46 protein-coding genes, 3 tRNA genes and 1 pseudogene (2 of these 50 only partly in view) are annotated in these 57,671 nt (G+C 70.7%); 26 read left to right on the top strand and 24 right to left on the bottom strand.

Annotated elements, in window-relative coordinates; genetic code table 11:
* The 3 genes from ACILSK_RS17355 to ACILSK_RS17345 all read left to right on the top strand — a co-directional run.
* Positions 1-244, top strand: the 3' portion of a protein-coding gene (locus tag ACILSK_RS17355) for a YdiU family protein (protein WP_395728433.1). 1,220 nt of this gene lie to the left of the window's left edge; 244 of the gene's 1,464 nt are visible here — the last part of the coding sequence; the start codon falls outside the window, past its left edge; the stop codon is at positions 242-244.
* A 194-nt stretch (positions 245-438) separates the two neighbouring features.
* A complete protein-coding gene (locus tag ACILSK_RS17350) occupies positions 439-969 on the top strand; it encodes a hypothetical protein (RefSeq protein WP_395728432.1) in 531 nt (176 codons plus the stop codon).
* Between the two features lie 170 nt (positions 970-1,139).
* Complete coding sequence (locus tag ACILSK_RS17345; RefSeq protein WP_395728431.1) at positions 1,140-1,391, top strand: acyl-CoA-binding protein; 252 nt, start codon at positions 1,140-1,142, stop codon at positions 1,389-1,391.
* Positions 1,392-1,395: 4 nt separating this feature from the next.
* On the opposite strand, the gene ACILSK_RS17340 is transcribed toward ACILSK_RS17345, so the two are convergent.
* Positions 1,396-2,154 (bottom strand): DinB family protein, encoded by a 759-nt coding sequence (locus tag ACILSK_RS17340; RefSeq protein WP_395728430.1) that lies wholly within the window; start codon positions 2,152-2,154, stop codon positions 1,396-1,398.
* A 409-nt stretch (positions 2,155-2,563) separates the two neighbouring features.
* Here ACILSK_RS17340 and ACILSK_RS17335 point away from each other — a divergent pair, with 409 nt between their 5' ends.
* Complete coding sequence (locus ACILSK_RS17335) at positions 2,564-4,375, top strand: NAD(P)/FAD-dependent oxidoreductase (protein ID WP_395728429.1); 1,812 nt, start codon at positions 2,564-2,566, stop codon at positions 4,373-4,375.
* 140 nt (positions 4,376-4,515) lie between these two features.
* Here ACILSK_RS17335 and ACILSK_RS17330 read toward each other — a convergent pair whose 3' ends face one another.
* The 3 genes from ACILSK_RS17330 to ACILSK_RS17320 all read right to left on the bottom strand — a co-directional run bounded on the left by ACILSK_RS17330 (position 4,516) and on the right by ACILSK_RS17320 (position 7,935).
* On the bottom strand, positions 4,516-5,598 hold the full coding sequence (locus ACILSK_RS17330; RefSeq protein WP_395728428.1) for a Gfo/Idh/MocA family protein: 1,083 nt from the start codon (positions 5,596-5,598) through the stop codon (positions 4,516-4,518).
* Entirely contained in the window at positions 5,595-6,959 is a 1,365-nt protein-coding gene (locus ACILSK_RS17325; RefSeq protein ID WP_395728427.1) for an MFS transporter, read from the bottom strand. The genes ACILSK_RS17330 and ACILSK_RS17325 overlap by 4 nt, the downstream gene beginning before the upstream one ends.
* 142 nt (positions 6,960-7,101) lie before the next feature.
* Positions 7,102-7,935: a LysR substrate-binding domain-containing protein gene (locus ACILSK_RS17320; protein ID WP_395728426.1), complete on the bottom strand. Its 834-nt coding sequence runs from the start codon at positions 7,933-7,935 to the stop codon at positions 7,102-7,104.
* Between the two features lie 190 nt (positions 7,936-8,125).
* Between ACILSK_RS17320 and ACILSK_RS17315 the strand changes: the two genes are divergently transcribed.
* The 4 genes from ACILSK_RS17315 to ACILSK_RS17300 all read left to right on the top strand — a co-directional run bounded on the left by ACILSK_RS17315 (position 8,126) and on the right by ACILSK_RS17300 (position 11,970).
* On the top strand, positions 8,126-8,815 hold the full coding sequence (locus tag ACILSK_RS17315; RefSeq protein WP_395728425.1) for an SDR family NAD(P)-dependent oxidoreductase: 690 nt from the start codon (positions 8,126-8,128) through the stop codon (positions 8,813-8,815).
* Positions 8,816-8,875: 60 nt separating this feature from the next.
* Positions 8,876-9,694 carry a sugar phosphate isomerase/epimerase family protein gene (locus ACILSK_RS17310; RefSeq protein WP_395728424.1) on the top strand — a complete coding sequence of 273 codons (819 nt, stop codon included), beginning with the start codon at positions 8,876-8,878 and terminating at the stop codon, positions 9,692-9,694.
* A gap of 208 nt (positions 9,695-9,902) precedes the next feature.
* Positions 9,903-11,627, top strand: a complete 1,725-nt coding sequence (locus ACILSK_RS17305; RefSeq protein WP_395728423.1) for an FAD-dependent oxidoreductase — start codon at positions 9,903-9,905, stop codon at positions 11,625-11,627.
* Between the two features lie 148 nt (positions 11,628-11,775).
* Positions 11,776-11,970, top strand: a complete 195-nt coding sequence (locus ACILSK_RS17300) for a hypothetical protein (RefSeq protein WP_395728422.1) — start codon at positions 11,776-11,778, stop codon at positions 11,968-11,970.
* On the opposite strand, the gene ACILSK_RS17295 is transcribed toward ACILSK_RS17300, so the two are convergent.
* Positions 11,956-12,924: an alpha/beta fold hydrolase gene (locus tag ACILSK_RS17295; protein ID WP_395728421.1), complete on the bottom strand. Its 969-nt coding sequence runs from the start codon at positions 12,922-12,924 to the stop codon at positions 11,956-11,958. The genes ACILSK_RS17300 and ACILSK_RS17295 overlap by 15 nt on opposite strands.
* A 154-nt stretch (positions 12,925-13,078) precedes the next feature.
* Here ACILSK_RS17295 and ACILSK_RS17290 point away from each other — a divergent pair, with 154 nt between their 5' ends.
* The 3 genes from ACILSK_RS17290 (at position 13,079) to ACILSK_RS17280 (ending at position 16,356) form a co-directional block, all read left to right on the top strand.
* Positions 13,079-14,056, top strand: a complete 978-nt coding sequence (locus ACILSK_RS17290; RefSeq protein WP_395728420.1) for a lactonase family protein — start codon at positions 13,079-13,081, stop codon at positions 14,054-14,056.
* A gap of 253 nt (positions 14,057-14,309) precedes the next feature.
* Entirely contained in the window at positions 14,310-15,443 is a 1,134-nt protein-coding gene (locus tag ACILSK_RS17285; protein WP_395728419.1) for an HPP family protein, read from the top strand.
* Between the two features lie 160 nt (positions 15,444-15,603).
* Positions 15,604-16,356, top strand: coding sequence for an alpha/beta hydrolase family protein (locus ACILSK_RS17280; RefSeq protein ID WP_395728418.1), 753 nt, complete (start codon positions 15,604-15,606; stop codon positions 16,354-16,356).
* Positions 16,357-16,547: 191 nt separating this feature from the next.
* Here ACILSK_RS17280 and ACILSK_RS17275 read toward each other — a convergent pair whose 3' ends face one another.
* Positions 16,548-17,495, bottom strand: a complete 948-nt coding sequence (locus ACILSK_RS17275; protein WP_395728417.1) for a pyridoxamine 5'-phosphate oxidase family protein — start codon at positions 17,493-17,495, stop codon at positions 16,548-16,550.
* A 148-nt stretch (positions 17,496-17,643) separates the two neighbouring features.
* Here ACILSK_RS17275 and ACILSK_RS17270 point away from each other — a divergent pair, with 148 nt between their 5' ends.
* Entirely contained in the window at positions 17,644-18,372 is a 729-nt protein-coding gene (locus ACILSK_RS17270) for a hemerythrin domain-containing protein (RefSeq protein ID WP_395728416.1), read from the top strand.
* Between the two features lie 14 nt (positions 18,373-18,386).
* On the opposite strand, the gene ACILSK_RS17265 is transcribed toward ACILSK_RS17270, so the two are convergent.
* The 5 genes from ACILSK_RS17265 to ACILSK_RS17245 all read right to left on the bottom strand — a co-directional run bounded on the left by ACILSK_RS17265 (position 18,387) and on the right by ACILSK_RS17245 (position 23,054).
* Positions 18,387-21,770 (bottom strand): BTAD domain-containing putative transcriptional regulator, encoded by a 3,384-nt coding sequence (locus tag ACILSK_RS17265; protein WP_395728415.1) that lies wholly within the window; start codon positions 21,768-21,770, stop codon positions 18,387-18,389.
* 133 nt (positions 21,771-21,903) lie between these two features.
* A tRNA-Phe gene (locus tag ACILSK_RS17260) sits at positions 21,904-21,980 on the bottom strand.
* Between the two features lie 37 nt (positions 21,981-22,017).
* Positions 22,018-22,091, bottom strand: a tRNA-Asp gene (locus ACILSK_RS17255).
* A 44-nt stretch (positions 22,092-22,135) separates the two neighbouring features.
* Positions 22,136-22,208: transfer RNA gene (locus ACILSK_RS17250), tRNA-Glu, on the bottom strand.
* Between the two features lie 96 nt (positions 22,209-22,304).
* Complete coding sequence (locus tag ACILSK_RS17245; protein ID WP_395728414.1) at positions 22,305-23,054, bottom strand: lysophospholipid acyltransferase family protein; 750 nt, start codon at positions 23,052-23,054, stop codon at positions 22,305-22,307.
* An 85-nt stretch (positions 23,055-23,139) separates the two neighbouring features.
* Here ACILSK_RS17245 and ACILSK_RS17240 point away from each other — a divergent pair, with 85 nt between their 5' ends.
* Positions 23,140-23,631, top strand: coding sequence for a methylated-DNA--[protein]-cysteine S-methyltransferase (locus ACILSK_RS17240; protein WP_395728413.1), 492 nt, complete (start codon positions 23,140-23,142; stop codon positions 23,629-23,631).
* 6 nt (positions 23,632-23,637) lie between these two features.
* Here ACILSK_RS17240 and ACILSK_RS17235 read toward each other — a convergent pair whose 3' ends face one another.
* Positions 23,638-24,573, bottom strand: a complete 936-nt coding sequence (locus tag ACILSK_RS17235; protein WP_395728412.1) for a serine aminopeptidase domain-containing protein — start codon at positions 24,571-24,573, stop codon at positions 23,638-23,640.
* Between the two features lie 49 nt (positions 24,574-24,622).
* Between ACILSK_RS17235 and ACILSK_RS17230 the strand changes: the two genes are divergently transcribed.
* From ACILSK_RS17230 to ACILSK_RS17210, 5 genes and pseudogenes are all read left to right on the top strand, one after another.
* On the top strand, positions 24,623-25,216 hold the full coding sequence (locus ACILSK_RS17230) for a TetR/AcrR family transcriptional regulator (protein WP_395728411.1): 594 nt from the start codon (positions 24,623-24,625) through the stop codon (positions 25,214-25,216).
* Positions 25,217-25,828: 612 nt separating this feature from the next.
* The gene (locus ACILSK_RS17225; RefSeq protein WP_395728410.1) at positions 25,829-26,635 is read left to right on the top strand and encodes an ABC transporter ATP-binding protein; all 807 of its coding nucleotides are present in this window, start codon (positions 25,829-25,831) and stop codon (positions 26,633-26,635) included.
* 4 nt (positions 26,636-26,639) lie between these two features.
* On the top strand, positions 26,640-29,171 hold the full coding sequence (locus ACILSK_RS17220; protein ID WP_395728409.1) for an ABC transporter permease: 2,532 nt from the start codon (positions 26,640-26,642) through the stop codon (positions 29,169-29,171).
* Between the two features lie 192 nt (positions 29,172-29,363).
* Positions 29,364-29,507 carry a hypothetical protein gene (locus ACILSK_RS17215; protein WP_395728408.1) on the top strand — a complete coding sequence of 48 codons (144 nt, stop codon included), beginning with the start codon at positions 29,364-29,366 and terminating at the stop codon, positions 29,505-29,507.
* A gap of 240 nt (positions 29,508-29,747) precedes the next feature.
* A pseudogene (locus ACILSK_RS17210) lies at positions 29,748-30,180 on the top strand (IS30 family transposase); the annotation flags it as partial.
* A gap of 87 nt (positions 30,181-30,267) precedes the next feature.
* Here ACILSK_RS17210 and glpX read toward each other — a convergent pair.
* Both glpX and ACILSK_RS17200 read right to left on the bottom strand, forming a co-directional pair.
* A complete protein-coding gene (glpX, locus tag ACILSK_RS17205) occupies positions 30,268-31,245 on the bottom strand; it encodes a class II fructose-bisphosphatase (protein ID WP_395728407.1) in 978 nt (325 codons plus the stop codon).
* 279 nt (positions 31,246-31,524) lie between these two features.
* Positions 31,525-33,015, bottom strand: coding sequence for a sugar porter family MFS transporter (locus ACILSK_RS17200; RefSeq protein ID WP_395728406.1), 1,491 nt, complete (start codon positions 33,013-33,015; stop codon positions 31,525-31,527).
* A gap of 133 nt (positions 33,016-33,148) precedes the next feature.
* On the opposite strand from ACILSK_RS17200, the gene ACILSK_RS17195 reads away from it, so the two are divergent.
* Positions 33,149-34,141 (top strand): enoyl-CoA hydratase/isomerase family protein, encoded by a 993-nt coding sequence (locus ACILSK_RS17195; protein ID WP_395728405.1) that lies wholly within the window; start codon positions 33,149-33,151, stop codon positions 34,139-34,141.
* A 25-nt stretch (positions 34,142-34,166) separates the two neighbouring features.
* Here ACILSK_RS17195 and ACILSK_RS17190 read toward each other — a convergent pair whose 3' ends face one another.
* The 6 genes from ACILSK_RS17190 to ACILSK_RS17165 all read right to left on the bottom strand — a co-directional run bounded on the left by ACILSK_RS17190 (position 34,167) and on the right by ACILSK_RS17165 (position 43,054).
* Positions 34,167-35,381: a DEAD/DEAH box helicase gene (locus tag ACILSK_RS17190; protein ID WP_395728404.1), complete on the bottom strand. Its 1,215-nt coding sequence runs from the start codon at positions 35,379-35,381 to the stop codon at positions 34,167-34,169.
* Between the two features lie 483 nt (positions 35,382-35,864).
* Positions 35,865-37,865 (bottom strand): ABC transporter ATP-binding protein, encoded by a 2,001-nt coding sequence (locus ACILSK_RS17185; RefSeq protein WP_395728403.1) that lies wholly within the window; start codon positions 37,863-37,865, stop codon positions 35,865-35,867.
* 37 nt (positions 37,866-37,902) lie between these two features.
* A complete protein-coding gene (locus ACILSK_RS17180; protein WP_395728402.1) occupies positions 37,903-39,636 on the bottom strand; it encodes an ABC transporter ATP-binding protein in 1,734 nt (577 codons plus the stop codon).
* Positions 39,636-40,322: a TetR/AcrR family transcriptional regulator gene (locus ACILSK_RS17175; protein WP_395728401.1), complete on the bottom strand. Its 687-nt coding sequence runs from the start codon at positions 40,320-40,322 to the stop codon at positions 39,636-39,638. Before ACILSK_RS17175 ends, ACILSK_RS17180 begins: the two co-directional genes overlap by 1 nt.
* A 315-nt stretch (positions 40,323-40,637) precedes the next feature.
* Positions 40,638-41,321: a response regulator gene (locus tag ACILSK_RS17170; protein ID WP_395728400.1), complete on the bottom strand. Its 684-nt coding sequence runs from the start codon at positions 41,319-41,321 to the stop codon at positions 40,638-40,640.
* The gene (locus tag ACILSK_RS17165; RefSeq protein ID WP_395728399.1) at positions 41,312-43,054 is read right to left on the bottom strand and encodes a histidine kinase; all 1,743 of its coding nucleotides are present in this window, start codon (positions 43,052-43,054) and stop codon (positions 41,312-41,314) included. Before ACILSK_RS17165 ends, ACILSK_RS17170 begins: the two co-directional genes overlap by 10 nt.
* A 239-nt stretch (positions 43,055-43,293) precedes the next feature.
* Between ACILSK_RS17165 and ACILSK_RS17160 the strand changes: the two genes are divergently transcribed.
* The 3 genes from ACILSK_RS17160 to ACILSK_RS17150 all read left to right on the top strand — a co-directional run bounded on the left by ACILSK_RS17160 (position 43,294) and on the right by ACILSK_RS17150 (position 47,490).
* Positions 43,294-44,376, top strand: a complete 1,083-nt coding sequence (locus ACILSK_RS17160) for a hypothetical protein (RefSeq protein WP_395728398.1) — start codon at positions 43,294-43,296, stop codon at positions 44,374-44,376.
* A gap of 226 nt (positions 44,377-44,602) precedes the next feature.
* A complete protein-coding gene (locus ACILSK_RS17155; protein WP_395728397.1) occupies positions 44,603-46,174 on the top strand; it encodes an APC family permease in 1,572 nt (523 codons plus the stop codon).
* Between the two features lie 47 nt (positions 46,175-46,221).
* On the top strand, positions 46,222-47,490 hold the full coding sequence (locus tag ACILSK_RS17150; protein WP_395728396.1) for a serine hydrolase domain-containing protein: 1,269 nt from the start codon (positions 46,222-46,224) through the stop codon (positions 47,488-47,490).
* A gap of 47 nt (positions 47,491-47,537) precedes the next feature.
* On the opposite strand, the gene ACILSK_RS17145 is transcribed toward ACILSK_RS17150, so the two are convergent.
* Positions 47,538-47,873, bottom strand: a complete 336-nt coding sequence (locus ACILSK_RS17145) for a YnfA family protein (RefSeq protein ID WP_395728395.1) — start codon at positions 47,871-47,873, stop codon at positions 47,538-47,540.
* Between the two features lie 113 nt (positions 47,874-47,986).
* Here ACILSK_RS17145 and ACILSK_RS17140 point away from each other — a divergent pair, with 113 nt between their 5' ends.
* Both ACILSK_RS17140 and ACILSK_RS17135 read left to right on the top strand, forming a co-directional pair.
* On the top strand, positions 47,987-52,777 hold the full coding sequence (locus tag ACILSK_RS17140) for an ATP-dependent helicase (protein ID WP_395728394.1): 4,791 nt from the start codon (positions 47,987-47,989) through the stop codon (positions 52,775-52,777).
* A gap of 250 nt (positions 52,778-53,027) precedes the next feature.
* Positions 53,028-53,948 (top strand): DNA-formamidopyrimidine glycosylase family protein, encoded by a 921-nt coding sequence (locus ACILSK_RS17135; RefSeq protein ID WP_395728393.1) that lies wholly within the window; start codon positions 53,028-53,030, stop codon positions 53,946-53,948.
* A gap of 30 nt (positions 53,949-53,978) precedes the next feature.
* Here the strand turns inward: ACILSK_RS17135 and ACILSK_RS17130 are convergent, their stop codons facing one another.
* Together ACILSK_RS17130 and ACILSK_RS17125 are read right to left on the bottom strand one after the other, a co-directional pair.
* Positions 53,979-54,788 carry a methyltransferase domain-containing protein gene (locus ACILSK_RS17130; protein WP_395728392.1) on the bottom strand — a complete coding sequence of 270 codons (810 nt, stop codon included), beginning with the start codon at positions 54,786-54,788 and terminating at the stop codon, positions 53,979-53,981.
* A 194-nt stretch (positions 54,789-54,982) separates the two neighbouring features.
* The gene (locus ACILSK_RS17125; protein ID WP_395728391.1) at positions 54,983-55,672 is read right to left on the bottom strand and encodes a DUF4386 family protein; all 690 of its coding nucleotides are present in this window, start codon (positions 55,670-55,672) and stop codon (positions 54,983-54,985) included.
* Positions 55,673-55,828: 156 nt separating this feature from the next.
* Here ACILSK_RS17125 and ACILSK_RS17120 point away from each other — a divergent pair, with 156 nt between their 5' ends.
* Positions 55,829-56,521 carry a TetR/AcrR family transcriptional regulator C-terminal domain-containing protein gene (locus ACILSK_RS17120; RefSeq protein WP_395728390.1) on the top strand — a complete coding sequence of 231 codons (693 nt, stop codon included), beginning with the start codon at positions 55,829-55,831 and terminating at the stop codon, positions 56,519-56,521.
* 31 nt (positions 56,522-56,552) lie between these two features.
* On the opposite strand, the gene msrB is transcribed toward ACILSK_RS17120, so the two are convergent.
* Entirely contained in the window at positions 56,553-56,987 is a 435-nt protein-coding gene (gene msrB / locus ACILSK_RS17115; RefSeq protein WP_395728389.1) for a peptide-methionine (R)-S-oxide reductase MsrB, read from the bottom strand.
* A gap of 165 nt (positions 56,988-57,152) precedes the next feature.
* Between msrB and ACILSK_RS17110 the strand changes: the two genes are divergently transcribed.
* Positions 57,153-57,671, top strand: the 5' end (the start) of a protein-coding gene (locus ACILSK_RS17110; protein WP_395728388.1) for a DNA polymerase domain-containing protein. Its footprint extends 564 nt past the window's final position; 519 of the gene's 1,083 nt are visible here — the first part of the coding sequence; the start codon lies at positions 57,153-57,155; the stop codon falls past the right edge of the window.

Raw genomic sequence — 57,671 nt, 5'->3', positions numbered from 1 at the left:
GGCCGATCGCTGGCTGGCGCTGCAGCCCGACGGCGACCTGATGGACCGCACGAACCCGATCTACATTCCCCGCAACCACCTGGTCGAGGAGGCGCTGGCGGCCGCCGGCGATGGGGATCTGCACCCGTTGGACGGGCTGCTGAGGGCGGTGACCTCGCCCTACCGGCCGCAGCCCGGGATGGAGCGGTACGCCGAGCCGGCTCCGGGCGACTTCGGGCCGTACCGAACGTTCTGCGGGACTTGATCACCTGAGCCGCAGCGCGCGACGTCGTCGAGCAGACGTCGGACCAGCTGGGCCACATCGCGGCGCAGGTACCGTGGTTCCGGCGCATGGATAACGTTATCGCCAGGTCGGTCGCTCCGGAGGTGTGTGTGAGTTCGCAGCCCCGACCGGCCCGTCGGCGTCGTCCGCTCTCCCTCCGGGTGTGGCGGAATCCGTTGGCGCGCGGGATCGATCGGGTCGAGGCGGTGGTCGTCCTGATCCTGATCGTCGGGTGGCTGGTCGCCCTGCCGATCGTCGCGACCGTCGCCTCGGTCCGCTGGGCGGACGCCACGGCCGACGCGGCGCTGCAGGAGCAATCATTGCGGTCGGTTCAGGCGACGGTCGAGCAGAACGTCCAGGCGCCGATCGGTGCGAGCGACGTCGCACCCATCTGGATCACCGCGCCGGTGAGCTGGACCGGGCCCGGTGGTCAGCCGGCCACCGGCGTGGTCGACGTGCCGGCCACCGCGGTGGCCGGCGACCACGTGACCGTCTGGTTGGACGGCGCCGGGCGGATCGTGCCCCCACCGCAGAGTCCGGAGGCGTTGGCCGGGCTGGCGATGCTGGCCGGCGCCGGCATCTGGATCCTGATCGGCCTGCTGGCGTTCCTCGTCGGTTGGGCGGTCCGGCGAGGGCTCGACCGCCGCCGGCTGCGAGCCTGGGGACAGGAATGGGCGCAGGTCGAACCGGGTCGGCATCCGTTCTGACCCGGCCGGCACCCTCGAGCGGGGCAGGGGTTCAGGCGCTTCCGGTTCGGCGGCGAGCGCCGGAACTCCACCCCGGAACTGCCGTCGGGGGTGGTCCCCGACTGCGCGGGCGAGCACCCCGTCAGCGCCTCGAATTGACGACCGGCCCCCACGGGGCTAGACACACCCGTATGCCGAATACGGACTTTCAGGCGGCGGTGGACCGGGTGAACGGGTTGACCAAGGACCCTGGCAACGACGCCAAGCTGCGGATGTACGCGCTGTACAAGCAGGCGACCCAGGGCGACGTCGCCGGTAAGCGGCCGGGTTTCACCAACCCGGTCGGCCGGGCCAAGTACGACGCCTGGTCGAAACTGAAGGGGACGACGCAGGCGGACGCCGAGGCGACCTACATCGCCGAGGCGAACGCGCTCGCCGGGTAGGGCGTCAGCCGTCCGGCCCCGCCGCGATCGCGTCCAGGTCGCGGACGGCGTACCGGTGGTGCCCCCATTCCTCGTCGAGGATCACGTGCAGGCAGGCCAGCACGGTTTCCGGGCGGTCGGGCGCCCAGGGGTTGCGGCGCTCACCGGCCAGATCGTCCGCGGTGACCGTGGCCAGGAAATCGCGAACCAGGGCGACGTGGCCCGCCCGGACCGCGAGCACGTCCGCGTACTCCGGCGTGCCCGTCACGAACACCGACATGTCGCCCCCATCGGTCTCGTACTCGGAATTCGGCTGGCCGATCGGATGGAACGGCCGCTCCATCCGCAGGATCGCCCCGCGCAGCCAGGTGTCCGTCGCCATGATCAGGTGCCGCAGCGTCTGGGCGAACGACCACTCTCCGTCCACCGACACGTCGACGGTGCCGGCCGGCATCGCCGCCGCGCGGGCCAGGGTGGCCGCCCAGGTGCGTTCCAGCGAGGCCCAGGCCGATCGCAGGCCGGCCGGGTCGGTGGCGCGCCGGTCGGCGCGGCCGGGGAACCGGCGGTCGAGTTCCGCCTCGACGAACGGAACCACATCGACGCCGTTGACCCGGAGGGTACCGCCGTCGCCGGCCACCCAGGGGGCGTCGATATCGGCGCCCTGGATCTCGACCGCGCGCATCACGACGCCGGACAGATCGGACCGGACGAATCGCGCACCGCGCAGGTTTGCATCCACGAACGATTGGCCGTCAAGCTCGCCGGAGCTGCTGAAATCGGCCATCACTTCTCCTCGGCGTCAGGCCCGTGGTCGATGTGGGATCACCTCGAGGGTATTGCTGTCCGTACACGACCGCCTTGATCGACGGGTGTCAACCTGAGGTGGCGGTTATCCGGACCACCCGGGAGGTCAACCGTCACGTCCTGGCCCGGGCGCTCGCCGGGGGGTGCTGATTGTTCGGAGAGCGGCCGCCGGCGTTGTCGCCCTTCGACTTCGCAGCAAAACCGGTGCAACCCCCCTGCAACGGCGTCTGCCGGAGGATCCAACCGGCTGGCTGTGCCGGTCCGACGAACCAGAGGTGAGGTCGGGTGAGGCATCCGCGATTCGCCCGGCGTCCTCCAGCCGGTGTCCCAGACCGTCCACACGTCCACCGGGTGCTCAGCCGCGCCCACGTCACGACCGAGGAACCACCATGACCGCAACACTGCCGGCGACCGCCCGTGTCATCAGTCAATGGTTGGACCAATTCGAAACTGCTTTGAAGGAAGGTGATATCGAGCAAGCGGCCCAACTGTTCGGCGATGAGAGCTACTGGCGCGACCTCATTGCGTTCAGCTGGAACATCGTGACCGTCGAGGGCCGGGACGGTGTCCGCGACCTGTTGGCCAGCACCCTGGACCGGGTACGGCCGCACGGCTTCGAGGTGGCCGAGGATCTCGGCGAACCCGCCGAGGCCGGCGGGGTCGCGGAGAGCTGGATCCGATTCGAAACGGCGATCGGCCGCTGCGTCGGCCATCTGCGGCTGCGCGACGGCAAGGGCTGGACCCTGCTGACCACCATGTACGAGCTGATCGGGCACGAGGAACAGCAGGGCGACCGACGTCCCCGGGGCGCGGAACACGGCGCCAACCCGAACCGGCAGACCTGGCTCGAACGTCGCACCCACGAGGCCGAGGAGCTCGGACACACCACGCAGCCCTACACGGTCATCATCGGCGGCGGTCAGGGCGGCATCGCCCTGGGGGCGCGGCTGCGTCAGCTCGGCGTCCCGACGATCATCGTCGACCGCAATCCGCGGCCGGGTGATGCATGGCGCAACCGCTACAAGTCGCTGTGCCTGCACGATCCGGTCTGGTACGACCACCTGCCCTACATCGACTTCCCGAAGAACTGGCCGGTCTTCGCACCTAAGGACAAGATCGGCGACTGGCTCGAGATGTATGCCAGGGTCATGGAGCTCAATTACTGGGGCAGCACGGAATGCAGGAGCGCCAAGTACGACGAGACCAAGGGTGAATGGATCGTCGTCGTCGAGCGGGACGGCGCCGAGATCACCCTCCGCCCCCAGCAACTGGTGCTCGCGACGGGCATGTCCGGCAAGGCCAACATCCCGACCTTCGAGGGCATGGACGTCTTCACCGGCGACCAGCACCACTCCTCGCAGCACCCCGGCCCGGACGCCTATCGCGGCAAGCGGGCCGTGGTGATCGGCGCGAACAACTCCGCACACGACATCTGCGCCGCGCTCTGGGAAGGCGGCGCCGACGTCACCATGGTGCAGCGGTCCTCCACGCACATCGTGAAGTCCGACTCGTTGATGACCATCGCGCTCGGCGGGTTGTACTCCGAGGAGGCCGTAGCAGCCGGAATGACCACGCAGAAGGCAGATCTCACATTCGCCTCGCTGCCGTACCGGATCATGCACGAGTTCCAGATCCCGGTGTACGACGAGATCCGCAAGAAGGACGCGGACTTCTACGCCCGGCTCGGTGCCGCCGGCTTCCTGCTCGACTACGGCGACGACGACTCCGGCCTGTTCATGAAGTACTTGCGCCGCGGCTCCGGCTACTACATCGACGTGGGTGCCTCCGAGCTGGTCGCGGGCGGTGACATCAAGTTGGAGTCCGGGGTCGACGTGGTCCGGCTGACCGAGACCGGCGTGGTACTGACCAACGGCAAGGAACTGCCCGCCGATCTCGTCGTCTACGCCACCGGATACGGCTCGATGAACGGCTGGGCGGCCGACCTGATCTCCCAGGAGGTCGCCGACAAGGTCGGCAAGGTCTGGGGTCTCGGTTCCAACACGACCAAGGACCCAGGCCCGTGGGAGGGCGAACAGCGCAACATGTGGAAGCCCACCCAGCAGCAGGCGCTGTGGTTCCACGGTGGCAACCTGCACCAGTCGCGGCACTACTCGCTGTACCTCGCGCTCCAGCTCAAGGCCCGGATGGAGGGCATCCCCACTCCGGTCTACGGCCTGCAGGAATCACATCACCTGCGCTGACCCGGCAACGGAACGGGCGATCAAGCTGGTGGTCGGTCCGCGTCGGCGGCAGTCTCGGTCAGGTGTTGAGCGGCCCATGTTCGTGGGCGAAAACTCTTGCCGTCCCCGCCGCTGCCGCCCCCGGGTCCGGGCTGCACCGGTCACTGCGGCACCGGCACTGGCACCGGCAGCCGCGGGACAGGCTCCGGCCGGCCGGACGCGGCCGAGGCGTAGATGGCGGTGAGGATGGCCAGTGACTTGGCGGCCTCCCGACCGGTCACGGCGGGTTCCCGACGGTCCCGGACGGCGGCGACGAAGTCCGCGATCTGCAGCGCGTGGAACGGCGCCAGGCCGCCGTTGATCGCGGCCAGATCGAGGTCGGCCGCCAGCCCACCGGGGTACGGATCGCCAACGGCCTCGGCGCCGGGCACCGCCCACAGGTCGATCCGGGCCTCGCTCCCCTCGGGGTACTCGGCGAGCCCGACGGTGGCCCCGCTGCGCCCCGTGACCTGCACCCGGCTACCCAGGCCCGGGGTCAGCGCCGTGGACGCGGACAGCGTGGCCAGGCCGCCGCCGGCGAAGCGGATGGTGGCGACGGCGGTGTCCTCCACCTCGATCGGATGCCGGACGGTGGAGTGGACGGCCGATACCTCGACCGCCTCACCCATGAACCACTGCAGCAGGTCGACGTTGTGCACGGCCTGCGTCATCAGCACACCGCCGCCGTCGGTCGCCCAGGTGCCGCGCCAGTCCGTGGCGGTGTAGTACTCGGGATCACGGTGCAGCAGCGTCGAGGTGTGCCCGAGGAACGGTTGGCCGAGGGTGCCGTCGTCGATGGCCCGGCGGATGCGCTGCGCGGCGGGCCAGAAGCGACGTTGGAACAGCACTCCCAGCCGGACGCCGGCCGACTCGGTGGCGGCGACCATCCGCGCGGCCGCGGGCAGGTCGATCGCGATCGGCTTCTCGCACAGCACGTGCACCCCGTGCGCCGCGGCCTCGGCGACGACGGCCTCATGGGTGGGGTGCGGCGTGCAGATGCTCACCAGATCCAGGCCCAGGTTCGGGTCGAACAGCACCTCGGGGGCGACGGCCCGGCCGCCGAACCGGCGGGCGAGGGTGGCGGCCCGGGCCGGATCGACGTCGGCAACGGCGACCAGGTCGACGCCGGGCAGGTCGCGGTAGGCCGCGGCGTGGTTGCCGGCCACATTGCCGCAGCCGACCACTGCGGCCCGCAGGGCCGTCATCGGGAGGCGATCGAGATCGGCGCGGCGGGCGCCGGGTGCCCGGCCGGTCGCCGCAGACCCAACTGCGCGGTCGGGGTGCGGAACGTTTCCGGGCCGGTCAGCGCGGCGACGGCCGAGACCACGACGAAGCCCGCACACAGGATGGCCACCGGGAGCCAGTTGGACGGGTCGCCCGCGGTCAGGGCGGTCGCGGCCAGTGGCGTGAAGCCGGCCGCCAGCAGGCCCACCATCAGTCCGATCGCCATGCCGGAGTAGCGGACCCGGGCCGGGAACTGCTCGGGGAAGTAGGCCGGGTAGATGCCGTTGGGGGCCGCGTAGCACAGGCCGATCAGCAGCACCGCGGAAAGGTAGATCCACGGCACGTTCTGGGTGCCGATGGCGTGGAAGAACACGAAAACCATGACGCCAACGCCGATCAGACCGGCGACGAAGACCGGCTTGCGACCGATCCGGTCGGCCAGGATGCCGAAGAGCGGTTGGGTCAGCACCGCGACTGCGTTGGACACCGAGATGACCGCGAGCATGGTCGGCCGGGCGATGCCCTCGATCTGGGTGGCGTAGGCGAGGGCGAAGACATTCACGATGGTGTTGACCATGGCGAAGGTGGCGCAGACCGCGATGCGCAGCACGGCCAGCCAGTGATCGCGGAACAGCTCGACGATCGGCGCCTTGGCGGTTCCCTCGTGTTCCTGGACCTCGGCGAAGACCTCGGGCTCGTGCAGCGACCGGCGCAGGAACCAGGCCAGCGCGGTCACGACGATCGACAGCCAGAACGGGATCCGCCAACCCCAGCTCAGCAGCTGATCCTCCGGCAGGGCCGCGACCGGGATGAACACCAGGCTGGAAATGACGATCCCGAACATGATCCCGCTCATGGTGAAGCTGGTGAAGAACGCACGTCGCCGATCGGGTGCGTGCTCCATCGACAACGAGCTCGCCCCGGGCGACTCCCCGCCGGCGGACAGGCCCTGCACCAGGCGCAACAACACGAGAATGATCGGAGCAGCCACGCCGATCTGACCGTAGCTCGGCAGGCAGCCGATCGCGAAGGTGGACAGGCCCATCAGCAGCAGCGTCGCCATCAGCGCACCCCGCCGGCCGAACCGGTCCCCGATATGACCGAAGACGATCGCGCCGACCGGGCGGGCGACATAGGCGACACCGAGGGTGGCGATCGACAGTAATGCGCCGGTGGCGCCGGCGTCGGGGAAGAAGACCTTTCCGAAGACCAAGGCGGCGGCCGAGCCGTAGATGAAGAAGTCGTAGTACTCCAACGTGCTGCCCAGAAAGCCCGACAGCGCTGCCTTTTTCGGATTGTTGCGGGATGCACCTGGGGCGGGGGCCAATTCCTGGACGGACATGGCTTTCCTTTCGAACCGGCTTCGTCGACGGGGCCGGCCTGCCGGATCGGGCAGGGCGGGCCGCGGGGGATGTGAATACCGTCGCAGGGCAAATCATGTACGTCCAACACTGATTTGAACTAACACAGTGTGCTTCATTGACTTAATCTGGGGGCGGTGTCGGTAGCACCTCCTCGGCCAGATCGAGAACCGCCCGGAGTACCGGCGACGGGTTGTCCGGCACCCAGGCCAAGGCGTGCTGCATGTAGGTCTGCCGTCCGGTCAAGGGGCGCAGGACCGCGGCGGCCGGCATGATCTGCACTGCAGCCGATGTCATCAAGGCGATGCCGACACCGGCCGACACCAGGGTCAGGATCATGAACGGGTCGGTGATCTCCTGAACGATCCGCGGCCGGAATCCGGCGTCGACGCAGGCCTGCGCGGTCAACTGGGCCAGCGACGAGCCCGCGCCGAGGGGGAGCGAGATGAACTGTTCGTCGGCCAGGTCGGCGAGGTCGATCGCTTGCCGGGCCGCCAGCGGGTGGTCGACCGGCAGGACAACGGCGAGCGGCTCGCGCCCGATCAGCCGGGTCCGACGTAGTCCGACGAACGCCAGGTCCAGGTCCCTGCGTCGATGTTCGACCTCGCCGCGGTCATCACCTGGCCTGGCCGCGCGCGCCAGGCGCGACGTCAGCGGGGAATGGTTGAGCGCCCCCGGGGTAATCGATCGGACCGTGCCGTGCACCAGCAGGGTCTGATGACCCAGCTCCAGATCCTCGAATCCGATAGGGCCTGCCCGGCAAGGGACGCTACGGGTGTTGCGCAACGGACGGTACCCAGGTCGCTGGCCGGCCCGGATGGTCTGACTGAGCGGCGACTGGGCCAGGTTGAGCCGTTGCGCCGCCCTGCTGAAATGCAGCTCCTCGGCGACGGCGATGAACGCTTCCAGCCAACGGATCTCCATCACGCCCTCCTTGTGCAGATGACGAATCTGCATTTATAGTCGACCGCACTAAGTGACTATGAATCAATGTGTGATTCTTACATAGTCTTGGATCGGACGGCACACAGTCGCCCGAGACTGGGAGGACCGGTGCCATGACCGCCCTGAGAACCACTGCTCCGACCCCGGGTACCGCGCCGGTGTTCCGGGTGCCGGCCCGTGCGCTCGCCGCTGCGGCGACGAGATGAGCTTTCCGGACGGCGTGCTGGCGTTGGTGACGGGTGGCGCCAGCGGTATCGGGGCGGCGACCGCGGCCCGGCTCCGCGCGGACGGCGTGCGCGTCGTCACTGCTGACCTCGCCCCGGGGGCCGACGAGCGGCTGGACGTCACCGATGGCGACGCGGTCGCCGCACTGGTCGAGTCCCTCGGGCCGGTGGGGATCCTGGTGCACAGCGCCGGAATCGTGGGTCCGTCGAAGCCGGTCGTCGACCTCGATCCGGACGAGTGGCGAACCACGTTCCGGGTCAACGTGGACGGCACGTTCCTGATGTGCCGGGCCGTGGTCCCGGGCATGGTCACCGCCGGATGGGGCCGGATCGTCACGCTGGCCAGCATCGCCGCCAAGGACGGAAACCCCACCCAGAGCGCCTATTCCGCGTCGAAGGCCGCGGTGATCGGCTTGACCAAGTCCCTGGGCAAGGAGTTGGCGACCACCGGCGTGCTGGTCAACGCGGTCGCGCCGGCCGCCGTCGCCACCCCGATGAACGCTGCCACCGACCCGGCCATCCTGGCCCGGTCCCAGTCCCTGACCCCGATGGGTCGCTTCGGCCGTCCGGACGAGATCGCCGAACTCATCGCCTGGCTGTGCTCCGAGCAGCTCAGTTTCTCCACCGGCGCCGTCTACGACGCCAGCGGTGGCCGCGCGTCCTACTGAATTGCCCACGGTGGCACGACCACCCGCTACCGGCCCGCCCATCGCGAAGGAGGCACCCCTGTGCCCGCAACCACCCTGTCCCTGTCCCCGTTGACGATCCTGGACGCCGCGCCACCCGATCAGGTCACCGCCGCGGCCATGGCCGGATTCGACGCGGTCGGGATTCGGGTCGCACCGGCCGCCGACGAACGCGTCTGGCCGATGCTGGGCGACACCCAGGTCGCTCGCGAGACCCGTTCCCGGCTGGCCGATACCGGGGTCGACGTGCTGGACGTCGAGCTGATCATGGTGCGGCCCGGGTTCGATCGGGATCTGGCCCGGGCGGTGCTGGACGCCGGACAGGCGCTGGGCGCCCGGTTCGTGCTCACCCTCGGGTACGACACGGACGAGGCGCGGCTGATCGACAACTATGCGTGGCTCTGTGCGGAAGCGGCCGATCGCGGCCTGCGTCCCGGGCTGGAATTCATGAAATACAGCCCGGTGCAGACGCTGGCGGCCGCCGTTCGGATCGTGCGGGCCGCGAACCATCCGGCGGGCTGTGTGCTGGTGGACGCCCTACACCTGCAACGCTCCGGCGGCACCGTCGCCGACCTCGCGGGCGTGGAGCCGGAACTGCTGCCGTACGGGCAATTGTGCGACGGTGCGCTGGACCCGGTGTGGCCGTCGGACGACGCGGCTCGGTTGGAGTCCAGGACGGGTCGGCTGCTGCCCGGTGACGGCCGGTTCCCGCTGGTCAACCTGGTCGCGGCATTGCCCGCTGGAGGTGCGCTGTCGGTGGAGGCTCCGGTCGCCGCCCTGGCCGGGCTGCCGCCGGTCGAGCGGGCGCGGCGGGCCCGGGCGGCGGCCGACCGGGTGTTGTCCCTGGTGGCCAGCCGCTGATCGCCGATGGCTCGGCGTCCCGACCTCCGTCCGGTGGGCGAACTAAGTGCACTGTGAACTAAGTATGTGACCAATTTAGTGTTGGACGATCGAACGGTCGGCGTGGGAATGTCAGACCATGCCAGCCACCGACACCGATGTCAGCCCCGACGGACAGTCCGCGAACCCTGAGGATGGAGCCATCCGGGGTGGAACGGGAGCGACCGTGATGACGAACGGAACCACGACCAACCGGGTCGTGGAGTGCGATCTGCTGGTGGCCGGTGGGGGCGCCGGCGGGCTGGCGGCGGCCGTCATCGCCGCCCATCGCGGTCTGGACGTCCTGGTGGTGGAGAAGGCATCGACCCTGGGCGGGGCGACCGCGTGGTCGGGTGGCTGGCTGTGGGCGCCGCTGAACCCGTTGTCGCAGGCCGACGGGGTTATCGAGGATCTGGACGGACCGCGCACCTACCTCAAGCACGCGTTGGGGGAGAACTACGACGAGCCGCGGGTCGAGGCGATGCTGCAGAACTCGTCGAAGATGGTGGGGTTCTTCGAGAACGAGACGAGCCTGCAGTTCGTCAGTGGCACCTTCATCGCCGACATCCTGGGGAACCTGCCCGGCGCGGGCACCGGCGGCCGGTCGGTCGGTCCGAAGCCGATCAACGCCCGGCGGTTGCGCAGGGATCTGCGCCGGCTGGTGCGGCCCCAGTTGTACGAGACCTCTTTCCTGGGAATGGGTATCATGGCGGGGCCGGATCTGCAGGCGTTCCTGCACGCCACGTCGAATGTGCGTTCGTTCTTCCACGCCGCCTGGCGGGTCGCGTTCCACGTGTGGGATCTGATCACCCAACGGACCGGGATGCAGCTGGTCAACGGTCCGGCGCTGGTCGCCCGACTGGTCAAGTCGGCCGACGAGGCCGGCGTGCGGCTGTGGGTCGATTCGCCGATCACCCAGCTGGACACCGATGATTCCGGTGCGGTCACCGGTGCGCTGGTGCAGCATCCGACCGGGCCGGTCACGGTGCGGGCCCGGCGGGGGGTGGTGCTGGCCACCGGCGGCTTCCCGCACGACGTGCACCGGCGGGCGGAGTTCTTCCCCCGGACGCCGACCGGTGCGGAGCATTGGACGCTGGCGCCGAAGGAGACCACCGGCGACGGCATCACCGTGGCCGAGCGGGTCGGCGCCGCGCTGGACACGTCCCTGGCTTCGCCGGCGGCGTGGTGCCCGGTCTCGCTGGTGAAGTACCGGTCGGGTCGGGTGGGGACCTACCCGCACATCGTGGACCGGGGCAAGCCGGGGCTGATCGCGGTGGCGGCGAACGGGAAGCGGTTCGTCAACGAGGCCGACGGCTACTACCAGTTCACCACCGGCATGATCGAGGCCACGCCGCCCGGTGAGCCGGTGCAGGCCTGGTTGATCTGCGACCACGCATTCAAGCGCAAGTATCCGTTCGGGATGGCCAAACCGTTCCCGGTGCCGGCGTTCCCGTACCTGCGCAACGGGTACATGAAGCGCGGCAAGACATTGCGCGATCTCGCGGTGAAGTGTGGGATCGATCCCGTCGGTTTGGAACGGACCGTCGCCGAGTTCAATGTGCACGCCCGGGTCGGGCAGGACCCCGAGTTCGGCCGGGGCACCACCCCGTTCAACCGCGGGTCGGGCGACAAGGAACACGGCCCCAACCCGTCGTTGGCACCGCTGGAGCGGGGTCCGTACTACGCGATCCGGGTGCTGCCGGGCAGCTTTGGCACGTTCTACGGGCTGAAGGCGGACGAGCACGCGCGGGTGCTGCGGGCCGACGGGTCGGTGATCCCGGGGCTGTACGCGGCCGGCAGCGACCAGGCGAACGTGATGGGCGGGCACTACCCGTCGGGCGGGATCAACATCGGCCCGGCGATGACGTTCGGGTACATCGCCGGCAACCACGCCGCGGACGCGCCGGCCGGCTGAGCCGCGTCCGACCGGTCGGGTGAGCCGCGTCCGACCGGTCGGCCCGTCGCCGTGGCACCATCGAGGAGGCGCATCGACCGTCAACCGGCGAATGACCGGCGCCGGCCGGTCGTCACCACATGACGGGTCGGGGCCGGAAGGGGTCCGGATGAAGATCATCCTGCTCATCGTCGCGGGTGTGCTGATCGTGATCGGCGCCGTCTGGGCATTGCAGGGCGTCGGGGTGCTGGGTGGCTCCGTGATGTCCGGCAACTCCACCTGGGCCATCATCGGCCCGATCCTGATCGTCGCCGGAATCGTCGTCGGCGTCGTCGCGCTTCGCCGGAGTTCAGGCCGAACCTGAGGGCGAGGTGGCGTGACGGTCCAGCCATTCCAGGATCATGCGGGTCGTCGCTTCGGGCCGTTCCTGCTGGATCCAGTGGCCACTGTCGAGGTGCGTCTCTTCGACGCCGGGAACGAAATCGGCGAGATTCTCCAATCGAGCAACGGGGTCTCGGTCGCCGTAGATCATCAGAGCGGGCTGGCGAATGATCGGGTCGACGTCGGCGAGCAGGTGCCAGTCGCGGTCGAGGTTGCGGTACCAGTTGATGCCGCCGGTGAACCCGGACGACTGGAAGGCGGCGATGTAGACGGCCAGGTCGTCCTCGCTCATCAGGAGCTCGCCGCGGCGAGTCTCGGCTCGGGCGATATCGATCATCTCCATCCCGGGCGGGACCTCACCGGACGGCTCGTTCTTGCAGTACAGATTGCGCAGGAACCGTGCCGGATTCTCGTCGAACACCGCGTCGGCGACGCCGGGTTGCCGGTTGAAGTGGACGAAGTAGTAGTCGCTGCCCAGCACCGCTTCCATGAACTCGAGCCAGGGTCGGTCGCCACGCACGGGGTACGGCAGGCTCAGGCAGATCACCTTGTTGACCCGCGTCGGATGCAGCAGGGTGAGACTCCAGACGACCATCGCGCCCCAGTCGTGCCCGATGAAGGTCGCGTCCGGGTAGCCGTAGTGGTCGAGCAGTCCGATCAGATCACCGGCCAGGTGGGCGATGTCGTAGTCGGTCACCTCGCCCGGACGGGCGGAGTTGCCGTAGCCGCGTTGGTTCGGGGCGATGACGTGGAAACCCGCGGCGACCAGCGCAGGCACCTGATGACGCCATGTGAACGCGAGATCCGGCCAGCCGTGACAGAGCACGACGGGCTTGCCGGCGTTCTGCCGGCCTGCTTCGAAGACCTCCAAGTCGACGCCGTTGACGGCGATAAGGGTCGGTTCGGGAAAGTCCGTCGGGTTCGTTCGGGGATCCATGCCCCCACTCAAGTACCAATACCGGTCACCGAATGACCGGCTTTCTCTGGTTGTCGTCGACCGGCGAGCGCCGGGACGTCGGAGGCGCCGGGCGCCTCGTAGGATCATCGCAATGAACCCTCTCGCTTTCGTCGCGAACGCCCTCGACGGCACGGTGTCGACGTTCCTGCTCGGTGACGGAACTCTGCGGCGCGTGGCCGTGAGCGAGATAGGGCCGGGTTGCTCGGCTCTGGCGGTTGATCCGGCACGGCGCCAGATCCACGTGGCCGTCAAGGGCGATCAACCGGCGATTGTCTCCTGTCGGATCCACGGTGACGGCCGCCTGGAACAGATGTCGCGCCGCGACGTGGAATCGAGCCTGACCTACCTCACGCTGACACCGGATGGAAGGGCGCTCCTGGCCGCCTCCTACGGCGGCGGCTTCGGGATCTCGCTGGCCGTCGGCGATTCGGGTATTGGTGACCTCGTCTCCCGGATCGCTCACCCGAATATGCACTCCTGCGCGGTCGGGCCCGATGGGACGACCGCGTATTTTGTATCCCTCGGGGCCGACCTCATCGCGCAATGCGCATTGGATGGCGCTGCCTTGACGCCGCTGGACCCGCCGACCGTGGCGGCTCCCAGCGAGTGCGGTCCGCGCCACCTCGTGCTCACCCGCGACGGCAGGCACATTTACGTGATGACCGAGTTCTCCGGCGAGGTGCTCCACTATCGGCGGTCGCCGGACGGCATTCTCACCCTGGCCGGGGAGGCAGCGGCGTCCGTCCCGGGACGCGGGTTGCGGCCCAGCCGACTCGGGGCGGATCCGATTGCCGGCCATCTCATCTGGGGCGCCGATCTGCATCTATCGCTGGACGAGAAGATCTGCTGGGCGAGCGAGCGCTCGGAGTCGACCCTGGCCACGGTGCCGATCGACGCGGATGGGACGCCGCGTTCCGCCGAACGATTCACCCCGGCCGAACGGCAGCCCCGCGGGTTCGCGGTTTCCCCGGATGGCCGGTACCTGCTGTGCACAGGGGAGAAATCGACGACGGTGTCGCTCTTCCGGACGGAACCCGACGGCGGCCTCGTGTTCTGCGAGCAGGCCGAGACCGGCCGCGGCGCGAATTGGGTGCGATTCCTGTCGGCCTGAATCCGGTCGGGGTAGGTTGTCGCCATCGGGACCGGGCGCGGATCGGCTCCGGATGACGGTGGCGCCCGACGCCGACCCCACTCGCCGCCGCCGGAGAGTCGCCGCTGATCGTCTTTGGGATCATACGAACCATGGACGAAGGACGGACCACATCGGCCGGCGCATCACCTGATCCTCGACCGCAGCGCCGCGGGGCTCGCCCGGCGACGCCACCAGCCGAGTCTTCGCTCGTCACCGCGTGAGGTCGGGCGGGATGGCTGCACACAGGTCCTTCGCGCGCTGGCTCGGCTCCTGGCGGCCGCAATCCTTGCCGTACCGCCGATCGGAAATCATCCGTGGGGCGCTGGGCTCGTTGCTCGGGCTGCTCATCGGCGGCCTCGCCGGGTGGTTGTTCGACGTGGGGCCCGCCGGCCTGCCCGCCATCGTCGCCCCGATGGGGGCCTCGGCGGTGCTGCTGTTCGCCGCTCCCGCAAGCCCGCTGGCCCAGCCGTGGCCGATGCTCGGGGGCAACATCATCTCGACCCTCATCGGGGTGGGGAGTGCGCGGCTGATCGGCAACGGCACGCCCATCGGAAGCATCGCTGCGGCGGCCGTCGCCGTCGCCGTGGCCATCGCGGTGATGATGGCGCTGCGTTGCCTGCATCCACCCGGTGGTGCCTGTGCGTTGTTCGCCGCGGTGGGCACCGGCGCCGTGCAGCAGCAGGGCTTTCTGTTCGCCGTGTTCCCGATCGCGGTGAACAGCCTGGCGCTGCTGGTCGTCGCTGCCGCCGTCAACAACCTGACCGGGCGGGCGTACCCGCATGTGGCGGCCCCGGCGCCGGATCCGGGTGGCGCGGGTCAACGTCTTTCGCTGCAGCCCAGCGAGATTGCCGCGGCGATTCGCCGGATGGATCAGGGCCTGGATGTGCTTCCGCAGGACATCGTGGCACTCGTCCGCGACGTCGAGGATCATGCCGTGGACCGGCGGCTGGGCCGGTTGCGGGTGGAGTCGGTGATGACCCGCGAGGTGAAGACCGTCCGGCCGACCGAGACCATGTACCGGGTCAGGATGATCATGTCGAATGACCTGGTCAAGGCGGTCCCTGTCGTCGACGAGACCCGTCAGGTGGTCGGCATCACCACCATTTACGACCTCTTCCGCCTCGATCTGGTCAACCTCGACCCGGTGCGCAAATACATGACGTCCCCGGTCCGGACGATCCGGGGTTCCGCGCCGGTCTCCGAGCTCGTCGCGCTGATGAGCGGCGAAGAGCTGCGCCACATTCCCGTCGTGGACGAGGACGGACGGTTACAGGGCATCGTCAGCCGCACCGAGCTGATCGTCGTGCTGCACCGCGCCCTGGTCGAAGCAACCACCGGGCCCGCCGGACCGGTGGCGGACACGTGAGCCCGGTCGACATCGTCCGATCGACCACGGTCGGTACCGAGCCTGTTCGGTGTGAGGAGCCTGTGCGACCTACCCAGAGACAGGCCCGACTCCCCCCGGGTTCGCGATGATGCCCGAATGTGGGCGCGGTCGGTTCGGGCGCGCGCCTACCGTGGCCAGCATGCATCCGCGCGATGTCCTCGCCCAGGCCGCCCGTGACCCGGACGCCGTCGACCGGTACGCGCCGGGCCCGGACCACGTCGTCGATGTGTACCTGCCGCCGGGGAACGAGGCGGCTCCGGTGATTGTCCTGGCGCACGGCGGCTATTGGCAGTTCGACCGCCGGCCCTGCCGGCTGCTGGCCGGTGCGCTGGCCGACGACGGGTTCATCGTAGTGCTGCCCGAGTACCGGCTCACCGGCGGCGGCGGTGGATGGCCGCAGAGCTACCGGGACATCCGGGCCGCCGTCGATCACGTGCCCGAGCTGCTGGCCGCACTCGCCCGACCCGGCGCGGCCGATATTGCGCTGCTGGGGCACTCGGCCGGCGGGCACATGGCAATGTGGCTGGCCCGGCGCGAGGGTCTGCCGGCGGGAATCACCCGGGTGGTCGCCCTGGCCCCGGCGGCGGATCTGCGCGGCATGTACGACCGTCATCTGAACGACGCGGCGATGACCGCGTTGATGGGTGGTTCGCCGGCACAGGTGCCGGACCGCTACGCGGCGGCCGACGCCCTGACCGGGGACGCCGCCGGCGTGCCGATCATCGTCTTGCACGGCGCCGACGACGAGGTCATCCCGGTCGAGATGTCCCGCGCGCTGTCCGGCGTGGAGTACCGAGAACTGCCGGGAATCGGCCACTTCGACATCATCGACCCACGCACACCCGCCTATCCCACCGTCCTGGCGGCCGTCCGCGGGGACGGTCAGGGCTGACGTTGTTCGCGCCAGTGGTCCGGCCCACCGTGTTTGGCCCTCCCCGGGTGTGATCTTCCGCCGGCCGTCAGTGGATGGCTGCGCGGTCAATGAATCCGGGCCGGCTTGGCTGTGCGGTCCGGAGTCGCCGACGGCGACGTTGCCCGAGACGCTGGACGAGTTCCGCTTTTCTGTGCGGGTGTCGGCGCCGGTCAGCCGGTCGCGCCGGACCGGTGCGCCGCCCAGTCGATCGTCGGGCGCGGCAGCCCCCGCCGGTCCAGGTAGCGGCTGGCCGCCCGCCGGGCCTGCCCGATGATCCGCATCATGTCCAGTGGATTGCTCGGAAACTGGCTGGGCAGGATGCGATCCGGCCGGAACCACCAGTGGCCGTCGATCTGGCCGAGTTCACCGGTCGCACCCGCCTGGCGTTGGTGCCACAACGCATCGTCGTGCCGGTGCAGCAGGACGGATGCCGGCCCCGCGACCAGCCCCGCCGTCGGCCCCGCCACCCGGAAGGTGGCCGAACCGGGCTCGACGGCCAGTCGGACCCGCCGGAGCACCGGCGGCTCGCCTTCCGTCGCGGTACCCAGCACGGCATTGTCGAAGGAAGGCAGTTCCCGGCCCAATTGCGCGAACCCACTCCGGTCCGTGCGGGACACCGGCGGCGCGCTCATCGGACCGGGGTCGCTCGACGGGCGCCGGGAGGTGATCTCCCGAGGCGTCACGGTGATGACCAGCCGCATGTAGTACCAGTCGAACAGCCGCCGACCGATGACCGTCCGGCGGTAGCTCGTGGACGCCGGTTGGCGGATGGCCAGCTTGCGCCAGTATTGCTCCAGGCCCGCGGTGCCGGTCTCGATCCGGGCCGGGCAGCGGGCGGTCCCGCGTACGAGTACGTGCGGCAGGTCGTCGCGCCCGGTCCCGGTCGGGTCGGAGAACAGCAGGGCCACCCGCGGATCGCGCCGCACGTTGAACGCCTTCTGCGGGAACGCGATCGACGTGGTCAGCACGATCCGGTCGGCGGCCGGTGATACGTCGACCACGACGGGCCAGGCGATGGGCACTCCGGTACGGCTGATGGTGGCGAACTCACAGGTCCGGTACTCGTCGAGGATGTCGCGGAGGTCGTGCAGGTCGGTGGTGGTCGTCGGCTCGGTCATGGGCACAGTCTGGGCGGCCGTCCTGGAGGCGGGCTGGAGTCGGACTGACGGACGCGAAGGGGTCCGGCCAAGTCGCGGCCAAGCGATTGCCAAGTCCCTGACGGGAGGCTGATCGTGTCAGCCACGCAACTTGTTCAGGAGCCGAACCGTGACCACCACACTCCCGCCGGTCCCTCAGATCAGCTTCGCCGGGCAGGCCGCGGCCCCGCCGGGCCCGTGCGATCTCGTCGCGATGTACGTGATGCACCACGCATTCCGCCGGGACCTGCGGGTGTTCGGCGCCGCGGTCGCGGCCACGCCGGTGGGCGATCGCCGGACCTGGCAGGCGCTGCGCGGCCGGTGGCGGCGGTTCTCCCGGGTGCTGCACCACCACCACAGCGGCGAGGACGAGGCGCTGTGGCCGCTGCTGCTGTCCCGAGCGTCCACCGACGGCGATCGGGCTGCGCTGCGGGCCATGGCGGACGAGCACGAGGAGATCGATCCGCTGCTGGCCGGCTGCGCCGCCGGCTTCGAACGCCTGGCGTCCGGCCCGGACGAGGATGAGCGGGCCGCGCTGGCGGTTCGGCTGGCGGCCACCGCGGAACGGCTGGGACGGCACCTTGGCCACGAGGAGACGGACGCGATGGCCGTGCTACAGGCCCATCTGACGCCGTCCGAATGGGACCACCTGCACCCGGCCTTCGCCCGGCACTACTCCGTCGGCGACATGGTCTTCACCGTGTCCTGGGTGCTCGACGGGCTGCCCGCCGACCAGCGTCGGACGGTGCTGCGGTTCTTCGGCATCCCGCTGACCGCGACCTGGCACGTGCTTCGGTGGCCGCACCACTGGCGGGAGCGGCGCATCTTCCGATACGTGCGACCGGCCGTGGGTGGTTGACCCGGTCCGGGCGGTCAGAATCCGAACCGCTCGCGCAGACCGGCGAGCCACTCGGCCACCAGCGGCATTCCCCAGTCGTGGCAGATCCGGGTCGCCTCGTCGGCATGCCGGCCGGCGAGTGCGGTTTCCCCGACCGCGGCCGCCGCACAGGCCAGGAAGGCGTCGATCGGGCCCAGTGGTGGGCCGGTGCCGGCCGCGGCCATCCGACCCGACCACGGCACCATCACCGGGTAGAGCCGGCCGGCCAGTTCGGGGCGACCGAGCACGAGTGCCGCCTCCGCGAGAATCGCGAAATCGAAGGGCGCATCGAAGCGCTCGGCGTCGAGTGGGGCGGGAGCCCGGTCGAGTACTGCGGCCGCCCCGGTCAACTGCCGGCTGCGCAGGAGACCGATCAGCAGGGGAATTCTGACGTCCGTCGCACCGAGCCGGCTCAGTTCGCCGAACAGCTCCGCGCAGGTCCGGGGATCGCCGCGCCACAGCGCGATCATGGCGCGCGCCGCCTGGACCGCCTCGTTTCGAAAGGGGAACGACGAGAGTGCGGCCCGGCGCAGGTTGTCGGCCACTATCGCCTCGGCCGCGTCGAAGTGGCCCTCGATCGCCAGCCAGGCCGCCTGGTGCGCGCCGAGCATCACCTGCAGCATCCGGAGCCGGTGCCGCTCGACGTGCGCCGTCGCTTCGGCCACCGCGATCCGGCGGTCGGCGACCCGGCCGGCCTCACCCGCGTAGACCACCTGCCAGAACAATCCGACGCCTTCGCCGTCGGGATCGCCGGCGGCGCGGGAGCAGGTGATCGCCTCCTCGATCAACTCCACCCGGCGGTCGAGGGTCGACGGGCGGAAGATGGCCTGGCTCAAGGTGCAACAGGCGTACGCCAGCAGCGGCGGCTGACCCAACCGGCGCGCCATCGTGAAGCCGCGTTCGGCGAACGCCACCCGCTCGGCGGGTCGCCCCCCGGCACCCGGGGCCGTCCAGAACAACTCTCGGGACAGAGCGAGGAACACCCGGCAGCGGAGGGGGGAGTCCTGCGCCGGAAGGTCCCGGGCAGCGGCGCGCAGGGCGGCGACCGTGACGTGATGCTGCGCCCCCTCGGCGACGTTTGACCACAGGCCGCCGTCGGCCGCGGCGATCGCGGCACCCGCCGCGCGCTCGACATCACCCAGCCGGTTGGCGATCTCGATCGCCTCCGTGGTGGCCGACCGCTGCCCGTCGGTGTCGGCGGCCCGCCGGCAGGCCGCGGCCCGGGTGAGCAGCAGGTCGTAGCGGTCCGACGGGGTCGCCGCCGGGTCAAGGGCCTGCGCGGTCAGGGCCGCGGCCAACAGGTCGGCCGCCTCCTCATGGGCGTCCAGGCCGGTCGCGTAGCCGGCCGCCTCGACGGCCGCCGGCCACGCCTCGGCGGCGTGGGCCGGGCCGGCCTGCAGCCAATGCCGGGCGATCTCGGCCAGGTGCCGGCCCGAGCCGTGCCGCTCGCGCAGGGCCCGGGCGGCCGCGGCGTGCCGGCGATGCCGCCGAAGGGGCGAATCCGCGGCCTCGACCGCATCCCGGACCAGCGCGTGCGCGAAGCGCAATTCCCCGGCGTCGGAGACGATCAACAGGCCGGTGTCGAGGGCGGGTTCGAGATCGTCGAGCGCCCGGTCCGGGTCGGTGCCCTCGATGTGCGCCAGCAGATCCGGGTCGACGGTGCGGCCCAGGGCGGCGCACGCCCGCAGCAGGCGCCGTGTGTTCACCGGCAACCGGCCGACCCGCGCCGTGATCACGTCACCCACCGCGGCGGGCACCGATTCGGCCGTCGGGCCGGCCCGCAGCAGTTCCAGCACGAAGAACGGATTACCGCCGGTGCGGTCCCGGAGCCCGGCGACGACACCGGGCGTCAGTTCGGACGATTCGCCCGCTGCGGCGAGCGCGCCGACATCCGCGGCGGTCAGCCCGGACAGGTCCATTCGCAGCGCTTGCCGGCGAGCCAACGTCTCGGCGTACTCCGCGAGCGCACCGGACGGCGCGGGGTGCGCCCGGCGGGTCGCCAGAACCATCAATCGGCCCCGCTCAATCCGTTCGGTGACGTGCCGTAGCAGCGACAGCGTCGACGGGTCGGCCCAGTGCAGGTCGTCGAACACCAGCAGCTGGGGCTCGTCGGTCACCGCTAACGCCACCGACCGGAGGACGGCCTCGAACTGGGCGAAGCGGTCGGCGCCGCCGGCGATTTCGCGACGATCGGGATCGATCAGGGCGGCCGTTCCGGCGTCCCGCCCCCGGGTCAGCGACCCGAGCACCGACACCCACGGCCACAACGGCGGCGCGCCCTCGTCCGACGAGCAACGCCCGATGTGCACACCGAAGCCCCGGTCCGCCGCCCGGTCGGCCAGCACTTCGGCGAGCCGGGTCTTGCCGATGCCGGGTTCGCCGACGAGCATGGCCGAGCGGGGCATGCCGGCCTCGGCACCGTCCAGCAGGTCGAGCAGGGCGGCGAGCTCGGTGCCGCGACCCACCAGGGGCGAGGCCGGCTGGGCGACGGGTCTGGTCGTGGTTCGCGGCCGGCCGGACTGGGCCCCGCCGGCGACCGCGGCCGCCGGGGGCGTCATCGCGGCCTTCGCCGTGCCGGGCCGGGCCGGCGCGATGTCCTGCCGCAGCACCGCGACCTCGAGGTCGCGCAACGTGGGCCCGGGGTCGATGCCGAGTTCGGCGTCGAGGGCCGTGCGAATCGCGCGCAGGGCGGCCAGGGCGTCGCCCTGCCGGCCGGCGCGGGCCAGCGCCAGGGCCAGCAGGGCCCAGAGATCCTCGCGGAGCGGGTGGTCGTGGGCGGCCGGCGCCAGGTCGGCGGCGGCTGCGGAGTCCTGGCCCAGGGCCAATTGGATCCGGGACCGATCCGCGATCGCCGTCAGCCGCAGGTCCTGCAACCGGCCTCGCTCGGCCTGGATCGACGGGTGGCGGTCGAGTTCGGGATACGGTTCGGCGCGCCACCAGGACAGCGCCTCGGCCAGTTCGGCCGACATGGCGGCCAGCTCGTCGGCGGCCGGCTCGGCGGAGATCGTCAGCGGTCCGTCGTCGCCCAGGCGGGCATGAACGTCCTGGCCGACCCGGGCGAACCGGTGCGCGTCGACCGTGTCCGCGGGCACCCTGAGCTCGTACCCGGCCGCCGAGGTGAGCAGAACCTGCGGCGTGGCGCGGGCCGCGCGGTCGGGTTCGATGGCCTTGCGCAGGATCGACACGTACGAGTGCATCGACGCGGTGACCGCGGCCGGCGGTGCCTGGCCCCACAGGATCTCGACCAGGCGATCGACGGCGACCGGCCGATTGGCCTCCAGGGCCAGGGCGGCCAGCAGGGTCCGCGGCTTGGCCGGCCCGAGGTCCAGGGGCGCCGACCCGCGCCAGGCCCGCAGCGGCCCGAGCACCCAGATCTGCATAGGCGGAGTCTAGGAGGGGCGTTCCGCGAATCACTCGGCGAACATCCGGGGGTGGCGGCGCCCGCGGATGTCCGCGGCGGCCCCACGGCGGGTCTTCGGGGCGCCTGAAAGCCGACGTCTCCGCAGGTCGTGCTGGTGGCCAGGGCCGGGATCGAACCGGCGACCTTCCGCTTTTCAGGCGGACGCTCGTACCGACTGAGCTACCTGGCCAGCACAGCGGCCCGGTCCGGGTGGACCGGGCCAGCTGCGACCCCGACGGGACTTGAACCCGCGACCTCCGCCGTGACAGGGCGGCGCGCTAACCAACTGCGCTACGGGGCCTTGCCGTACAAGCTTCCTGCCGACCGAAGCCGACGGAAAACCCGTACCCCCAACGGGATTCGAACCCGTGCTACCGCCTTGAAAGGGCGGCGTCCTAGGCCACTAGACGATGGGGGCTTGGCCATGGAACCCAGCCTCCAACGGCAACCGTTGGGAGCTTGGAAAGCATACGGCACGTGGCTCAGCCCTCCAAAACGGTACCGGGTCGTGGCGTCAGGCGTCGTGGTGGCTGTGCTCGGAGCCTGGGTCGGGCTGGTCGAACGGGCCGCCGCGGGCTTCCTCGGTCAGGTCGGTGATCCGGGACATGATCACGGCGGTGGCCGCCCGGACCGCGTCCTGGTCCTCGTGACGCCCGGCCCAGGTGGACAGGTCCAGGGGCTCGCCGACGATCATCCGCACGGCATGCCGGTGCCACAGGTGCTTGGTGCCGGGACGGGGGCCCCACATGCCGACCGGCACGACCGGCACGTCCGGACGGCTCAGGGCGAGGCGGGCCGCTCCGGTCTTGCCCGGCCCGGGCCGGAGATCCGGCTCGCGGGTCCGGGTCCCTTCGGGGTACAAGCAGACGACGTGACCCCGGTCCAGGGCCCGCCCGGCCGCGGCCAGCGACTCCGCGGCCTGGGCCGTGCCGCGCAGCACCGGAATCTGCCGGGCCGCACGCATGATCCGGCCGACGATCGGCCAGCCGAACACCTCGGCCTTGGCCAGGAAGTGCGGGAAGCGGTGATGCCCGGTGATCAGCCGGGCCATCGCCAGGGTCTCGGTCTCGGACAGGTGGTTGGCGACGATGATCGCCGGGCCCGATGCGGGGATGTGGTTGCCGCGTTCGAAGTGCACCCGGTGCACGATCTTGGCGCCGAGCGTGATGCCGAGGAAACCGATGATCGTGCGGATCGGCCGCTCCCGGGGCCAGTGCACGGTGTCCAGGATTCTGGGCCGTCGCCGGCGAGTGGGATCGGTCATCAGTCGATCCTGCCAACTCCGGCCGGCGACCTCACGGAACGGGCCGGTGGGGCGTCTTCCCGATGTGATCCAGCAGAATCGAACCGTGCATGCGGTCCTTGACACCCCGATCGGGGCGCTCACCCTGGTCGGCGACGGGCAGGCCCTGTCCGGGCTCTACTTTCCGGACCACGCACGGCACCCGGGCATCGGCACCTTCGGCCCGCGGGACGATCGGACATTCGCCGCCGCCCGGACCCAGCTCACCGAGTACTTCGCCGGCGAGCGTACCGAGTTCGACCTACCGCTCGCCCCGCACGGGAATGAGTTCCAGCGTTCCGTCTGGCGGTTGCTGGGCACCATCCCGTACGGCCGGACCCGCAGCTATGGGCAGCTGGCCGCGCAACTCGGCGATCCCGGGCTGGCCCGCGCGGTCGGCGCGGCCAACGGGCGCAACCCGATCTCGATCGTCGTGCCCTGCCACCGGGTCGTCGGGCACGACGGGTCCCTGACCGGCTACGCCGGCGGATTGGCCCGCAAGGCGTTCCTGCTCGAACTGGAGCAGCCGGCCGCGGCCCGGGTGCGAACGCTGTTCTGATGTGGATCAGCCGACCGGCAGCATCTGGCCGTCGGTCGACGCCGGTGAGCCCACGGGCCCGGCGTCGACCGGGTCGGGCGCCCCGACCTCGGCCGGCACCGCGGCCAGCCGGGGGAGCAGCAGCGACTCCCACAGGGACCGGCTCCCTTCCCGGAAGAATCCGTGGTGCCCGACCCGGTCCAGCCCGAACGAGGCCGGGTCCAGCCGGAGGCGCTCGACGGGCGTCCCGCGGTAGAGGTCATCCATGGCGTCGATGGCGGCCGCGGTCAGCAGCTCGTCGTCGGTGAACCACAGGCTCGTCATGGGCGTCGTGACCCGCGCCACCCGGTCACGGATCCGGGGCAGGTCGACCTCGAAGTAACCCGGTGCCAGACACCAGCGGCGCCATTGCCGCATGACGTTCGCCGGCAGGTCGCCGATGATCCGCAGGCGCCGACCGGGGAAGTATCCGGCGGCGGCGATCGCGCTGGGCGCCAGGGTGTGCCAGAGCAGCGGGGCGCGCCGGCGGACGGCCGGCGTGTTGTGCCGCCAGTAGCCGTTGCCACTGGCGACCACGATCGCCTGGTCGACCAGGCCGTGGTGCGCGAACGGCAGCACCTGCCCGCCCAGGCTGTGCCCGAGCCAACTGACGGGCAGCCCGTCGGCCGCCCCGACCAGCGCCTCCAGGGCACTGGCGGCGTCGCCGGCCCAGCGCAGGATGTCGCCGGTCTCGGCCCTCAGCTCGGCCACGCTGCCCGTGCCGCGGTAGTCGAACGCCAGCGTCAGGAAGCCGGCCTCGGCGAGCCATCCGGCCAGCGGCCGGTAGAAGGACGCGGGCGTCGCCATTGCCGGCGCCAGCAGAACCGCCCCACGGGGCACCGCCGGAGCGAACCAGGACACCCGCAGCTCGCGGCCGTCGTCGGCGGTGATCGTCTCGTTATAACGAGTGTCATAGGAAGCCATGAGCGCAAGGTTATGACAGTTGTCATGGGGATGCAATACAATTCTTCGCATGCCCAATGACACGCGGGAGCGAATGGTGGCCGGGGCGGCCCGGATGATCAGCCGGCGCGGTGTGGACGCGATGAGCCTGCGAGAACTGGCCGAGAAGGAGGGCGTGCCTCTCGGCTCGACATACCATTTCTTCCCGGGGGGCAAGGGGGCCCTGGTCGACGAGGCCGTCAACTACGTGGGTGACCGGGTCACGGCCAGCATCGCATCCACCCGGGGTCAGGGCACCGAGCACATCGTCCGGTGGGTGCTGCACGCCTGGCGACGGATCCTGATCCGCAGCGACTTCCAGGCCGGCTGCCCGGTGCTGGCGGCCGCCGTCGCGAAGGACGAGCGACACCGTTCGACTGCCCGGGCGGTGTTCGACCGCTGGACGGTCGGACTGGTCGAGGTGCTGGTCGACGACGGAGTGCCGGCGGATCGGGCGCCGACCGTCGCCCGGACGATCATCGCCTCGCTGGAAGGGGCGGTCGGGCTGGCCCGGGCGTTCGGCGAGATCGGGCCGCTGGACGACGTGGAGTCCGAGCTGATCCGGCTCGTCGCCGCGGCGGCCGATCCGGTGGCGGCGGCCGGCCCGCCCCGGCTCGGGCGCTGATCGTCCGCGATTGGATCCGATTCTTCGTCGAACTGGACCATCGGGGCACGCGCTCGACGCGATGCCTCACGCGCGGCGGTGGAAATCCTGGCCACCCTGACCGCCGTGCTGGCCATCGCGACCACCCTGGCCCTGACCGGCAGCGTCGTCGGTCCGGCCGGTACCTCCGACGCCTCCCCGGGTCGCGTCCAGCCTCGCGCCGATCTTGACGCGGTGAGCGCCGCGATCCCGACCAAGGCTCAACCGGCCATGCCGTCGACGACCAACAGCCTGCTCCGGGCCGGGCCAGCAACACCAAGGCGACCGCAGTGGCGGCCGGTCGACCCGAATGCAACGAGTGCTTCGGGACGGCCACCACCCTGCACGTGGTGTGCAGGTGGGCTGACCGGGTCCCGTCCCGAGTGATCGGAAACCTGGCGGAGAGTTGCATCGCGAGTTCCGGATGTACGCGCCGAGGGCGACGTCGACTCCGACCACTGGGCGGCACCGAAGGGGACGAGGTAGGGGATCGGGTGGGGTTTTCCCTACCCCGACCCGGGGTGACACCCGATGTCGGATTCCGCCGGCGATTCCTATTGTCCGAATCGGAAGCGAAAACCTTAGGAGACGAGCATGAGTCATGCAGCAACGGAGTCGGCGGCGACCGCCGTCCAGGATGACCCGAGCCTGGTGCCGGTGGCCCGGGCGGTCGATCTGCACAAGGTCTACGGCGCCGGGGACACCAGCGTCGCGGCGCTCGACGGGGTGAGCGTCGATTTCTGGCCGGGCCAGTTCACCGCCATCATGGGGCCGTCGGGTTCGGGCAAATCGACGCTGATGCACTGCCTGGCTGCCCTGGACAGCCCGACCGCCGGCGCGGTGTTCGTCGGTGACGCCGACCTGACCCGGCTCGGGGACAAGGAGCTGACCCGGATCCGCCGCGACCGGATCGGCTTCGTGTTCCAGGCGTTCAACCTGGTCCCGACCCTGACCGCGCTGGAGAACATCACGCTGCCGATGGACATCGCCGGCCGCACCCCGAACCAGGCCTGGCTGGACACCGTCATCGACACGGTCGGGTTGCGGAACCGGCTGGAACACAAGCCGAGTCAGCTCTCGGGTGGGCAGCAGCAAAGAGTGGCCTGCGCCCGCGCGCTGGCCGGTCGCCCCGATATCGTGTTCGCCGACGAACCCACCGGCAATCTCGACTCCGTCGCCGGCGCAGAGGTTCTCGGCTTCCTGCGCCGGTCGGTCAGCGAGTTCGGGCAGACCGTTGTCATGGTCACCCACGACCCGAACGCCGCGGGCTACGCCGACCGGGTGCTGTTCCTGGCCGATGGACGGATCGTCGACGAGATGGCCGAGCCCACCGCCGACCGGGTGCTGGACAAGATGAAGCACCTGGACGCGCGTCCGGCCGCGGCCGAGCACGGGGGCTGAGACGATGCTGAAGGTCACCCTGAAAGGGCTACTGGCCCACAAGCTCCGGCTGGGCATGAGTGCGTTCGCCATCGTCCTGGGGGTCGCGTTCGTGGCGGGCACCTTCGTCTTCACCGACACGCTGAACCGCAGCTTCACCGACCTGTTCCGGCAGACCGCTCCCGATGTCACCGTGCGCCCGGCCGGCGCCCAGGACAACGGCGGGTTCACCGGTTCGGACGCGCGCAGCGCACCGGCGGACATGGTCATAGCGCTGGCCGACCTGCCCGGGGTCGACCGGGCGGACGGCAACATCCTCAACCAGAGCACCTACATCGTCGGGCGGGACGGCAAGATCGTCGGCAGCGGAGGCGGCGCCCCCGGGATTGCGACGAACTACAACGACGCCCCGGCCGCCGACGGGTCCCCGATCGTCACCCTGACCGGCGGGGCTGCGCCGGCCGGACCGAACCAGTTCCTGGTCGACGACAAATCGGCGGCATCGGCGGGTTTCACCATCGGCGACGAGATCACGCTGGTCACCGCTGGTCCCGAGCCGAGCGTGCAGGGCACCATGGTCGGCACGGTGCGATTCGGTGAGACGGGCAACACGATCGGCGCCACTCTGGTGCTGATGGACACGGCCACTGCGCAGCGCCTGTACCTAGGTGGGTCGAACGCCTACACCGACATCGCGGTCACCGGTGATGGTTCGGTGTCCAACGCGCAGCTGGCCGCGGAGGTGACCACCGCGCTGCCGAGCGGGTACGAGGCTCTGGATGACGCGCAGATCGCCGCGGAAAGCCAATCCGACCTGGCGGAGGGACTCTCCTTCATCACCACCTTCCTGCTGGTGTTCGCCGCCGTCGCCCTGGTGGTCGGGACCTTCCTGATCCTGAACACCTTCTCGATCATCGTCGCGCAACGCACCCGGGAACTGGCCCTGCTCCGGGCGCTCGGGGCGTCGCGGCGGCAGGTCACCCGGTCGGTGCTGACCGAGGCGCTGGTCGTCGGGCTGGTCGGGTCGACCGTGGGGCTGGGCCTGGGATTCGGGCTCGCGGTCGGGCTCAAGGCGCTGTTCGGGGCGTTCGGACTCGATCTGTCCAGCGCGGGTCTGGTCTTCGAATGGCGAACGGTGGCCGTCGCCTACGCGGTCGGGGTGCTGATCACCCTGATCGCCGCCTACCTGCCGGCCCGCCGCGCCGCGCAGGTGCCGCCGGTCGCGGCCCTGCGGGACGACGTCGCGATGCCCGAATCGTCGCTGCGCCGCCGGCTCGTCGTCGGTTCGCTGATCGCCGTACTCGGGGCCGCGCTCATGGTGTGGTCGCTGGCCTTCGACGGCGGCCTGTCCGTGTTGGGCGCCGGCGTGCTCGGCGTCTTCGTCGGGGTCGCGCTGGTCAGCCCGGTCATCGGCCGGCCCGTCGTCTCGCTCATCGCGTGGCCGTTCCCCCGGTTGTTCGGCACGGTCGGCCGGCTCGCCCGGGAGAACGCCAAGCGGAACCCGCGGCGCACCTCGGCGACCGCGTCGGCGCTGATGATCGGGCTGGCCCTGGTCAGCGCGATGGCCGTGATCGGACAGTCGGCCAAGGCCAGTGTCGACGAACTGGTGGCCTCCGACCTGCGGGCCGACTACATCGTCTCCAACGCGATCGGCGCGCCGTTCTCCACCGCGATCGGGCAGGAGATCGCGCAGCTCCCCGGGGTGGGCGAAGTGGTCCCGGTGCGGTACAGCACGGCCCGGATCGGCGGGGACGACGCGTTCCTGGTGGCCACCGACCCGGCCGGCTTCGGCCGGATGACCTCGCTGGTGGTGCGGGACGGCAGTCTGGACAGCGGCGGCCTGGTCGTCGCCCAGGACCGAGCCGCGGCGAGCGGCTGGCACGTCGGCGACACGGTGCCGGTGACCCTGCCGTCCGGTCCGGTCGACCTGACGGTCGGCGGCATCGTCGAACCCACCCAGTTGGCCGGCAGCCTGATCGTCCCGCTGGCCGTGCTCGATCAGCTGACGCCGGTCGATTCGACGGTGTACGTGACCGCGATGCCCGGTGCCGATCCGGCGGCGGTCAGGGCGGGCATCGACGCCGTGGTCGCCGATCTGCCGACCATCACCGCGAAGGACCAGGCCGAGTTCGCCGCTGAGCAGCGGGCGCCGGTCGACCAACTGCTGACGGTCATCTATGCGCTGCTCGGTCTGGCGGTGATCATCGCGGTGCTGGGCATCGTCAACACCCTGGCGTTGTCGGTCATCGAACGGACCCGCGAGGTCGGTCTGTTGCGGGCGGTCGGTCTGAGCCGGCGCCAGCTGCGGACCATGGTGCGGCTCGAATCGGTGGCGATCGCCGTGCTCGGGGCGGTGCTGGGCGTCGGGCTCGGCCTGGTGTTCGGGGTCAGCATCCAGCGGGCCGCCGCCGACGACGGGATCTCGGTGCTCTCGGTGCCGGCCGGTCAACTGGTCGTCTTCGTGGCGCTGTCCGCGCTGATCGGGGTACTCGCCGCGGTCTGGCCGGCCCGGCGGGCCGCGCGGATGGACGTGCTCCGGGCGATCACGGCGGACTGACGAGCTCGCCCCACCTCGTGTTGATCATGGGCTCGCGGCCCTTCTCCTGACGGTCGATGCAACACACCCTGACTCAAGATCGATGACCGGCCCGCGAGCCGACTGGCAGCAAGGCCGCGTTCTTCGCTCGCCGGCAATCGATGGGTCGGCGTTGGCGCCGATCGCGATGGACTGCACCCGCTGGTGGCGGGTATGGAACTGAAGCGGGTGGCCGCGCAAGGGTCGGTCGTCCCGCGACATCCGGTGCCGCTCTGCGGCCCGCCGGGCACCACGACGGTCGCGGATCGGAACCAGGGCCCGGACGGGACGTATTACTCGGCGCACCGCGGCTGGTGAGCAACCCGCGGTCGTCGACAGATTGAGCTGTACATGGATCGGAGCCCGCTGATCGCCCAGGTCCTGGAAAGCGATCACGATCGCTTGGCGTCGGTGATCCACCTGTACGTGCAGACCCGTGGCCTGCTACGCGCTGACCTGCACCAACAGCTCAGCCTGGCGGCGGTCCCGGGCCGGACCGGCACCGACGCAACCCGAGCCCGTGGAGGCGTACAAGATCAGCGAACGGCCGGCCGGGCCGACGACCAGGCCGTGCCCGGCCACTGGGAGGGCGACCTGATCGGGGCAAGAACAGCGGGTCGGCGATCGGCACGCTGGTCGAGCGGTCGTCCCCGGTGTCTGCACCTGCCCGGCCGGCACGCCGACGAGGTCGCCGCCGCGATGATCGCCCAGATGCGTCACCGGCGGTCGATCACCTGGGACCGGGTCGAGCTCGCCGCGCGCAGGATCCAGTTGGCGTGTATTTCTGCGACCCGCACTCGCCGTGGCAACGCGGCGGAGAACACCAACCGGCTGCTGCGGCACTGGTTCGCCAAAGGCACCGACCTGTCGGTGCACACCAGCCGACCACCTCAAACGAGTCCAGGACTCGCTCAACCAACGGCCTCGTCCGACGCTGGACCTCAGGACCCCAGCCCAAGCCCTGGCCCAGTTCCTGGCACGGGCCGCCTGATGACCCCCGTGTTGCACCGACCCCTTGACAAGGCCGATGTCAGAACGGCCGCGAGCCCATGATCAACTGCAGGTGGGGGTGGGAGGGTCAGCGGAGCTGGTGCAGCAGGTGGGTGCCGTGCACCGTCCGGACGGTGCCGCTGCGGGAACGGACCACGATCGACTCGGTCTCGGCACCCTCGGGGGTGTAGCGGACGCCGCGGAGCAGATCGCCGTCGGTGATCCCGGTGGCGATGAAATGGGTGTTGTTCCCGGACACCAGGTCGTTGGTGTGCAGCACCCGGGTCAGGTCGTGGCCGGCGTCCAGGGTCTTGCGCCGTTCGTCGTCGTCCCGCGGATGCAGCCGGCCCTGGATGACGCCGCCCAACGCCTTCATCGCGCACGCGGTGATGATGCCCTCGGGGGTCCCGCCGATGCCGAGCATCAGGTCGATGCCGGTGCCGGGTCGGACCGCGGCGATCGCGGTGGCGACATCGCCGTCGGCGAACAGCTTGACCCGGGCACCGGCTGCCCGGACGTCGCGGATGAGCTGTTCGTGCCGGGGCCGGTTCTGCACGCTGACCGTCACGTCGCCCGGACCCACTCCGAGCGCCCGGGCGACGGCGCGGATGTTGTGCTCGGCCGGCGCGTCGATATCCACCTCGTCGGCCACGGCGGCGGAGCACACCAGCTTGTTCATGTAGAAGACCGCGCTCGGGTCGTACATGCTGCCCCGGTCGGCCGCGGCCATCACCGCGATGGCGTTGGGCATGCCGTTGGCCAGCAGGGTGGTGCCGTCCACCGGGTCGACCGCGATGTCGAACTCGGGACCGGTGCCGTCGCCGACCTGCTCGCCGTTGTAGAGCATGGGCGCCTCGTCCTTCTCGCCCTCGCCGATCACCACGACCCCGCGCATCGGCACCCGGGCCAGCACGTCCCGCATCGCGTCGACCGCGGCCTGGTCGCCGCCCTCCTTGTCGCCCCGGCCGGACCACCGTCCGGCCGCCATCGCAGCGGCCTCGGTGACGCGCATCAGATCGAGGCCGACGTTGCGGTCGGGCAGCTGGTAACGGACGGGTTCGGTCATGTCGCGCATCGTGCCACCACGGTGCCGCACGGGCGCGTCACCCCGGCGGACTGCCGGTCCCGGCGAACCCGGTGCCCGGGTTCGCCGAGGAGGTCGCCGCCGCCCAGGTGCGAATTCCGGCCGGGTGAACCGTCGTTGCGCAACCCGGGGCGGCCTGCGCAATGCCGGTTCAGCCGAGGTCGCGCGGGGTCCCGCATCGGCGGGTTGGTTGTCCGCGATCTCCCCGGTCGAATCCCGCTCCGCCGGGAGCGTTGACCTTCGCCCTCGCCGGATGAACCGTCAGGCGTGCATGTCCTCCAGCTGCTTGCCCTTGGTCTCCTGCACCCACTTGCTGACGAAGATGAACGACAGGAACGCGAACCCGGCGTAGAGGCTGTAGGCCAGGGCCAACGAGATGTCGGCCAGTGGCGGGAAGGTGACGGTGACGATCCAGTTCGCCACCCACTGGCCGCCGGCGGCGAGCGACAGGGCCGCGGCCCGCATCCGGTTCGGGAACATCTCGCCGAGCAGCACCCACACCACCGGGCCCCAGGACATGCCGAACGCCACGACGAACAGGTTGGCCGCGATCAGCGCGACGATCGGCGACGAGGATCCCAGGATCGCGGCGGACAGGTTCGGCGTGTGGTCCGCCACGTTGGCCGCGGTGCACTGATCGGCGATCACCTGCGTGCATTCCGGGGCGGTGCCGAAGATCAGGGCCATGGTGGCCAGGGTGACCGTCATGCCCACGGAGCCGATCAGCAACAGGGGTTTTCGGCCCAACCGGTCGATCGTGGCGATGGCGATCAGAGTGGTGAGGATGTTGATGGTGGCCGAGATGACGGTGATGACGAACGACTGGTCCTCGGTGAAGCCGACGGCTTCCCACAGGATGTTCGAGTAGTAGAAGATCACGTTGATGCCGACGAACTGCTGGAACACCGACAGCAGCAGGCCGATCCACACGATGCCGGCGATCCGGCCGGTGGTCGTCGACTTCAGGTCCTTCCACGACGGCTCCGTCTCGCGCTCCATGCTCGCCCGGATCTTCTCGATCTTGGCGTCGATGTTGCGCGGACCGAGCAGTCCGGTCAGGACCTCCTTGGCCTCGGCGATCCGGTGCTTGGCGATCAGGTACCGCGGGGATTCCGGGATGGTCAGGGCCAGGCCGCCGTACAGCAGCGCCGGGATGATCATCATGAAGAACATCCAGCGCCAGGCTTCCCAGCCGAACCAGAAGTCCTGGTTGGAGCCACCGGCGGCGGTGGCGAGCAGGTAGTCCACCAGCAGCGAGATGAAGATGCCGGTGACGATGGCCAGTTGCTGCAGCGAGCCCAGGCGGCCGCGGATCCGGGCCGGCGCGATCTCGGCGATGTAGGCCGGGGCGATGACCGACGCCACGCCGACGCCGATCCCGCCGATCAGCCGGAACAGGATGAGCATCCACAGGCTCGGGACCAGCGCGCAGCCGATGGCGCTGATCGCGAACAAGATCGCGGCCAGCCGCATGACCGAGAGGCGGCCGATGTGGTCCGCGAGGCGGCCGGCGAGCAGGGCACCGGCGGCGGCGCCGAGCAGGGCGGCCGCGACGGTGAAGCCGAGCTCGAGCGCGCCGGCGTTGAAGTACTCCTGGATCGCCGAATTGGCGCCGTTGATGACGGCGCTGTCGTAGCCGAACAGGAACCCGCCGAGCGCGGCGACCGAGGCGATCCGGACGACACCCTTGCCTTCGTCGGAGTCGTCGTAGATCGACGCACTTCCGTCGAAGCTGCCACCGTGCTCGCCCATGAGCTCCCCTTTCGGTGATCTTGCTGGAGCAGAGCATTCCACTGTTGCCGGTTTCCGCATCTCGAGGATCACGATCGATGCGGCACCGTGACGGGAGTGCAACCGGTACCGCAGCAGTGATTACCGTGGCGCGGTGAATCAAAACGACGAATCCCTGGTGATCCGGGTCGAGGATCGGTTGGGCCGCATCACGCTGAACCGGCCGCGGCAGATCAACGCGCTGACCATGCCGATGATCGACGGCATCCGCGCCGCGCTGGCCGGCTGGGTCGACGACCCCGAGGTCGCCGTGGTGCTGATCGACGGGGCCGGGGAGCGCGGGCTGTGCGCCGGCGCGGACATCCGGGCGCTGCGCCAGTCGATCCTGGACGGCACGGACGGCGCAATGGGGTTCCTGGCCGACGAATACGACATGAACGCGACCCTCGCCGAATATCCCAAGCCGATCGTCGCCTACCAGCGGGGCATCACCTTCGGCGGCGGCCTCGGGGTGTCGGCGCACTGCTCGGTGCGGCTGGTCTCCGAGGATTCGTCGCTCGCCATGCCCGAGACGCTGATCGGATTGTGGCCGGATGTCGGCATCCTGCATCTGCTCGCCCGGTCACCCGGGCAGGTCGGCGTGCACGCAGCCCTGACCGGCGCCCGGCTCGATGCGGGAGATGCGATCCGGGCGGGCCTGGCGGACCACTTCGTACCGGCCGCCGGCCTGGCCGCGGTGACCGAATCGCTGCGCAGCGGGGTGGTGCCGCCATTCGGCGCCTCGCCGCCGGGACAGCTGGCCGGCGCGTCCTGGATCGATGAGTGCTACATCGGCGACGACGCCGAGCGGATCCTGCTGGCGCTGCTCGAGCACCCGGACCCGGCCGCGCGCGAGGCCGGCCGGACCCTCGCCGGGATGGCGCCGACATCGGTGAAGGTGACCTTGCGAGCGGTCCGAGCCGCCCGGTCGATGACCTTGCGGGAGGTGCTCGATCAGGATCTGCGGTTGGCCCGGCACTTCCTGAGCCGTCCCGACCTGCCGGAGGGTATCCGGGCCCAGGTGGTGGACAAGGATCGGAACCCGCAATGGCAGCCGGCGCGGCTCGTCGACGTCACCGACGCCGACGTTTCCGCGTTCTTCACCTGATCGAGCGACTCCGGCAGTGCTTGCCTCAGCCGGCCAGTTCGGCGATCGCCGGGTGACCGGGTGCGACCCGGACGGTCGCGGCGGTGATGCCGGCCTGCTTCATCAGCTTGCGCACGTCGTCCCGCTGGTCGGGCGTCATGACGGTGATCACCGTGCCCGCCGCGCCGGCCCGCGCCGTGCGACCGGACCGGTGCAGGTAGGCCTTGTGCTCGACCGGCGGGTCCAGGTGCACGACCAGCTCGACGTCGTCGACGTGGATGCCGCGAGCGGCGATGTCCGTGGCCACCAGCACCCGCGCGGCACCCGAGGAGAACGCCGCGAGGTTGCGCTCCCGAGCGTTCTGGGACAGGTTTCCGTGCAGGTCGACCGCCGGAGTCCCGTTCTTGGTCAGCGCGGCCGCCCACTTCTTCGCGCCGTGCTTGGTACGGGTGAACAGCAGCCGGCGGCCGGTGCCGCGGGCCATTTCGCGGATGACGGCGGTGCGGTCGGCGGCGTCGACGGCGAAGATGTGGTGCTCCATCGCCTCGACCGGCGAGGTCTCGTCATCGACGGCGTGCAGGATCGGGTCGGACAGGAACTCCTTGACCAGCACGGAGATGCCGTTGTCCAGAGTGGCCGAGAACAGCAGCCGCTGGCCGACCTTGGGGGTGGCCCGCAGCAGCCGGCGGACGACCGGCAGGAAGCCCAGGTCGGCCATGTGGTCGGCCTCGTCCAGCACGGTGACCTCGATGCCGCTCAGGTCGCAGGCGCGCTGATTGACCAGGTCCTCCAGCCGGCCCGGGCAGGCGATGACGATGTCGACGCCGCCGCGCAGCGCCGCGGTCTGGTTGCCGTAGCCGACGCCGCCGAAGACGACCATCGTGCGCAGCCCGGCCGCCTTGGCCAGCGGGTCGACCGTGCGGGCGACCTGCAGGGCGAGTTCCCGGGTGGGCAGCAGGATCAGGCCGCGCGGGCGGTTGGGCGTGCGCCGTCCGCCGGTCAACCGGGCGACCAGCGGGATGGCGAAGGCGATGGTCTTGCCGGAGCCGGTCTTGCCCCGGCCGAGCACGTCCCGCCCGGCCAGCGTGGCCGGCAGCGTGGCGGCCTGGATCGGGAAGGGCGAGGGCGCGCCGAGCGCGGTCAGCGCGGGCAGCAACGTCGCCGGCACGCCCAGCTCGGCAAACCCGGTGGACGGGCCGGTCGGGGCCGGCTCGACGGCGGGCATCGCCGCCGCGGCGGCGGCCGGCGAGGCGGCGCTCACGGAACCGGCAACGGCGGGGCCGGCCGGACGGGTCGAGCGACGGGAGCGGGTGGCCGGCTGATCGGTGCGCGGGGCGCGGTCGGTGCGCGGTGCCCGGTCGCTGCGCGGTGCCTGGCCGGTACGGGGGGCCTGGTCACTGCGGGGGGCCTGGGCGCCGGCGGTCGAGCCGTTGCCACCGCGACCGGAGCGACGCCGGCGACGTGGCTGGCCGGACGGGGCGGAATCGGACTGCGGGCGCGCGGAAGTAGAAGTAGTCATGAAGATGTGGTCATTCCCATCGGTTCGGTGAGGCTGGAGTGGCCGCGGTGCTGGCCGACTCGCAGATCCGGGAACCGGTGCGGAGTAGAGGAACGCCGGAGAGGCATTCACAGCAACGACCTGGACGGCCTGAACAGGCCGGTCCGTTGACCACCCTACGTGACCGGGGGCGTCCCGCCGCACACAGTCGGCAAGATCACCCCCGGTCCGGGTCGGGGCCGGCCGTCACTCGGCCGTGACGGCCCCGGCGAACTGCGCGTTGTACAGGTCGGCGTACGCCCCACCGCGCTGCAGCAGCTCATCGTGCGTGCCCTGCTGCACGATCGCTCCCGCCTCCATCACCAGGATCAGGTCGGCGTCCCGGATGGTGGACAACCGGTGCGCGATGACGAAGCTGGTGCGGTCGGCGCGCAACGCCGCCATCGCGTGCTGGACCAGCACCTCGGTGCGGGTGTCCACCGAGCTGGTCGCCTCGTCCAGGATGAGCAGCGCCGGGTCGGCCAGGAACGCCCGGGCGATGGTCAGCAGCTGCTTCTCGCCGGCTGAGATGTTGCTGCCCTCGTCGTCGATGAGCGTGTCGTACCCGTCCGGCAGGGAGTGCACGAACCGGTCGACGTAGGTCGCCTGGGCCGCCTGCAGGATCTCCTCCTCGCTGGCGTCGGGCCGGCCGTAGGCGATGTTGTCCCGGATGGTGCCGGCGAACAGCCAGGTGTCCTGCAACACCATCCCGATCCGGGACCGCAGGTCGGCCCGGGTCATCGCCGAGATGTCCACCCCGTCCAAGGTGATCCGGCCGGCGTCCAGCTCGTAGAACCGCATGATCAGGTTGACCAGGGTGGTCTTGCCCGCCCCCGTCGGACCGACGATGGCCACCGTCTGGCCGGGCGCCGCGACCAGGGACAGGTCGTCGATCAGCGGCTTGTCGGCCGCGTAGCGGAACGAGACGTCCTCGAACTCGACCCGGCCGCGGGAGTCCTGCACGGTCTGCGGCGCGTCCGGATCGGGGGTCTGCTCCTCGGCGTCCAGGAACTCGAAGACCCGCTCGGCCGACGCGATACCCGATTGCAGCACGTTGGCCATCGACGCCAGCTGGGTCAGTGGCTGGGTGAACTGCCGCGAGTACTGGATGAACGCCTGCACGTCACCCAGCGACATGGTGCCCGAGGCCACCCGCAGGCCGCCGACCACGGCGATCGCCACGTACGTCAGGTTCCCGATGAACATCATCGACGGCATGATCGTGCCCGAGATGAACTGGGCCCCGAAGCTGGCCCGGTAGAGCTCGTCGTTCTTGGCGTCGAACGCCTTCTCGGCGTCGGCCTGGCGGCCGAACACCTTGACCAGGCTGTGCCCGGTGTAGGTCTCCTCGACCCGGGCGTTGAGCTCGCCGGTGGAGCGCCACTGCACGATGAACTTGGGCTGCGACCGCTTGGCGATCTGCTGGGTGACGATCAGCGACAGCGGCACCGCGACCAGCGCCACCAGGGCCAGCAGCGGCGAGATGACGACCATCATCACCAGCACCCCGACCACCGTCAGCACCGAGGTCAACGCCTGCGACAGGGTCTGCTGCAGCGTCTGCGAGATGTTGTCGATGTCGTTGGTGACCCGGGAGAGCACCTCGCCGCGCTGGTGCCGGTCCAGGTAGCTCAGCGGCAGCCGGTTCAGCTTGCCCTCGATCTCCGCGCGCAGCTCCAGAATGGTGCGCTGCACCACGCCGTTGAGGATGTAACCCTGCAGGTAGCCGAACACCGACGACAGGATGTACAGGGCCAGCACGATCATCAGGGTCCGGGCCAGGGCGGTGAAGTCGATGCCCACCCCGGGCGTGACGTCCATCGCCGAGAGCATGTCCGCGAACGTGCTGTTGCCGGCCAGGCGGGCACCGTCGATGGCCTGTTCCTTGGTGATGCCCGCGGGCAACTGCCGTCCGACGATGCCGTCGAAGATGATGTTGGTCGCGTTGCCCAGGATCTTCGGGCCGATCACCGCGAACATCACGCTGCCCACGCCGAGCAGGAAGACCAGGACCAGCCCGATCCGCTCGCCCCGCATCCGGCGCAGCAGCCGCCGCAGCGATGGGCCGAAGTTCAGCGACTTCTCGGCCGGCATGCCCATGCCGCCGAACATCGGGCCGCCCCCGCCGGGACCGCGCCGGGGCGGGGGTCCGAAGGCCGGCCGCTGCGGCGCCGCGCCGCTCGCGGGTGCCGTCTTCTCCGTCGTCATGCCCCCGCCTTTCCTGGGCGCATCGCCAGTTCCGTTGTCATGCCGATACCTCCGCGGCGAGCTGCGACTGCACGATCTCCACGAAGGTCGGGCAGGAAGACATCAACTCGTCGTACCGGCCGATACCCACCGCCCGGCCGTCCTCGAGGACGACGATCTGGTCGGCGTCGGCGATGGTGGAGACCCGCTGGGCGACGATGATCACCGTCCGGTCGGTGGTCAGCGGCCGGAGGGCCGCCCGCAGCCGCGCGTCGGTGGCCAGGTCGAGGGCCGAGAACGAGTCGTCGAACAGGAAGATCTCCGGATCGGCCACCACCGCCCGGGCGATGGCCAACCGCTGCCGTTGCCCGCCGGACACGTTCGTCCCGCCCTGGGTGATCGGCGATTCCAACCCGTCCGGCATGGCCGCGACGAAGTCCATCGCCTGGGCGATGGTCAGGGCGTGCCAGAGCTGCTCGTCGGTCGCGTCGGGGTTGCCGTACCGCAGGTTGGACGCGACGGTGCCGCTGAACAGGAACGGCTTCTGCGGGACCAAGCCGATGCGGTCCCAGAGTTCCTCCGCGTCGAAGTCGCGCACGTCGACCCCGTCGACCCGCACGGCACCGCCGGTGGCGTCGAACAGGCGCGGGATCAGCGACAGCAGGGTGGTCTTGCCGGCGCCGGTGGAGCCGATGATCGCGGTGGTGGTGCCCGGCCGGGCGGTCAGCGAGATGCCGCACAGCACCGGGTCGCTGGCCCCCGGGTAGATGAAGTCCACCTCGTCGAGGACGACCTCGCCCGCCCGGCGCTCGGGGATCACGGCCCGCGCCGGCGGCCGCACCGACGACTCGGTGTTCAGCACGGCGCTGATCCGGTCCGCGCTCACCGAGGCCCGCGGCACCATGACCACCATGAAGGTGGCCATCATCACCGAGAACAGGATCTGCATGAGGTAGTTCAGGAACGCGATCAGCGCGCCGATCTCGATGTCACCCTGGTCCACCCGGTGCGACCCGAACCACAGCACCGCGACGCTGGACACGTTCACCACCAGCATGACCACCGGGAACATCAACGCCATCAGCCGGCCCGCGCGCAGCGCGCTGTCGGTCAGCTCGGCGTTGGCCGTGGCGAACCGCTTGGTCTCCAGCGGCTCCCGGACGAACGCCCGGACGACCCGGACGCCGGCGATCTGCTCGCGCAGCACCCGGTTGACCACGTCCAGCCGGGCCTGCATCCGCCGGAAGTGCGGGATCATCCGCACGACGATCAGCCCGATCGCGATCACCAGCACCGGGATGCAGACGACCAGCAGCCAGGACAGCCCGAGATCGGTGCGGATGGCCATGAAGATGCCGCCGATGCACATGATCGGCGCCGAGACCATCAGGGTGCAGGTCATCAGCACCAGCATCTGGACCTGCTGGACGTCGTTGGTATTGCGGGTGATCAGGGACGGCGCGCCGAACAGGGCAACCTCGCGGTCGGAGAACGAGCCGACCTGATGGAACAGCGCGGCCCGCAGGTCGCGACCGAAGGCCATCGCCGTCCGGGCGCCGAAGTAGACGGCCACGATGGTGCAGACGATCTGCAGCACCGTGATCCCCAACATGATGCCGCCGGTGGAGACGATGAAGCCGGTGTCGCCCTTGGCCACGCCGTCGTCGATGATCTCGGCGTTCAGGGCCGGCAGGTAGAGGTTCGCGATGGTGGCGATGAGCTGGAACAGCACCACGATGAGCAGCGGGCCGGTGTACGGGCGCAGGTGGGTGCGCAGGAGAGCGAGCAGCATCACATCACTCCGACTTCTTCGGTGCGGGCTACGTCATTGATGACTGGGTCGGCGGCGAAATCTGAGCGCGGCCGGCCGGAATCCGGGTGCACGCCGATGCCGTGCAGCAGCAGGTCGACGATCTCCTGGGTGGACAGCACCTGACCGTCGGTGATGGCCGGGTGCGCGCTGGAGAAGGTGACCAACCGGAACATCCGGACGGCCTCGATCGGCGGGAGGCGGAGCCGATCACGGTACGGGACCAGCAGGTCGGCCAGGACGTCGTTGGCCCGGGACAGGTCCGGGCGCGCCGCCGGCGCGTACTTGGACCGGTCGCGGGAATTGCCGGGCGGCCCGCCGATCCGCAACATCCACATGATCTGCCAGACGCTCTCCAGGCGCTGCCGCATGGCGTCGACGGCCTGCCGCAGGATGCCTTCGAGGCTCTGCCCCGGGTCGATCCGGCGGAGCGCCTCGACATAGGGCGCGGGGTCGAGGACCTGCGCGACGACGGCCCGGATGACGGCGTCCTTGTCCGGGAAGACACGGAAGATGGTGCCCTCGGCGATGCCGGCGGCCTCGGCGATCTCCTTGCTGGTCACCGCGGCGCCATGGTCACAGACGAGCGGCGTCGCGGCGGCGATGATCGCGGCCCGACGCTCGTCGGGGGGCATCGGCGCGGCCCGGCCGGTAGGTGGTGGTGTCACGGGCCGGAACAGTAGCTGAGTGAGCACTCACTCACAAGTGCATTTCGCTTCAGGCGTCGAGGGCCGGGTCGTGGCGGTGTGCGGAAGGTCGGCCGGGCTGGGGGCGGCGGATGTTCCGCAGCTGGGATGGGGACGGAAGGTCCCGCCGGGTCGTGGCGGTGTGCGGAAGGTCCGCCGGGCTGGGTGCGGCGGATGTTCCGCAGCTGGGATGGGGACGGAAGGTCCCGCCGGGTCGTGGCGGTGTGCGGAAGGTCGGCCGGGCTGGGGGCAGCGGATGTTCCGCGGTCAGGCGAGCCGGCCTGGGTGGCCCGGCCGTCAGCCGGCCGAGGTGGCCCGGCCGTTCAGGTAGCGGATGACGGCGATGACCCGGCGGTGCTCGTCCGGGTCCGGGGGCAGTCCGAGGGTCTGGAAGATCAGCGCGATGCTCCGCGCGACCGCTTTCTCGGTGACCACCAGCTGGCGGGCGATGCGGGCATTGCTGTAGCCCTGGGCCATCAGTTCCAGCACCTCGACCCGACGTGGAGTCAAGGACGCAAGAGCAGTGTCCCCTCCGCTGTCGCGGTTGTCCCGAACCTCCCGCCGGACCATCGCCGAGATCACCTCCGGGTCGATCGCCGACCCGCCGGCGGCGACCCGGCGCACCGAGTCGAGGAACTCGTCCAGATTCATCACCCGCCGTTTGAGCAGGTATCCGACGCCGTCGGCGCCGTCGGCGAGCAGGTCGGCGGCGCCCGCGGTGTCGACGTGTTGGGAGAGCACGACGATCCGGGTGCCGGGGTGCGCGCGGCGGATCTGCCGGGCCGCGGCCAGGCCCTCGTCGGTGAAGCTGGGTGGCATCCGGATGTCGGTGACGACCAGCTCCGGGCGGTGCGCCGCGACCTTGCCGATCAGGTCGTCGTGGCTGCCGGCCAGCGCGACGACTTCGTATCCCTCGTCGCCGAGGATCCGGGCGATGCCCTCGCGGAGCAGCACCTCGTCCTCGGCGATGATCACGCGCATGCGAACTCCGCCCGCAGGGTGGTGCCCCGGCCGGGTCCGGGGCGGAGCGTCACCGTACCGTCGAGCGCGGCGACGCGGTCGGCCAGGCTGCGCAGGCCGAAGCCCGGCTCGCCGGAACCCGGACCCACCCCGTCGTCGGTGACGTCGACCTCGAGCCGGCCGCCGGTGATCCGCACGCCGATCCAGATCCGGCTGGCCGCCCCGTGTTTGACTGCATTGGTCAGTGCCTCGGCCACGACGAAGTAGCCGGTCGATTCGACCTCGGCCGGCAGCCGACGGATCCCGGGGTCGATACGCACCTCGACCGGCACCGGGATGCCCTCGGCGAGCACCGCAATCGCGGCCGGCAGGCCCCGCTCGGTCAGCGTGCCCGGCATGATCCCGTGCACCAGCGACCGCAGGTCGTCCAGGAGAAGGCGAAGCTGCTCGCTCACCGTCCCTGAGACCTGGCGGACGAAGCCCGGGTCGTCGGCGCGCCGGCCGATCCGCTGCGCCTCGATGCCGATCAGCACGATCCGCTGCTGGGGTCCGTCGTGCAGGTCGCGGGCGATCCGTCGACGTTCGCCGTCGGCGGCGACCACGATCCGCCGGCGGGAATCGCGGAGCTGGTCGGCGGCCGCATCGAGCTGGCGGACGGCCGCCCGCAGATCGACCACCAGCCGGCGATGGTCCATGGCCAGCGCCAATGGTGCGGTCGCCCCCGTGACCAGGGCGGGGTCGGCGATCAGGGAGCGGTCGTAGGACAGGCCGCCGACGGGCGCCCCTGCCGGGCCGATGGGACACCATCCCCGGGATCCGGTGCGCTCGGCGGCCGGGTCGACGGGACGACCGTCACCGGCGACCAGCCCGCCGTCGACCGTCCACCGGACCCGGGCGCTCGGGTCGCCGAGGGCGCGGACGGCCAGCGCGTCGAGCAGTTCGGGCTCGGCCGAGGCATCGGCGATGCCCAGGGCCAGCTCTTCGAGCTCGCCGGCCCGGCCGAACGCCCCGCCGAGCATGCCGACCACGAACGCGGCCGGCAGGATCGACACCGCGGCCACCTGGGCCAGCACGGCCAGGTCCGCCGCGTCCGGTTCCGGATCGAAGTGCAGCACGAACAGTGAGCCGACGACGACCGCCAGCATCAGGCAGCCGGCCAGGATGAACGGCGCCAGATGCCGCCGCACCGGGGGAGGTGCGGTCGCCAGGCGGCGGCTGACCAGCACGAACGCCGCCACCAGGGTGATCAGTCCGAGACCGGCCTGCACGTTCCACAGGGTGTCGGCCGCGTCCGGGTCGAGCAGCCGCTGCGGGTACTGCAGGCCGAGGGCGACCGCGTAGCCGGCCGCGACAGTGATCCGCGCGGGCCGGCCGTCGAGCCGGCCGGACGGGTAGGCCAGCAGCAGGTGGATCAGCATCGCCAGCGGCAGGGACTCGGTGACCTGACCGACGAACCGCAGCGCCGGCAGGTCGTCGTCGCTCATGCCGGCCACCAGGAGCCCCGCGGCGACGGCCACCATCAGCCGACCCGTCCGGTTGTGCGGGCGACGCCGCCAGGCGACCAGGCCGGTGACGGTGTACGCGGCGACGGCGATGGCATCGAGGACCGACGCCGCCGACACCGCGGCGGTGGACGGGACCGCCAGTTCGACCAGGACCAGCAAGGACATCAGCGCCGCGATCCCCAGCAGGGCATCGCGAAGTCCGGCGCCCGGGATCACCCGCTCGGTGGTCGTGCCGCTCGCTCGTGACATGGAATCAGGATCGCCGCCCCGACCATCGCGCGCCGCCGCGACACCCCGCGCCCACGGTGTGGTGCAGGCACCACATGCAGTGTGGCGTGCGGTCCATCGAAATGGGCCGCCGGCGAACATATTGTTTTCTCAGCACCCCGGGGAAATGGTTCGGAACAGAATCCCCAGGCGGTGCCGAATCACCGGAAACAGCCAATTCAAGTCGCGGCCCCGGCTGCGCACAATCGAAAGGAATGACCATGTCCACCACTCGCAAGATTGCCCTGCGCATCGTCTCACCCGTGCTGATCGCCGCCGCCTTCGCCGGTCTGGCCGGGGTGTCCGAGGCGGCCGCCGCCCCCGCCCAGCAGGCAACGGGGGTCGTCGCGGTCCGATCCGCGGCGATGACGGTCACCCGTGGCTACGACATCGTCAACGACAGCCAGTACGACGCCAAGGTGGTGGGGGTGAGCAACCCGGGGGCCGGTGACGCGGCGCCGGCGATCGGCTCGGTGATCAAGCCGGGTCAGTCCATGCACTACGAGAAGGTCTTCTACTTCATGAGTGCGAATGAGACCACCGTGCAGCTGGATTTCCTCAAGCCGGCCCGGGACGGCGGTGGCAAGGTGGCCAGCGCGGGTGTCCGGCTATACACCGAGACCATTGTCGGCACGGCACATTCCCTGGTCGACCAGTTCGAGGGCCGGGACAAGGTCACGGTCAGCCCGAATTTCAACACCATCACCATTTCGGACGCGACGGCGTCGACGGTCACCGTGAACGGCACCGACGCACAGACCCAGGCGGATGTGCTGAACCAGTTGTGCGGCTCCACCCGGGCCACCTGCACCTTCGAGCAGACCAAGGAACGGCAGCAGATCCGGCAGAAGGTCGTCGCCGGCGGCGGCTGGAACAGCCAAGTGGTGGCGCGCAAGCAGGGCTACGAGGCCATCGCCGTCGCCAGTGCCACCACCAACCTGGAGCTGACCGCGACGGTCAAGGTCACCGTGCTCAAGGCGGTCGAGACGACGATCTCGGCCAAGGCCGGGCAGAGTTGGACGTCGACCAAGACCGTGCGCGACACCGTGGAGATGTCCATCTCGCCGAAGCATTTCGGCTGGATCGTCGCCGACATGCCGATGTACCGGGACACCGGCACCTTCACCATCAAGTTGGGCACGACGACCTGGGTGCTCAATGACGTGAAGGTCGACAGCGTGGACAACAGCCGGGCGGTCCTCTACGGCACCGGCGAGCGTCCGATGACGGCCGAGGAACTGCACTACATGCCGGCGGAATTCGTGCCGGTGACGCCGGGCACGCCCCTGTCCACGCTGAAGTAGGCGGGACGAGGTGACGGACGGCGCACCGCCGATCCGTCACCGACCCGGCCCCGGACGCCAGGGAGCGACCGCGACCGATCACCCGGCCGAGTCGTCCGGTCTACGTTTCGTCACGATCGCAAACAAAAGAGGTTCCCGAGTATCGGCCGCGTCAGGTGTCAGGTTTACTGTGACCGCGTTCGCGACCAGAACACCCTTCCGCGTCGGACCGAGGCGAGGCAACGGCATGAGCACTGAGGGTTCGCAGCATCACGTCGGGGATGCCCTGCTGGGTCCCGATGGGCATCACCACCCGGAGAAGGACAAGGGCCTGGCCGGGGGTTCCGTCGGTCTGCTCGGCGGCACCGTCCTGGGGATTTCCAGTGTCGCGCCCGCCTACACGCTGACCGCGACGATCGGCCTGGTGGTCGCCGTCGCCGGGGTGAAGATGCCCATCATCTTCATCGCCGGCTTCATCCCGATGTTCTTCGCCGCCTACGCCTATCGGGAGTTCAACCGGGTCGACCCGGACTGCGGCACCTCGTTCACCTGGACCACCCGGGCGTTCGGCCCGTACGTCGGCTGGCTCGGTGGGTTCGTCGCCATCGTTGCGACCATCATCGTGCTGGCCAATCTGGCCGCGATCGGCGTGCAGTTCTTCTACCAACTGCTCGGCAGCGTGTTCAACAACCCCACGCTCGGGGCGATCTGGGACACGAACAAGGCGGTCAACATCGGGACGTGCCTGGTGTTCCTGGCGCTGGCCACCGCAATCGCCTATCGCGGTATCACCACCACCGAGAAGGTCCAGTTCGTGCTGGTCGGCTTCCAGCTCCTGGTGCTGGCCTGGTTTGTGGTCGCGGCGGTCACCAAGGCCGGTGGACCCGACGACCCGGATGGGCTGGCGTTCTCCTGGGACTGGTTGAACCCGTTCACCGGGCTGACGCTGTCTGCGTTCGTGGCCGGCCTCGGCGCGTCCATCTTCTCGTTCTGGGGTTGGGACACCGCCCTGACCATCAACGAGGAGTCGAAGGACTCGGACAAGACCCCTGGCCGGGCCGCCCTGCTGTGTGTGCTGTCGATCCTGCTCACCTATCTGCTGGTCTCGATCTCGGCGATGATGTACGCCGGTGTCGGCGACGGTGAATATGGCCTCGGCAATCCGGACAACGCGGAGAACGTGTTCGGCACGCTGGCCGAGCCGGTGATGGGCAACCCTTGGTACAACCTGCTGTTCCTGGCCGTGTTGGCCTCATCGGCGGCCAGCCTGATGACCACCTTCCTGCCCACCACCCGGACCATGCTGGGCATGGCGTCGTACCGGGCGCTGCCGGCCCGGTTCGCCAGCATCCACCCGAAGTTCAAGACCCCCGGCTTCAATACCATCGTCGCCGGCTGCATCGCGGGTGCCTTCTACACGATCCTGTTCCTGGTCTCCGAGGCAGTGCTGACCGACACGATCCTGTCGCTGGGCCTGATGATCTGTTTCTACTACGGGCTCACGGCCATCGGTTGTGTCTGGTACTTCCGGGCGGAGCTGTTCACCAGCTTCAACAATTTCATCTTCAAGTTCCTGCTGCCGCTGATCGGTGGCCTGGGGCTGTGGTTCGTCTTCTTCGTGACGCTCAAGGACAGCGCCAGTCCCGACTACGACGGCAGCGGGGTGGCCATCTTCGGCCTCGGTGTGGTGTTCGTGCTGGGTCTCGGTCTGATCCTGCTCGGGGTGGTGCTGATGTTCGTCATGCGGATGCGGGACAAGGCCTTCTTCCAGGGCCGGACGCTGAACCGGAACACCGCGACCCTGATCATCCCGGAGTAGCCTTCGCGACGGGTCGTTGACACCGTCGTCAGAAGGGACTCCGCGTCATGGGAACTGCGAAGATCGAAGAGGTCGAACCCGAGGACGTCGGGGTCAGCAGCGCCTACCTGGCCAACATCGACCGGTTGCAGCAGCGGTACCTGGCCGAGGATGCCTACCAGGGGTCGGTCGTGCTCGTCGCCCGGCACGGCAAGGTCTGCTACTTCAAGGGCTTCGGCAAGGCGGACGAGGTCGACGGCGAGATCATCCCGATGGCCACCGACAGCGTCTTCCGGCTGGCCTCGATGTCGAAGGTGGTCGCTGCGGTCGCCGTCATGCAGTTGTTCGAGCAGGGCCGGATCGCATTGCACGAACCGATTTCGACCTACCTGCCGGAGTTCGCGAACCCGAAGGTGGCCGTCGTCAAGGACTGGCAGATCACCCAATTGGCCTCGGCCGACCGGGAGATCACCATCCATGACCTGCTGACCATGACCGCCGGCATGACGAACACCTGGTGGTACCGGATGTTCGAGCCGCCGATCTACGGCGTGGTGCCCCAGCTGTACAAGGACGCCGGGCTGATGGACGACCTGAACGCGCCGCCGATCACGCTGCAGGAGAACATGGAGTTGCTGGCGTCGCTGCCGCTGATCGCGCAGCCCGGCACCATGTTCGACTACTCCAACAACAGCGTCGACACCCTGTGCCGGCTCGTCGAGGTGGTCGCGGAACAGGACTTCGACAGCTACCTGCGTGAGCACGTCTTCACCCCGCTGGGCATGCACGAGACCTGGTTCTTCCCGCCGGCGTCGGTGCGCGAGCGGATCGCCGCGGTGTACTGGGCCGGCCGGGACGAGCAGCAGGTCGGGGCGTCGCCGCTGGGCCACGGGATGCTCGGCCCCGATTACACCTTCAGTGAGCACCAGACCTACTTCAGTGGCGCCGGCGGGTTGCACGGTACGACCGCCGACTACTTCCGCTTCGCCCAGATGCTGCTCAACCGGGGTGAGCTGGACGGCGTCCGGGTGCTGAGCCCGACCTCGGTGCGGCTGATGACCACCAACCAGATCGGTGAGAAGCGGAACTGGCAGCTGACCCAGAACAAGTGGGGCTACATGGTGGACATCCAGGAGGGCGTCAACGCGCCCGCCGGGTCGATCCACTACCTCGGTGGCCCCGGCGCCTACAGCTGGCAGGGATTCTTCTCCACCAAGTTCGTCAACAACCCGGCCCAGGACACCGTCATCATGACCATGAGCACCCCCGGGTTCGACGGGGCCCTGCCGCACAACCTCCGGATCGTCGCCGCGGCCGCCGCGGCGGTGGTCGACTGACCCGCCCCGGCCCGGTCCTCGCCGGGCCGGCCCCGGCGCCCGTCCGGTCAGGCCGAGCGCGGCGCGTACATGATCACCGCGACGCCGACCAGGCAGATCGCGGCGCCGATCAGGTCCCAGCGGTCGGGGCGGAACTTGTCGACGACCATGCCCCAGGCCAGCGAGCCGGCGACGAACACCCCGCCGTAGGCGGCCAGGATGCGGCCGAAGTGGGCGTCCGGTTGGAGCGTGGCCACGAACCCGTACAGGCCGAGCGCGACGACGCCCGCGCCGATCCAGAGCAGCCCGCGGTGTTCGCGCACGCCCTGCCAGATCAGCCAGGCGCCACCGATCTCGGCCAGCGCGGCGACGACGAACAGCAGGATCGACTTGACCGGCGTCATGGTCAGGACGGTAGCCGGGTCTTGTTTCGGCCGGCGGTGACCATGACGATGATCGCCGTGTGGTCGCTCCCGGCCGCACGGCACAGCATGTCGCTCGGGCCGAACGTGTCGCCATGGCCCCGACGAACCCGCAGGTCGGGGCCGCTGTCAGAGGGTGCCCGCACAATGACCTGGTGAGCACTCGCAGCGCCGACCCCGGGCCGGCGGCCCTCGACCGGTTCCACCCGCTGGTGCGGGATTGGTTCACCGGCGCATTCGCCGGCCCGACCGCTGCGCAGGCCGGGGCCTGGGCGGCGATCGGCCGGGGCGACCACACCCTGGTCGTCGCGCCCACCGGGTCCGGCAAGACCCTCGCCGCGTTCCTGTCCGCGATCGACGAGCTGGTCACCTCCCACGAGGCGCGCCCGGCCTGCTCGGTCCTGTACCTCTCGCCGCTCAAGGCCCTGGCCGTCGACGTCGAACGCAACCTGCGATCGCCGCTCGCCGGGCTGCGCGGCCTGGCCAACGCCAAGGGGCTGACCCTGCCGGAGGTGTCGGTCGCGGTGCGCTCCGGCGACACCTCGGCGCAGGACCGGCGGCTGTTCGCCCGGGCGGGTGCGGACATCCTGATCACCACACCGGAATCGTTGTTCCTGCTGCTCACCAGCCGGGCCCGGGAGATGTTGACCGGTATCCGGACGGTCATCGTGGACGAGATCCATGCCGTCGCCGGCACCAAGCGGGGCGCCCACATGGCCGTCTCGCTGGACCGGTTGGACCTGCTGCTGGACCGGCCGGCGCAGCGGGTCGGCTTGTCCGCAACCGTTCGACCGGTCGAGGAGGTGTCGCGGTTCCTCACCGGCGGCCGCCCGGTCACCGTGGTGCAGCCGCCGTCGACCAAGCAGATCGACGTCGACGTGGTGGTACCGGTCCCGGACATGGCGGCGATGGGTCAAGTCACCGAGGACCTCACCGGCAAGGCCGCCGGCGAGGTCAACCGCAGTTCGATCTGGCCGCACGTCGAGGAGCGGGTGGTCGACCTGATCGAGTCGCACCGGTCGACCATCGTGTTCGCCAATTCGCGCCGGCTGGCCGAGCGACTGACCGCCCGGCTGAACGAGATCCACTTCGAGCGGCACAGCGCGCGGGCCGGCGACGATGCGTTGCGGGAGGAGGCCGAGCGGCTCGGCTCGCCGGCCCAGGCGATCGCGCAGTCAGGTGCCGCGCTGGGCGCGCCGGCGGTGCTGGCCAAGGCGCACCACGGGTCCGTCTCCCGGGAGCAGCGGGCGCTGGTCGAGGACGAGCTGAAGACGGGCCGGTTGCCCGCGGTGGTCGCCACCTCGTCGCTGGAACTGGGCATCGACATGGGCGCGGTCGACCTGGTGGTGCAGGTGGAGGCGCCGCCGTCGGTGGCCAGCGGGCTGCAGCGGATCGGCCGGGCGGGGCATCAGGTCGGCGCGCCCAGCCACGGCGTCATGTTCCCCAAGTTCCGCGGCGACCTGGTCTCGGCCGCGGTGGTGGCCGGTCGGATGCAGGTGGGGGCCATCGAGTCCCTCTCGACGATCGCGAACCCGCTCGACATCGCCGCCCAGCAGATCGTCGCGATCTGCGCGATGGATCCGATCACGGTGGACGACACGCTCGCGTTGCTGCGCCGGTCGGCGCCGTTCGCCGGGCTGGGCCGGGGCGCACTGGAGGCGGTGCTGGACATGCTGTCCGGCCGGTATCCCAGCGAGCAATTCGCCGAATTGCGGCCGCGGATCACCTGGGACCGCACGACCGGCCTGCTGACGGGCCGGCCGGGCGCCCAGAAGCTGGCCGTCACCTCCGGCGGCACCATCCCCGACCGCGGACTGTTCGGCGTGTTCCTGGCCGGCGGCGATGGTCCGGGCCGGCGGGTGGGCGAGCTGGACGAGGAAATGGTGTACGAGTCGCGGGTCGGTGACGTCTTCGCGCTCGGCTCCAGCTCGTGGCGGATCGTCGACATCACCCGGGACCAGGTGCTGGTGCAGCCCGCCCCCGGACTGCCCGGCCGGCTGCCGTTCTGGAAGGGCGACACCCTGGGCCGGCCGGCCGAACTGGGCCGGGCGCACGGCGAGTTCGTCCGTGACCTGGTCTCGTCCGCGGATGCGGCGGAGGAGCGGCTCACCGCGGCCGGCCTGGACGAGTTCGCCCGATCCAACCTGCTCGCCTACCTGGCCGAGCAGAAGCAGGCGACCGGCGTCGTGCCGGACGAGAAGACGCTGGTGGTGGAGCGGTTCCGGGACGAGCTGGGGGACTGGCGGATCGTCCTGCACTCGCCGTACGGGGCGGCCGTGCACGCGCCGTGGGCGCTGGTCGTCGGGGCGCGGATGCGCGAACGTTACGGGGTGGACGTGGCGGCGATGCATGCCGACGACGGCATCGTGCTGCGGCTGCCCGACGTCGAGTACGAGGACGGGCCGCCGGAGTTCACCGAGTTCCTGGCCCTGGACCCGCAGACCCTGGAGGCCGAGATCACCGCCGAGATCGGTGGGGCCGCGGTCTTCGCGTCCCGGTTCCGGGAATGCGCGGCCCGGGCGCTGCTGCTGCCGCGGCGGCAGATCGGCAAGCGCCAACCGCTGTGGCAGCAGCGACAACGGGCCAGTCAACTCCTGGAGGTGGCGTCCGCCTACCCGTCGTTCCCGATCGTCGCCGAGGCGGTCCGCGAGTGTCTGTCCGACGTGTTCGATGTGCCATCGCTGACCACCCTGCTGCGGGAGATCCAGGCCCGCACCGTGCGGATCGTCGAGGTCACCACGTCCACGCCGTCGCCGTTCGCGTCGTCGCTGATGTTCGGGTACGTCGCACAGTTCCTGTACGAGGGCGATTCACCGCTGGCCGAGCGGCGGGCGGCCGCGCTCACCGTCGACCCGACCCTGCTCGCCGAGTTACTCGGGCACGGCGACGGGCTCGCCCTGCGGGACCTGCTCGACCCCGACGCGCTCGCGTCGGTGGAGTCCGAACTGCAGCGGCTGGCCGAGAACCGGCGGGCGCGCAACCCCGACGAGATAGCCGACCTGTTGCGGATTCTCGGACCGTTGTCGACCGCCGAGATCGATCTCCGGTCAACCGTGGACGACCTGTCCGGTGCCCTGGAATCGTTGGTGGCGGCCCGCCGGATCATGGCCGTGCGCATCGCCGGCACGCCGCAATGGGCCGACCCGACCGACGCCGCGATGCTCCGCGATGCGCTGGGCACCCCGCTGCCGACCGGTGTCGCGGAATCGCTGCTGGAGCCCGTGGAGGACCCGCTGGGCCGGCTGTTGCGCCGGTACGCCCGCACCCACGGTCCGTTCCTGGCGGCCGAGGCGGCCACCCGTTTCGGTCTCGGGGTGGCGGTGGTGACCGACGGGTTGCGCCGTCAGGTGTCGTCGGGCCGGCTGGCCGAGGGCGAATTCCGGCCGCTCGGCTCTGCTGGTTCTGGTGGGGCCGCCGGCTCGGACTCGAGCCCCGAATTCGTCGATGCCGAGGTGCTGCGGCTGTTGCGCCGCCGGTCCCTGGCCGCGCTGCGGGCCGAGGTGGAGCCGGTCGACAAGCAGGCGCTGGCCAGGTTCCTGCCCGCCTGGAACGGCGTCGGTGTGGGCCGCGGCGGCCCGCGCGGGGTGGACGGCGTGTTGCGCGCGGTCGAGCAGCTGGCCGGCGCGGTCGTGCCGGCGTCGGCGCTGGAGACGTTGGTGCTGCCCGCCCGGGTCCCCGACTACCGGCCGGCGATGCTGGACGAGGTGATGGCGGCCGGCGAGGTGATCTGGACCGGGCACGGTTCGCTGGCCGGTGACGACGGCTGGGTCGCTCTGCACCCGGCCGAGTCCGCCGCGCTGACCATCGCCCTGCCACCGGCCGACGCGGTCGTCCCGGACGGTGATCAGCACCGCGCACTGCTGGATGTCCTGGCCGGCGGGGGCGGGTTCTTCTTCCGGCAGCTCGCCGACGCGGTGCACGCCGCCGGGGTCACGGCGACCGACGCCGAGGTGACCGACGCGTTGTGGGAGTTGGTGTTCGCCGGGCGGGTCACGTCGGACACGCTGGCCCCGCTGCGCGGTCGGCTGACCGGCGGGCGGACAACGCACAGGCCGAAGGCCGCGGCGCCCCGGCTGCGGATGCGTGGGCCGTCCGGCCTGGCCGCGTTGTCCGGTCAGCTGCGTGCGGGGCAGAACGGGGCGGGTGGCCTGCGCCGTGGGATGCCACCGTCGGTGGTCGGTCGCTGGTCGCTGGTGCCCGACCTGGCGGAGGATTCGACGGTGCGCACGCACGCGTCGGCGGAGGTGCTGCTGGACCGACACGGGGTGGTGACCCGCGGCGCCGTCGTGGCCGAGGGTGTGCCGGGCGGTTTCGCCGCCGTGTACCGGGTGCTGTCGGCGATGGAGGAGACCGGACGGATCCGCCGCGGGTACTTCGTCGAGGGCCTGGGGGCCGCCCAGTTCGCCACCGCGGGGGCCGTCGACCGGGTCCGGGGATTCGCCCGGCCGCCGGATTCGGGCGACACGACAACCGGGGGCTCGGTCGTCGTGCTGGCCGCGGCCGATCCGGCGAATCCTTACGGCGCGGCCCTCGACTGGCCCGACCCGGTGGCGGCCGGCACCGACTCGCATCGGCCGACCCGACGGGCGGGCGCGCTGACCGTGCTCGTCGACGGCGCGCCGGCTCTGTTCGCCGAGCGAGGTGGGCGGACCGTGCTCACCTTCACGGCGGACATGGCTGTGCTGGCGCAAGCCGCGCAGGCGGTGGCCGAACGGGTGCGGGCGGGCCGGATCGCGTCGATGACCATCACCAAGATCGACGGCGCCGACACCATGGCGGACCGGGGGCCGGCGGTGCAGGCACTCACCGACGCCGGCTTCGTCGTCACGCCGCGGGGGCTGCGGTTGCGCAGCTCCGGGTCGTCCGGTTCGCTGGCGGGTCGGTGACGCGAACGGTCCACCGATCAGGGGCGGATGCGACGGTCGGCGGGCGAACTTCTGATTGAGTCGGGGTGCGGGGCGAGCGGCCGAGGATGATCCGCGCGGGCCGGTCGGGGTGGTCGGGCCCGTCGGGCCGGTCGGGTCGGTCGGGCCGGTCGGGTCGGTCGGGTCGGTCGGGTCGGTCGGGTCGGTCGGGGTCGTGGAGCCGGGTCGGGTGCCGTCGGGGATGGCACAGTCGGGGATGGAGGGAGCGCGGATGCCGGAGGGAGACACCGTGCTGCGCACCGCCCGGCGGCTCGATCAGGCGCTGGCCGGGCGACCGCTGGTCCGAGCCGAGCTGCGCTGGCCGTCCCTGGGCGATGCCGACCTGGCCGGGCGCACCGTCGCCGAGGTGACGGCGTACGGCAAGCACATCCTGACCCGGATCTGTGCCGCCGACCCCACCATGCCGGGTCGGCGCCGGCCCACCGTGCCCGACGAACCGCTCACCCTGCGGTCGCACCTGCGGATGGAGGGCCGCTGGTACGTGCACGCCCGGGGCGCCGAGCCGTGGCCCTCGCCCGGGCGGGCCAGCGTGCGGGCGGTCCTCGGCGGCGCCGACTGGACCGCCGTCGGTACCTGGCTGGGCCTGCTCGACCTGGTGCCCACGGTCGCCGAGCGAGACCTGATCGGTCACCTCGGTCCGGACATCATGGCGGACGGATTCGACGCCGGCATCGCGGCGCCCCGGATGCTCACCGACCCGGTGCGGCCCGTCGGGGCGGTGCTGCTCGACCAGACCACAGTCGCCGGAATCGGCACCATGTACATGGCCGAAGCACTTTTCGTGCAACGGGTCTCGCCCTGGACGCCGGTGGCCGAGGTCGACCTGCCGGCCCTGCTCGCGACCGCCCGCCGGCAGTTGCTGCGCGGGGCGAGCCAGGCCGTGCCCAGCACGACCGGCAACCCGCGCCGGGGAATGCAGACGTACGTGCACGGCCGGTCGGGTCGCCCCTGCCAGCGGTGCGGCGGCACCGTGCGGGTCGCCGAGATCGGTCCCACCGACAAGCGCCGCCCCGCCTTCTACTGCCCGGTCTGCCAGCCCGGGCCGGCCCCGACCGACAACGGCCGGCCGCAGAAGCCGCTCGGGGCGAACCCCGGCTACCGGGAGTACCGGCGGCCGACCGGGTACCGCTGACCCGCCACCATCAACCGGTGCGCGGCCGCATCAGGGGGCCACGGCGACGATCTCGGCGTTCAGCACCGCGAACCAGGCGTCGGGCTCCTGCGCCCACGCCCGCCAGCCGGCGGCGAGATCCGCCAGTTCGGCCGGGGTGCTGATCCCGGCAGCCAGGGCCTGCTCGGCCATCGCGGACTCGGTGACCCGCTGCGCCCAGGTGCCCGCCCACCACGCCCGCTCGTCGGCCGAGGCGAAGCACCAGGCCGAGGCGGTGCAGGTCAGCTCGGTGAAACCGGCGGCCCGCGCCCACGACTTGAGCCGCCGGCCGGCGTCCGGCTCGGCGTAATTGTGCCGGGCGACCCGGTGGTACACGTCCAGCCACCGGTCGAGGGCCGGGTTGGCCGGATGCCAGGTCATCGCCGCATAGTCGGCGTCGCGCGCAGCGACGATGCCACCCGGTCGGCACACCCTCCGCATCTCGGTCAAGGCAGCGACGGGGTCGGTGAGGTGCTGCAGGACCTGGTGCGCATGCACGACGTCGAAGGCGTCGTCGGGGAAGTCGAGGGCGTAGGCGTCACCGACCCGGAACGTCAGGTTGTCCAGCCCCTTGTCCTTGGCGACCGCGGCGGCCGCGTCGAGCGGTCCCGTTTCGCGGTCGATCCCCACCACCGGCCCGGGAACGACTCGTGCGGCCAACCCCTCGGTGATCGTGCCGGGGCCGCAGCCGATGTCGAGCACCGTGGTGCCGGCCGTCAGATGCGGGATCAGATACGCGGCCGAGTTCTCGACGGTGCGCATGCTGTGCGAGCGCAGCACGCTCTCGTGATGACCATGGGTGTAGGTGTCGTCCGGAGCCATGACTGCATCCTTCCGTCCGGGCAAGCGGGGCGACCCGGCCGGTGGACGAGTCGTGGCCCTATCGGGGCTCGGGTGGGGGCGGTGCCGGCGGCGGACAGGCCGTCCCGGTGATCGAGTTGCCGGTTTCGGCCGTCGCGGCCGCCCGACGAGGTCGGAAAGGGGCAACTCGATCGGAGCCCCAGGGTCCGCGGGCGTCAGGCGGACCGGCGGCGGCGCACCAGCAGCAGGACCGCGAACGCGATGAGCCAGGCACTCCACACGATGTAGCCGACGAAGTTGGCCAGTCCGGCGATCGGCAGGAACGGCTCGACGGTGCCGACGGCGATCAGGGCTGCGGCCACGATGCCGATCGTGGTGAGCATCCGGCCGAGCACGGTCCGGGACAGCCCGAGGCAGACCAGCACGGTCCACGCCGCGGTCAGGGCGTACCCGATCGTCTCGCCGATCGTCGTGCCCAGGACCAGGTTCAGGGTGTCGAACGTCTGGGCGGCCGACGGAGTGGGCGACTCGCCGGCCAGGAACGGCACCACCAATGGCCACCGGAGCAGGCCGACGACCTGCACGATCGCGGCGCTGACCCCGACGATCCGGGAGGCCCGCAGGGCCGCGCCGGTGCCCAACCTCGATACCGCGATCGCGATCGGCGCCAGCAGCGCCGCACCTGCCGCGAGCAGCAGGAACAGGGCGCCGATGACCACCGCGTTCGCGTGGAACCGGACGAGCACGTCCGCGGGCGGTTGGTTGAGCACCTCGGGGTAGTCGAAGGCGGTGCCCAGGCCCAGGAACGCCACGTTGACCACGACGGCGCCGGCGATGAGCAGGGCAGCGGTCCGGCCGAGTGCGGCCCGGGTCGTGGTCGGGGTGGTCGGCGGGGCGATCATCATGTGACGCCTTTCTGTACGATGTACAAATTATGTACGCCGTACAGTATTACTGAGTTGGAGGGGCGTCAAGACCCCTGTCGGGAACCGGCAGGATGGGGAACCGTCCGGCCCCGACGGGCCGACAACGGTGCATGTCCCGGCGGAGGGGTTGGTCGCGTGAGCACGGACGGCGAAACCGCACGGCGCCGGCCGGGTCCGCGCCGCAGCCTGAGCCACGATCAGGTGGTGGGGGTCGCCCTGGAGGCGATCGACGCGGGCGGGCCCGAGGCACTGTCCATCCGGGCGGTGGCGGCCCGGCTCGGGGTCAACCCGAATGCGGTCTACACGTACGTCGCCAGCCGAAACGCCCTCGAGCGCGAGGTGGTCGAGCGGGTGTTCGGCGAGACCGATCTCGATCTGTTGACCGGCCCACCGCACCAGTGGCGGCAGCGGATCATCGGGTACGCGCGGTCACTGCGGGCGGCGGTGCTGCGCCACCCGCCGGTCGCGACGCTGATGATGACGGCCCCGATGGACGGCCCGTCGGCGGTGCTGATCGGCGAACGGCTGATCGCCGCTTTGCGCGACGGGGGCCTGCCCCTGGACGCCGCCGCCCGGGGCACCTACGCGCTGATCGTCCAGGTGGTCGGCTTCGTCGCCCTCGAGGTCGCCGAAACCGACGCACGGCCGCCGCTGCCCTCCGAAGCCGATCGGGTGGCGGCCCGCCGGGCGGCGCTGGAGTTCCTCGATCCGGCGCAGTGGCCGCTGTCCGCGGCGACCAGGGATGTCGCCGCGGCCTGGATCTCCACCGACCAGTTCAACTGGTCGGTGGAGCGACTCCTGGACGGGATGATCCGGCCAGGACAGTAAGCCCGTCCGGATGCTGCACGGGCCGGATTCGTCAGCCGGCCGACGGCTCCAGCGTCAGCGAGACCCCGTTGATGCAGTACCGGTCGTTGGTCGGGGTGGGGTACCCCTCGCCGCTGAACACGTGACCCAGGTGCGAGCCGCAGGTCGCGCAGCGCACCTCGGTGCGCACGGAGAAATGGGACCGGTCCTCGATCAACTCGATCCGGTCCTCCGCGAGCGGGGTGTAGAACGCCGGCCACCCGCAGTGCGCGTCGAACTTGTGCTCGCTGCGGAACAGCTCGCTCCCGCACCCGCGGCACCGGTACACGCCGACCGTCCGGTCGGTCTCGTACGGGCTGGAGAACGGACGCTCGGTGCCGGCCTGGCGCAGCACCTGGTACTCCTGCGGGCTCAGCTCGGCTCGCCACTGGTCGTCGGTCTTGGTGACGTCGTACGCCTTGCCGGTCTTCGCGCTGTCGGACTTCATACCCTTGATTGTCATGCCTGGTCCAACAACCGGGCCAGGGTGCTCGTTCCCGGCATTCCTTACGGCCCCTTAAGAACTGCCCGCTGTCGGACCGGGCGGGTACGTTGCGACGAACCGGCCGGTGCCCGGCGCGGTGGGCGATGGTCGACGGGAAGGTGGCGGGCGATGCCGAAGGCAGCGGCAACGACGATCTCGGCCGGTGGCCGGGACGTGCGGGTCTCCAGCCCCGACCGGGTCGTCTACGAGGCGACCGAGCGAACCCCCGCGATCACCAAGCTGCAGGTTTGCGAGTATTTCGCCACCGTCGGCGACGTGCTGATCCGGAGCATCGGAAACCGGCCGACGGCAATGGAACGCTGGCCCGACGGTTGGCGCGAGGGCATGCGACTGGCCGTCGGGCCGCAGGACCGCGACGCCGACGGTTTTTACCAGAAGCGGTTGCCCAAGGGGGCGCCGGAATTCGTCGAGACCGTGCGGATCACCTTCCCGAGCGGGCGGCCCGCGGACGAGCTGTGTCCCACCGAACCGGCGTCGCTGGTCTGGGCCGCCCAGATGGGCGCGCTGACCTTCCATCCCTGGCCCGTCCGCCGGCCGGACGTGGACCACCCCGACGAGCTGCGCATCGATCTCGACCCGCAGCCGGGCACGTCCTTCGCCGACGCCCGGCGGGTCGCCGACGTCACC

The sequence above is a fragment of the Nakamurella sp. genome (assembly GCF_044224575.1).
Classification (GTDB): Bacteria; Actinomycetota; Actinomycetes; order Mycobacteriales; family Nakamurellaceae; genus Nakamurella.
The sequence above is the reverse complement of the archived record's forward strand: the minus strand, read 5'-3'. Positions and strand labels throughout refer to the sequence as shown.

Coding starts and splice junctions, on each gene's coding strand:
- ACILSK_RS17180 (WP_395728402.1), bottom strand. CDS start 39,636: ATGCTGCTCGCTCTCCTGCGCACCCACCTGCGCCCGTACACCGGCCCG.
- ACILSK_RS17330 (WP_395728428.1), bottom strand. CDS start 5,598: ATGACGGCCCTGCGGGCCGCAGTGGTCGGCTGCGGCAATGTGGCCGGC.
- ACILSK_RS17345 (WP_395728431.1), top strand. CDS start 1,140: ATGCCGAATACGGACTTTCAGGCGGCGGTGGACCGGGTGAACGGGTTG.
- glpX (WP_395728407.1), bottom strand. CDS start 31,245: ATGACCGAACCCGTCCGTTACCAGCTGCCCGACCGCAACGTCGGCCTC.
- ACILSK_RS17130 (WP_395728392.1), bottom strand. CDS start 54,788: ATGGCTCCGGACGACACCTACACCCATGGTCATCACGAGAGCGTGCTG.
- ACILSK_RS17340 (WP_395728430.1), bottom strand. CDS start 2,154: ATGGCCGATTTCAGCAGCTCCGGCGAGCTTGACGGCCAATCGTTCGTG.
- ACILSK_RS17315 (WP_395728425.1), top strand. CDS start 8,126: ATGAGCTTTCCGGACGGCGTGCTGGCGTTGGTGACGGGTGGCGCCAGC.
- ACILSK_RS17140 (WP_395728394.1), top strand. CDS start 47,987: ATGGCCCCGACGAACCCGCAGGTCGGGGCCGCTGTCAGAGGGTGCCCG.
- ACILSK_RS17125 (WP_395728391.1), bottom strand. CDS start 55,672: ATGATGATCGCCCCGCCGACCACCCCGACCACGACCCGGGCCGCACTC.
- ACILSK_RS17235 (WP_395728412.1), bottom strand. CDS start 24,573: ATGGCTTCCTATGACACTCGTTATAACGAGACGATCACCGCCGACGAC.
- ACILSK_RS17170 (WP_395728400.1), bottom strand. CDS start 41,321: ATGCGCGTGATCATCGCCGAGGACGAGGTGCTGCTCCGCGAGGGCATC.
- ACILSK_RS17155 (WP_395728397.1), top strand. CDS start 44,603: ATGAGCACTGAGGGTTCGCAGCATCACGTCGGGGATGCCCTGCTGGGT.
- ACILSK_RS17245 (WP_395728414.1), bottom strand. CDS start 23,054: ATGACCGATCCCACTCGCCGGCGACGGCCCAGAATCCTGGACACCGTG.
- ACILSK_RS17295 (WP_395728421.1), bottom strand. CDS start 12,924: ATGGATCCCCGAACGAACCCGACGGACTTTCCCGAACCGACCCTTATC.
- ACILSK_RS17185 (WP_395728403.1), bottom strand. CDS start 37,865: ATGACGACGGAGAAGACGGCACCCGCGAGCGGCGCGGCGCCGCAGCGG.
- ACILSK_RS17285 (WP_395728419.1), top strand. CDS start 14,310: ATGGCTGCACACAGGTCCTTCGCGCGCTGGCTCGGCTCCTGGCGGCCG.
- ACILSK_RS17335 (WP_395728429.1), top strand. CDS start 2,564: ATGACCGCAACACTGCCGGCGACCGCCCGTGTCATCAGTCAATGGTTG.
- ACILSK_RS17150 (WP_395728396.1), top strand. CDS start 46,222: ATGGGAACTGCGAAGATCGAAGAGGTCGAACCCGAGGACGTCGGGGTC.
- ACILSK_RS17200 (WP_395728406.1), bottom strand. CDS start 33,015: ATGGGCGAGCACGGTGGCAGCTTCGACGGAAGTGCGTCGATCTACGAC.
- ACILSK_RS17280 (WP_395728418.1), top strand. CDS start 15,604: ATGCATCCGCGCGATGTCCTCGCCCAGGCCGCCCGTGACCCGGACGCC.
- ACILSK_RS17300 (WP_395728422.1), top strand. CDS start 11,776: ATGAAGATCATCCTGCTCATCGTCGCGGGTGTGCTGATCGTGATCGGC.
- ACILSK_RS17215 (WP_395728408.1), top strand. CDS start 29,364: ATGGAACTGAAGCGGGTGGCCGCGCAAGGGTCGGTCGTCCCGCGACAT.
- ACILSK_RS17165 (WP_395728399.1), bottom strand. CDS start 43,054: ATGTCACGAGCGAGCGGCACGACCACCGAGCGGGTGATCCCGGGCGCC.
- ACILSK_RS17320 (WP_395728426.1), bottom strand. CDS start 7,935: ATGCAGATTCGTCATCTGCACAAGGAGGGCGTGATGGAGATCCGTTGG.
- ACILSK_RS17265 (WP_395728415.1), bottom strand. CDS start 21,770: ATGCAGATCTGGGTGCTCGGGCCGCTGCGGGCCTGGCGCGGGTCGGCG.
- ACILSK_RS17220 (WP_395728409.1), top strand. CDS start 26,640: ATGCTGAAGGTCACCCTGAAAGGGCTACTGGCCCACAAGCTCCGGCTG.
- ACILSK_RS17160 (WP_395728398.1), top strand. CDS start 43,294: ATGTCCACCACTCGCAAGATTGCCCTGCGCATCGTCTCACCCGTGCTG.
- ACILSK_RS17230 (WP_395728411.1), top strand. CDS start 24,623: ATGCCCAATGACACGCGGGAGCGAATGGTGGCCGGGGCGGCCCGGATG.
- msrB (WP_395728389.1), bottom strand. CDS start 56,987: ATGAAGTCCGACAGCGCGAAGACCGGCAAGGCGTACGACGTCACCAAG.
- ACILSK_RS17325 (WP_395728427.1), bottom strand. CDS start 6,959: ATGTCCGTCCAGGAATTGGCCCCCGCCCCAGGTGCATCCCGCAACAAT.
- ACILSK_RS17145 (WP_395728395.1), bottom strand. CDS start 47,873: ATGACGCCGGTCAAGTCGATCCTGCTGTTCGTCGTCGCCGCGCTGGCC.
- ACILSK_RS17135 (WP_395728393.1), top strand. CDS start 53,028: ATGCCGGAGGGAGACACCGTGCTGCGCACCGCCCGGCGGCTCGATCAG.
- ACILSK_RS17305 (WP_395728423.1), top strand. CDS start 9,903: ATGACGAACGGAACCACGACCAACCGGGTCGTGGAGTGCGATCTGCTG.
- ACILSK_RS17275 (WP_395728417.1), bottom strand. CDS start 17,495: ATGACCGAGCCGACGACCACCACCGACCTGCACGACCTCCGCGACATC.
- ACILSK_RS17225 (WP_395728410.1), top strand. CDS start 25,829: ATGAGTCATGCAGCAACGGAGTCGGCGGCGACCGCCGTCCAGGATGAC.